Source organism: Streptomyces sp. NPDC057438, assembly GCF_042802995.1.
Classification (GTDB): Bacteria; Actinomycetota; Actinomycetes; order Streptomycetales; family Streptomycetaceae; genus Streptomyces.
In genome coordinates this window covers 115,344-156,808 of the sequence record NZ_JBHVDD010000006.1, presented here as the reverse complement: position 1 = coordinate 156,808, position 41,465 = coordinate 115,344, and the positions used below count along the sequence as shown (strand labels likewise).

The 41,465-nt window shown below is 71.3% G+C and carries 37 protein-coding genes and 1 tRNA gene; 19 read left to right on the top strand and 19 right to left on the bottom strand.

The features are described 5' to 3' along the window. Positions 1 to 107: 107 nt before the first annotated feature. Complete coding sequence (locus ACFU5F_RS06455; protein WP_383882784.1) at positions 108 to 866, bottom strand: potassium channel family protein; 759 nt, start codon at positions 864 to 866, stop codon at positions 108 to 110. Between the two features lie 70 nt (positions 867 to 936). Continuing rightward, entirely contained in the window at positions 937 to 3,684 is a 2,748-nt protein-coding gene (gene aceE / locus ACFU5F_RS06450) for a pyruvate dehydrogenase (acetyl-transferring), homodimeric type (RefSeq protein WP_383882781.1), read from the bottom strand. A 413-nt stretch (positions 3,685 to 4,097) separates the two neighbouring features. On the opposite strand from aceE, the gene ACFU5F_RS06445 reads away from it, so the two are divergent. From ACFU5F_RS06445 to ACFU5F_RS06420, 6 genes are all read left to right on the top strand, one after another. Further along, positions 4,098 to 4,535 (top strand): DUF3052 domain-containing protein, encoded by a 438-nt coding sequence (locus ACFU5F_RS06445; RefSeq protein ID WP_020115348.1) that lies wholly within the window; start codon positions 4,098 to 4,100, stop codon positions 4,533 to 4,535. A 117-nt stretch (positions 4,536 to 4,652) separates the two neighbouring features. Further along, positions 4,653 to 5,111 carry a peroxiredoxin gene (locus ACFU5F_RS06440; RefSeq protein WP_383882803.1) on the top strand — a complete coding sequence of 153 codons (459 nt, stop codon included), beginning with the start codon at positions 4,653 to 4,655 and terminating at the stop codon, positions 5,109 to 5,111. A gap of 114 nt (positions 5,112 to 5,225) precedes the next feature. Beyond that, complete coding sequence (locus ACFU5F_RS06435; RefSeq protein ID WP_005478762.1) at positions 5,226 to 5,801, top strand: calcium homeostasis/redox stress adaptation protein; 576 nt, start codon at positions 5,226 to 5,228, stop codon at positions 5,799 to 5,801. A gap of 171 nt (positions 5,802 to 5,972) precedes the next feature. Next, on the top strand, positions 5,973 to 6,548 hold the full coding sequence (locus tag ACFU5F_RS06430; RefSeq protein ID WP_005478759.1) for a TerD family protein: 576 nt from the start codon (positions 5,973 to 5,975) through the stop codon (positions 6,546 to 6,548). Between the two features lie 125 nt (positions 6,549 to 6,673). Further along, positions 6,674 to 7,819, top strand: a complete 1,146-nt coding sequence (locus tag ACFU5F_RS06425) for a DUF475 domain-containing protein (protein ID WP_383882777.1) — start codon at positions 6,674 to 6,676, stop codon at positions 7,817 to 7,819. A gap of 109 nt (positions 7,820 to 7,928) precedes the next feature. Beyond that, positions 7,929 to 8,669: a Tellurium resistance gene (locus tag ACFU5F_RS06420; protein ID WP_383882775.1), complete on the top strand. Its 741-nt coding sequence runs from the start codon at positions 7,929 to 7,931 to the stop codon at positions 8,667 to 8,669. Between the two features lie 12 nt (positions 8,670 to 8,681). Here the strand turns inward: ACFU5F_RS06420 and ACFU5F_RS06415 are convergent, their stop codons facing one another. Next, the gene (locus tag ACFU5F_RS06415) at positions 8,682 to 9,506 is read right to left on the bottom strand and encodes a TerD family protein (protein WP_383882772.1); all 825 of its coding nucleotides are present in this window, start codon (positions 9,504 to 9,506) and stop codon (positions 8,682 to 8,684) included. 190 nt (positions 9,507 to 9,696) lie between these two features. On the opposite strand from ACFU5F_RS06415, the gene ACFU5F_RS06410 reads away from it, so the two are divergent. The 3 genes from ACFU5F_RS06410 to ACFU5F_RS06400 are packed head-to-tail and all read left to right on the top strand — an operon-like array spanning position 9,697 to position 14,488. Beyond that, positions 9,697 to 10,863 (top strand): HpcH/HpaI aldolase/citrate lyase family protein, encoded by a 1,167-nt coding sequence (locus ACFU5F_RS06410; RefSeq protein ID WP_383882769.1) that lies wholly within the window; start codon positions 9,697 to 9,699, stop codon positions 10,861 to 10,863. 20 nt (positions 10,864 to 10,883) lie between these two features. Next, complete coding sequence (locus ACFU5F_RS06405) at positions 10,884 to 13,670, top strand: phosphoribosyltransferase domain-containing protein (protein ID WP_383882766.1); 2,787 nt, start codon at positions 10,884 to 10,886, stop codon at positions 13,668 to 13,670. Further along, positions 13,670 to 14,488, top strand: coding sequence for an HAD family hydrolase (locus tag ACFU5F_RS06400; RefSeq protein ID WP_383882763.1), 819 nt, complete (start codon positions 13,670 to 13,672; stop codon positions 14,486 to 14,488). The genes ACFU5F_RS06405 and ACFU5F_RS06400 overlap by 1 nt, the downstream gene beginning before the upstream one ends. A 24-nt stretch (positions 14,489 to 14,512) precedes the next feature. Here the strand turns inward: ACFU5F_RS06400 and ACFU5F_RS06395 are convergent, their stop codons facing one another. Both ACFU5F_RS06395 and ACFU5F_RS06390 read right to left on the bottom strand, forming a co-directional pair. Further along, positions 14,513 to 15,202 carry a DedA family protein gene (locus ACFU5F_RS06395; RefSeq protein WP_383882801.1) on the bottom strand — a complete coding sequence of 230 codons (690 nt, stop codon included), beginning with the start codon at positions 15,200 to 15,202 and terminating at the stop codon, positions 14,513 to 14,515. 157 nt (positions 15,203 to 15,359) lie between these two features. Next, the gene (locus ACFU5F_RS06390; RefSeq protein WP_383882760.1) at positions 15,360 to 15,581 is read right to left on the bottom strand and encodes a zinc ribbon domain-containing protein; all 222 of its coding nucleotides are present in this window, start codon (positions 15,579 to 15,581) and stop codon (positions 15,360 to 15,362) included. Between the two features lie 470 nt (positions 15,582 to 16,051). Between ACFU5F_RS06390 and ACFU5F_RS06385 the strand changes: the two genes are divergently transcribed. The 3 genes from ACFU5F_RS06385 to ACFU5F_RS06375 all read left to right on the top strand — a co-directional run bounded on the left by ACFU5F_RS06385 (position 16,052) and on the right by ACFU5F_RS06375 (position 20,773). Further along, positions 16,052 to 18,178, top strand: a complete 2,127-nt coding sequence (locus ACFU5F_RS06385; protein ID WP_383882798.1) for a transglycosylase domain-containing protein — start codon at positions 16,052 to 16,054, stop codon at positions 18,176 to 18,178. A gap of 47 nt (positions 18,179 to 18,225) precedes the next feature. Further along, positions 18,226 to 19,515, top strand: a complete 1,290-nt coding sequence (locus tag ACFU5F_RS06380) for a hypothetical protein (RefSeq protein ID WP_383882757.1) — start codon at positions 18,226 to 18,228, stop codon at positions 19,513 to 19,515. Positions 19,516 to 19,630: 115 nt separating this feature from the next. After that, positions 19,631 to 20,773: an amidase domain-containing protein gene (locus tag ACFU5F_RS06375; RefSeq protein ID WP_383882754.1), complete on the top strand. Its 1,143-nt coding sequence runs from the start codon at positions 19,631 to 19,633 to the stop codon at positions 20,771 to 20,773. A gap of 25 nt (positions 20,774 to 20,798) precedes the next feature. On the opposite strand, the gene ACFU5F_RS06370 is transcribed toward ACFU5F_RS06375, so the two are convergent. The 3 genes from ACFU5F_RS06370 to ACFU5F_RS06360 all read right to left on the bottom strand — a co-directional run bounded on the left by ACFU5F_RS06370 (position 20,799) and on the right by ACFU5F_RS06360 (position 23,896). Then, complete coding sequence (locus ACFU5F_RS06370; protein WP_383882751.1) at positions 20,799 to 21,449, bottom strand: DUF4383 domain-containing protein; 651 nt, start codon at positions 21,447 to 21,449, stop codon at positions 20,799 to 20,801. 101 nt (positions 21,450 to 21,550) lie between these two features. Next, positions 21,551 to 23,002 (bottom strand): hypothetical protein, encoded by a 1,452-nt coding sequence (locus ACFU5F_RS06365; protein WP_383882748.1) that lies wholly within the window; start codon positions 23,000 to 23,002, stop codon positions 21,551 to 21,553. Positions 23,003 to 23,101: 99 nt separating this feature from the next. Continuing rightward, positions 23,102 to 23,896, bottom strand: coding sequence for a DUF4097 family beta strand repeat-containing protein (locus tag ACFU5F_RS06360; RefSeq protein WP_383882746.1), 795 nt, complete (start codon positions 23,894 to 23,896; stop codon positions 23,102 to 23,104). A gap of 162 nt (positions 23,897 to 24,058) precedes the next feature. Between ACFU5F_RS06360 and ACFU5F_RS06355 the strand changes: the two genes are divergently transcribed. Next, positions 24,059 to 24,133: transfer RNA gene (locus ACFU5F_RS06355), tRNA-Val, on the top strand. A 46-nt stretch (positions 24,134 to 24,179) separates the two neighbouring features. Here ACFU5F_RS06355 and ACFU5F_RS06350 read toward each other — a convergent pair. Then, on the bottom strand, positions 24,180 to 24,506 hold the full coding sequence (locus ACFU5F_RS06350) for a hypothetical protein (protein WP_013004011.1): 327 nt from the start codon (positions 24,504 to 24,506) through the stop codon (positions 24,180 to 24,182). Positions 24,507 to 24,660: 154 nt separating this feature from the next. Here ACFU5F_RS06350 and ACFU5F_RS06345 point away from each other — a divergent pair, with 154 nt between their 5' ends. Then, entirely contained in the window at positions 24,661 to 25,581 is a 921-nt protein-coding gene (locus ACFU5F_RS06345; protein ID WP_383882742.1) for a LysR family transcriptional regulator, read from the top strand. A 41-nt stretch (positions 25,582 to 25,622) separates the two neighbouring features. Here the strand turns inward: ACFU5F_RS06345 and ACFU5F_RS06340 are convergent, their stop codons facing one another. After that, positions 25,623 to 26,531 carry a ketopantoate reductase family protein gene (locus ACFU5F_RS06340; protein ID WP_383882739.1) on the bottom strand — a complete coding sequence of 303 codons (909 nt, stop codon included), beginning with the start codon at positions 26,529 to 26,531 and terminating at the stop codon, positions 25,623 to 25,625. A 174-nt stretch (positions 26,532 to 26,705) separates the two neighbouring features. On the opposite strand from ACFU5F_RS06340, the gene ACFU5F_RS06335 reads away from it, so the two are divergent. Next, a complete protein-coding gene (locus tag ACFU5F_RS06335; protein ID WP_383882736.1) occupies positions 26,706 to 26,933 on the top strand; it encodes a DUF2277 domain-containing protein in 228 nt (75 codons plus the stop codon). A gap of 47 nt (positions 26,934 to 26,980) precedes the next feature. On the opposite strand, the gene ACFU5F_RS06330 is transcribed toward ACFU5F_RS06335, so the two are convergent. From ACFU5F_RS06330 to ACFU5F_RS06310, 5 genes are all read right to left on the bottom strand, one after another. After that, positions 26,981 to 27,592, bottom strand: coding sequence for a DedA family protein (locus tag ACFU5F_RS06330; protein WP_383882734.1), 612 nt, complete (start codon positions 27,590 to 27,592; stop codon positions 26,981 to 26,983). A 206-nt stretch (positions 27,593 to 27,798) separates the two neighbouring features. Beyond that, positions 27,799 to 28,254 (bottom strand): DoxX family protein, encoded by a 456-nt coding sequence (locus ACFU5F_RS06325; RefSeq protein ID WP_383882732.1) that lies wholly within the window; start codon positions 28,252 to 28,254, stop codon positions 27,799 to 27,801. 54 nt (positions 28,255 to 28,308) lie between these two features. Beyond that, positions 28,309 to 30,339 carry an FAD/NAD(P)-binding protein gene (locus ACFU5F_RS06320; protein WP_383882729.1) on the bottom strand — a complete coding sequence of 677 codons (2,031 nt, stop codon included), beginning with the start codon at positions 30,337 to 30,339 and terminating at the stop codon, positions 28,309 to 28,311. A gap of 215 nt (positions 30,340 to 30,554) precedes the next feature. Further along, a complete protein-coding gene (locus tag ACFU5F_RS06315) occupies positions 30,555 to 32,222 on the bottom strand; it encodes an alkaline phosphatase D family protein (protein WP_383882726.1) in 1,668 nt (555 codons plus the stop codon). Between the two features lie 110 nt (positions 32,223 to 32,332). After that, positions 32,333 to 32,977, bottom strand: a complete 645-nt coding sequence (locus ACFU5F_RS06310; protein WP_059082394.1) for an HNH endonuclease family protein — start codon at positions 32,975 to 32,977, stop codon at positions 32,333 to 32,335. Positions 32,978 to 33,633: 656 nt separating this feature from the next. Between ACFU5F_RS06310 and ACFU5F_RS06305 the strand changes: the two genes are divergently transcribed. Together ACFU5F_RS06305 and ACFU5F_RS06300 are read left to right on the top strand one after the other, a co-directional pair. Next, entirely contained in the window at positions 33,634 to 34,218 is a 585-nt protein-coding gene (locus ACFU5F_RS06305; RefSeq protein WP_383882723.1) for a TMEM165/GDT1 family protein, read from the top strand. Between the two features lie 170 nt (positions 34,219 to 34,388). After that, on the top strand, positions 34,389 to 35,057 hold the full coding sequence (locus tag ACFU5F_RS06300) for an HAD-IA family hydrolase (protein WP_383882720.1): 669 nt from the start codon (positions 34,389 to 34,391) through the stop codon (positions 35,055 to 35,057). Positions 35,058 to 35,122: 65 nt separating this feature from the next. Here the strand turns inward: ACFU5F_RS06300 and ACFU5F_RS06295 are convergent, their stop codons facing one another. Next, complete coding sequence (locus ACFU5F_RS06295) at positions 35,123 to 36,058, bottom strand: NAD(P)-dependent oxidoreductase (RefSeq protein ID WP_383882717.1); 936 nt, start codon at positions 36,056 to 36,058, stop codon at positions 35,123 to 35,125. Positions 36,059 to 36,136: 78 nt separating this feature from the next. Between ACFU5F_RS06295 and ACFU5F_RS06290 the strand changes: the two genes are divergently transcribed. After that, a complete protein-coding gene (locus ACFU5F_RS06290; RefSeq protein WP_383882714.1) occupies positions 36,137 to 36,505 on the top strand; it encodes a winged helix-turn-helix transcriptional regulator in 369 nt (122 codons plus the stop codon). Positions 36,506 to 36,763: 258 nt separating this feature from the next. Here the strand turns inward: ACFU5F_RS06290 and ACFU5F_RS06285 are convergent, their stop codons facing one another. Next, positions 36,764 to 37,084, bottom strand: a complete 321-nt coding sequence (locus ACFU5F_RS06285) for an antibiotic biosynthesis monooxygenase family protein (protein ID WP_383882711.1) — start codon at positions 37,082 to 37,084, stop codon at positions 36,764 to 36,766. 111 nt (positions 37,085 to 37,195) lie between these two features. Continuing rightward, a complete protein-coding gene (locus ACFU5F_RS06280; protein WP_383882708.1) occupies positions 37,196 to 38,293 on the bottom strand; it encodes a peptidoglycan-binding protein in 1,098 nt (365 codons plus the stop codon). Positions 38,294 to 38,704: 411 nt separating this feature from the next. Between ACFU5F_RS06280 and ACFU5F_RS06275 the strand changes: the two genes are divergently transcribed. After that, positions 38,705 to 40,759 carry a DHA2 family efflux MFS transporter permease subunit gene (locus ACFU5F_RS06275; protein WP_383882796.1) on the top strand — a complete coding sequence of 685 codons (2,055 nt, stop codon included), beginning with the start codon at positions 38,705 to 38,707 and terminating at the stop codon, positions 40,757 to 40,759. A gap of 91 nt (positions 40,760 to 40,850) precedes the next feature. Here the strand turns inward: ACFU5F_RS06275 and ACFU5F_RS06270 are convergent, their stop codons facing one another. After that, complete coding sequence (locus tag ACFU5F_RS06270) at positions 40,851 to 41,426, bottom strand: GNAT family N-acetyltransferase (RefSeq protein ID WP_383882705.1); 576 nt, start codon at positions 41,424 to 41,426, stop codon at positions 40,851 to 40,853. Positions 41,427 to 41,465: the final 39 nt, after the last annotated feature.

Below are 41,465 nucleotides of genomic sequence, written 5' to 3'. Positions count from 1 at the left end.
GCACTCCTGAGAAGCAGTGGGCGCAGCCCCTGCTTCTCAGGAGTGCGGGGAACTGCGTGACCAGCCACGACGGACCCGCACCCGCACCCGGCAACGCGCCCCCAAACTCAGTGGCGCTGCTCCGGCACCCCCGTCGCGGAGGACCGCAACGACGCCATCTCCGCCCGCAACAGCCGCACCTCCTCCGTCAGCTCGGTTATCGCCGCGGTCTGCCGCCGCTCCTCCGCGTCGTCCTTCTCGAACCGCGCCATGAACCACGCCGCGATGTTCGCCGTCACCACACCCAGCAGCGCGATCCCGGACAGCATCAGCCCGACGGCCAGGACCCGCCCCAGCCCGGTCGTCGGTGCGTGGTCCCCGTACCCCACCGTCGTCATCGTCGTGAACGACCACCACACCGCGTCGTCCAGCGTGTCGATGTTCCCGCCGGGCGCGTTGCGTTCCACCGACAGCACCGCCAGCGAACCGAATATCAGCAGCCCGATCACCGAGCCGACGACATACGTCGTGAGCCTTATCTGCGAGGCCATCCGCGCCCGCTGCCCGACCAGCAGCAGTGTCGCCACCACCCGCAGCAGCCGCAGCGGCTGGATCATCGGCAGCACCACGGCCGCCAGGTCCAGCCACCGTGTCCGCACGAACTCCCGGCGCCGGTCGGTGAGCGCGAGCCGCACGAGGTAGTCGAGGGCGAAGGCGGCCCACACCCCCCACTCGACGAGATCGCACCACCACCTCACGTCCGTGCTCACGTCGGGCCGGACGATCGGCACGGCGTACGCCACCGCGAACAGGGCCGCCAGAACGAACAGCGGCCGCTGAGTGTGCTGCTCCCACCGGACCTGGGCCGGGACCGTTCGCTGCTTCATGGGCGCATAGTAGAAAACGTGAAGGGGTGGTGAACCACCGGTTCACCACCCCTTGACCGTGCAGCGGATGCTATGCGTCGCCTCCCGCGGCACCCGGGTCCGCCGCCGCCACGTCGAGCAGCTGGTACCGGTCGATGGCCTGCTTCAGCAGCGAGCGGTCGACCTTGCCCTCACGGGCCAGCTCGGTCAGCACCGCGACCACGATCGACTGTGCGTCGATGTGGAAGAAGCGCCGGGCCGCGCCCCGTGTGTCCGCGAAGCCGAAGCCGTCCGCGCCCAGCGACTGGTACGTGCCCGGCACCCAGCGCGAGATCTGGTCCGGCACCGACCGCATCCAGTCGGAGACGGCCACGAACGGCCCCTCGGCGCCGCTCAGCTTCTTCGTCACGTACGGGACGCGCTGCTCCTCCTCGGGGTGCAGCAGGTTGTGCCGCTCCACCTCGACGGCCTCGCGGCGCAGCTCGTTCCAGGAGGTCGCCGACCAGACGTCCGCCTTCACGTTCCAGTCGGCGGCGAGGATCGCCTGCGCCTCGACGGCCCACGGCACCGCCACACCGGAGGCGATGATCTGCGCGGGGATCGAGCCCTCCGTGCCGGCCCGGTAGCGGTGGATGCCCTGGAGGATGCCCTCGACGTCCACGTCCGCCGGCTCGGCCGGGTGCTGGATCGGCTCGTTGTAGACGGTGAGGTAGTAGAAGACGTCCTCGCCCGGCTTGCCGTCGGCGGTCTCGCCGTACATCCGGCGCAGGCCGTCCTTCACGATGTGCGCGATCTCGTACCCGAACGCCGGGTCGTAGGCGACACAGCCCGGGTTGGTGGACGCCAGCAGCTGCGAGTGCCCGTCCGCGTGCTGCAGACCCTCACCGGTCAGGGTCGTCCGGCCGGCGGTCGCGCCCAGGACGAAGCCGCGCGCCAGCTGGTCGGCCATCTGCCAGAACTGGTCGCCGGTGCGCTGGAAACCGAACATCGAGTAGAAGACGTAGACCGGGATCAGCGGCTCGCCGTGCGTGGCGTACGCCGAACCGGCCGCGATCAGGGAGGCCGTGCAGCCCGCTTCCGAGATGCCGTCGTGCAGCATCTGGCCCGTCGGCGACTCCTTGTACGCGAGCAGCAGATCGCGGTCGACCGCCTCGTACTGCTGGCCGAGCGGGTTGTAGATCTTCGCGCTCGGGAAGAACGAGTCCATGCCGAAGGTGCGGTACTCGTCAGGGGCGATCAGCACGAAACGCTTGCCGATCTCCTTGTCCCGCATGAGGTCCTTCAGCAGGCGAACGAACGCCATGGTCGTGGCGATCGACTGCTGACCGGAGCCCTTCTTCACACTCGCGTACGTCTTGTCCGCGGGCAGCGGCAGCGGCTTCGCGCGCACGACACGCGTCGGGACGTACCCGCCGAGCCCCTTGCGGCGGTCGTGCATGTACTGGATCTCCTCCGAGTCCCGCCCGGGGTGGTAGTACGGCGGCGCGCCGGACTCCAGCTCCTTGTCGGAGATGGGCAGGTGGAGGCGGTCGCGGAAGCCCTTGAGGTCGGCGACCGTCAGCTTCTTCATCTGGTGGGTGGCGTTGCGGCCCTCGAAGTTCGGGCCCAGGGTCCAGCCCTTGACCGTCTTCGCCAGGATGACCGTCGGCTGGCCCTTGTGCTCGTAGGCCGCCTTGTACGCCGCGTAGATCTTGCGGTGGTCGTGACCGCCGCGGCCCAGGTGCAGGATCTGGTCGTCGGTCATGTTCTCGACCATCGCGCGCAGCCGGTGGTCGTCACCGAAGAAGTGGTCCCGGATGTACGAGCCCGTCTCGGTGGCGTACGTCTGGTACTGGCCGTCCGGCGTGGTGTTCATCCGGTTGACCAGGACACCGTCGCGGTCCTGGGCGAGCAGCGGGTCCCAGGAGCGGTCCCAGACCAGCTTGATCACGTTCCAGCCGGCGCCCCGGAAGACCGATTCCAGCTCCTGGATGACCTTGCCGTTGCCGCGCACCGGGCCGTCGAGGCGCTGGAGGTTGCAGTTCACCACGAAGGTCAGGTTGTCGAGGTGCTCGCGGGCGGCGATCGTGAGCTGGCCGAGCGACTCCGGCTCGTCCATCTCGCCGTCGCCGAGGAACGCCCACACATGGGACCTGGAGGTGTCCGCGATACCGCGGGCCTCCATGTACCGGTTCATCCGTGCCTGGAAGATCGCGCCCAGCGGGCCGAGGCCCATGGACACCGTCGGGAACTCCCAGAAGTCCGGCATCAGCCGCGGGTGCGGGTAGCTGGACAGGCCGTACGGCGCCTTCGACTTCTCCTGGCGGAAGGCGTCCAGCTGCCGGTCGTCGAGCCGGTCCAGCATGTACGCGCGGGCGTAGATGCCGGGGGAGGCGTGGCCCTGGAAGAAGATCTGGTCGCCGCCGTCGCCCTCGTCCTTGCCGCGGAAGAAGTGGTTGAAGCCCACGTCGTAGAGGGAGGCGGAGGACGCGAAGGTCGCGATGTGGCCGCCGACGCCGATACCGGGCCGCTGGGCGCGCGACACCATCACGGCGGCGTTCCACCGGGTCGCGTTGAGGATCTTCCGCTCGATCTCCTCGTTGCCGGGGAAGAACGGTTCGGCCTTGGTGGGGATGGTGTTGACGTAGTCCGTGCTGCGCATTTCGGGCACGGCCACGCGCTTCTCACGGGCCCGCTCGATGAGCCGGAGCATCAGGTAGCGCGCGCGCTCACGGCCGCGCTCGTCCACGGCGGCGTCGAGCGAGTCGAGCCACTCCTGGGTCTCCTCGGGATCGAAGTCAGGGACCTGACTCGGAAGGCCGCCAATGATGATCGGATTGCGATCGGATCCGGAAGCCACGCTGTTCCTTAGCTGTCAGAGGGCCGCTCTTCAGGGGTTCTGCAAGGGTGTTCTCTAGGTGCCTGCACCGCCCCCATCGTGTACCTCAAGGACGTAAACGTCACCTCTACCGAGAGGTAACCAGGACGGTCGCCCGCTCGACAAAGGTAGTAAAGGTATTCGATGCTCGTACCCCCGGATGGTTGCCGAATGCGCAAAACGGGCAGAACGGTGTGGCGTGCGTCACGTGAGGCGGTGAATGGCCGCAGAGAGTTGCGGTGACACGGCCCGGATCGTCACCGTTTCGGCGGTCTGGAAGGCTGGGTACTTGCGCGATCGGTCCCGCCCGTGTGGACTACGGCCATTGCTTCGCGCACGCGCGTGGCTCATTCCCCAGGGGGCGACCCCACCCGAACATGATCAGGAGGCAACCCGTGAGCGCGACCGCGGACCACGCGGAGGAGCGGACGAACCCTGCCGCGAGGCTGGGGTTCCAGCCCGAGCAGGTGGTCCAGGAGATCGGCTACGACGACGACGTAGACCAGGAGCTCCGCGAGTCCATCGAGGAAGTCGTGGGCAGTGAGCTCGTCGACGAGGACTACGACGACGTGGCCGATGCCGTCGTGCTGTGGTTCCGAGACGACGACGGCGACCTGACCGACGTACTGGTGGACGCCACCACGTACATCGAGGAAGGTGGCTCGATCCTGCTGCTGACGCCCAAGACCGGGCGGGACGGCTATGTGGAGCCCAGCGACATCTCCGAAGCCGCGACGACCGCGGGGCTGTCCGCGTCGAAGAGCGTCAGTGTCGGCAAGGACTGGAGTGGGAGCCGGTTGGTGACGCCCAAGGCGGCGAAGTCGAAGAAGTAGTGACGTGAACCCGCGCCCCCGGAGCGAGGCCCCTCGGGGCCACCCCTCCGGGGGCGCGGCGTTTGCCCTGCGTAGGCTGGGCCACCCGAACGGTCCATGAAGGGACTCAGGAACATCATGGCGATCCAGGTCGGCGACAAGGCTCCCGATTTCGAGCTGAAGGACAACCACGGGGCCACCGTGCGGCTCGCGGACTTCCGCGGCGAGAAGAACGTGGTGGTGCTCTTCTACCCGTTCGCGTTCACCGGCGTCTGCACCGGTGAGCTGTGCGAGCTGCGGGACAACCTGCCGAAGTTCGTGAACGACGACGTGCAGCTGCTGGCGGTCTCGAACGACTCGATCCACACGCTGCGGGTCTTCGCCGAGCAGGAGGGCCTGGAGTACCCGCTGCTGTCGGACTTCTGGCCGCACGGCGAGGTCTCCCGGGCGTACGGCGTGTTCGACGCGGACAAGGGCTGCGCGGTGCGCGGCACCTTCATCGTCGACAAGGAGGGCGTCGTCCGCTGGTCGGTCGTCAACGCCCTGCCGGACGCCCGCGACCTGAACGAGTACCTCGCCGCCCTCGACACCCTGTGATTCTTCGGTTCCAAGCCCTACGGGGATCGGGAACCCGTCATTAGGATCGACACGTTGATCCGACACCAACGCAACGCAGGGGCTCCCCGCCCCTGAGACCAAACGGAGGACCTCGTGGGAGTCAGCCTCAGCAAGGGCGGCAACGTATCGCTGACCAAGGAGGCGCCGGGCCTGACCGCGGTCATCATCGGACTGGGGTGGGACATCCGCACCACGACCGGTACCGACTTCGACCTGGACGCCAGTGCCCTGCTGCTGGACGCGTCGGGCAAGGTCAGCAGCGACGCCAACTTCATCTTCTTCAACAACCTGAAGAGTCCGGATGGCTCGGTCGAGCACACCGGTGACAACCTCACCGGTGAGGGCGAGGGCGACGACGAGCAGATCAAGGTCAACCTCGCGACCGTCCCGGCCGAGATCGAGAAGATCGTCTTCCCGGTCTCGATCTACGACGCCGAGAACCGCCAGCAGTCCTTCGGCCAGGTCCGCAACGCCTTCATCCGCGTGGTGAACCAGGCCGGCGAGGCGGAGATCGCCCGCTACGACCTCTCCGAGGACGCCTCCACCGAGACGGCCATGGTCTTCGGCGAGCTGTACCGGCACGGCGCCGAGTGGAAGTTCCGCGCCATCGGCCAGGGCTACGCCTCCGGTCTGCGCGGCATCGCCCAGGACTTCGGTGTGAACGTCTGAGTCACGGGGGAAGTAGCCCCCTGGGCTCGCCGACTCACCACGTCCGGCGCCGCTGTCGTCACCGACAGCGGCGCCGGACGCGCTCGTACGACGGGGGCGGGCGGTCCGCGCGTACGCACACAACTGAACAGCTGAGCAACTGAAGCTCGAAAATCGGGGAGGACCAGCACCATGGGCGTCACACTCGCCAAGGGAGGCAATGTCTCCCTCTCCAAAGCCGCGCCGAACCTCACGCACGTGCTGGTCGGTCTCGGCTGGGACGTCAGAACCACCACCGGGGCACCCTTCGACCTCGACGCCAGCGCCCTGCTCTGCCAGGGCGGCCGGGTGCTGGGCGACGAGTGGTTCGTCTTCTACAACAACCTCAAGAGTCCGGACGGCTCGGTCGAGCACACCGGTGACAACCTCACCGGTGAGGGCGACGGCGACGACGAGTCGCTGATCATCGACCTCTCCCGGGTGCCGGTCACCGTCGACAAGATCGTCTTTCCGGTCTCCATCCATGACGCCGAGAACCGCGGCCAGGCGTTCGGCCAGGTCAGCAATGCCTTCATCCGCGTCGTCAACCAGGCCGACGGTCAGGAACTCGCTCGTTACGACCTTTCCGAGGACGCCTCCACGGAGACCGCGATGATCTTCGGCGAGGTCTACCGCTACGGCGGGGAATGGAAGTTCCGGGCGGTGGGACAGGGGTACGCGTCCGGTCTTCGGGGCATCGCACTCGACTTCGGTGTGAACGTGTCGTAGCGCTTTATGCGCAAAAACCGGGGCCGCGTGGGGTGCGCGGGGCGCCCGACTACACTTCGGGTTCAAAGTTTCGTAAAGCCGCGCGCGGCGCGGGGGAACGCCGTACACACACGATTGGGTAGCCAGTGGTTCTGAAAACCTTCGGCTGGTCGTTCGCGGTCACCGCGCTCGGCTTGGTAGCAGCTGTTCTCTACGACGGATGGACGGCGCTCGGGCTCGTCGCGATCCTGTGCGTCCTGGAGATCTCGCTGTCGTTCGACAACGCGGTGGTCAACGCCGGGATCGTGAAGAAGATGAATGCCTTCTGGCAGAAGATCTTCCTCACCATCGGCATCCTGATCGCCGTCTTCGGTATGCGGCTGGTCTTCCCCGTCGTCATCGTCGCCATCAGTGCCCAGCTCGGGCCGATCGAGGCCGTCGACCTGGCGCTGACCGACAAGGACCAGTACCAGCAGTACGTGACCGACGCGCACCCGTCGATCGCGGCCTTCGGCGGTATGTTCCTGCTGATGATCTTCCTGGACTTCATCTTCGAGGACCGGGACATCAAGTGGCTGGGCTGGCTGGAGCGTCCGCTGGCCAAGCTGGGCAAGATCGACATGCTGTCGGCCTGCATTGCGATGATCATCCTGCTGATCACCTCGATGACCTTCGCGACCCAGGCCCACCAGCACGGCGGCACCCATGCCGACAAGGCGCAGACGGTCCTGATCTCCGGACTCGCGGGTCTGATCACCTATCTCATCGTCGGTGGTCTCTCCGGCTACTTCGAGAACAAGCTGGAGGAGGACGAGGAGCGCGAGCACGAGGAGGAGGAAGAGGCGGCGCGTACCGGCAAGCCGCGCTCGGCCGTCGCCCTCGCCGGCAAGGCCGCGTTCTTCATGTTCCTCTACCTGGAGGTCCTGGACGCGTCCTTCTCCTTCGACGGTGTCATCGGCGCCTTCGCCATCACCAACGACATTGTTTTGATGGCGCTGGGCCTCGGTGTCGGCGCGATGTACGTCCGGTCGCTGACCGTGTACCTGGTCCGCCAGGGCACCCTCGACGACTACGTCTACCTGGAGCACGGCGCCCACTACGCGATCGGTGCCCTCGCCGGCATCCTGCTCGTCACCATCCAGTACGAGATCAACGAGTTCATCACCGGTTCCATCGGTGTCATCCTGATCGCCTGGTCCTTCTGGTCCTCCGTGCGCCGCAACAAGGCGCTGGCGGCCGAAGAGGGAAAAGCTGACGCCGCCGACAAGGCGGCTGTCTCCTCCGGGGTGTGACCACCCGTGCGGTGAGGGCAGGATCTGAGCGGGGCGGCAGACGAGGACTCCTCCTCGTCGGCCGCCCCGCTGGTGGTTGACGCGACGAGACGGCGGGTGTGGGGCGGGCATGAGTTTCCTGGACAACCTCTGGCGGGGGCGGGCCTCGGAGTTCGACGCGGGCAACGCGGCGACCAACGCGATCGAGCTGACCAAGCGGCACCAGAAGGTCTCCCTCTCCAAGCAGAACGCGGCGGCGGGCCATCTGCGCGTCAACCTGTCCTGGCGGATGCGGACCTCCGACATCGGCGGGCCCAAGCGGCAGAGCGTGCTGCGGCACCCCTTCAAGGCGCTCCGGCCGGAGGAGGTCCAGGCGCACAGCCGGAGCATGGTCAACGTCGACCTCGACCTCGGCTGTCTGTACGAGCTGGCCGACGGGACCAAGGGGGTCGTGCAGCCGCTGGGCGGCTTCCTCGGGGACATCAACGAGCCGCCGTACATGCGGCTCAGCGGGGACGACCGGTTCGGGTCGGGGTCCGGCGAGACGATGTACATCAACCTGGACCACCGGGACGCCTTCCGGCGGATGCTGGTGTTCGTCTACATCTACGACCAGACGCCCGCCTTCGACCGTACGCACGCCATCGTGACCCTGTACCCGAGCAACGGCCCGCGCATCGAGATAGGCCTGGACGAGAGGCACCCGCAGGCCCGGTCCTGCGCCGTGGTGCTGATCGAGAACGTCAAGGGCGAGATCACCGTGCGCCGGGAGGTGAAGTTCGTCTACGGCTTCCAGGCCGAGCTGGACCGGCTGTACGGCTGGGGACTGCAGTGGGGGCGGGGATACAAGAGCAAGGCCGAGCGTTCCTGACGCCCCCGGTGCTCAGCGGCCGATGAACTGCGGGCCCTGCGGCGGCAGGCGGAAGTCGGGGTCCAGGGCCGCCGCCGTGGGCTGGGGATAGCCGTAGGCCGGGCCGTTGGTGGTGGCCGGGGTCGGCTGGGGGTGCGGATAGCCGTAGGCGGACTGCTGCGTGACGGCCGCCGGCGGGTAGCCGTACCCGGGCTGGGCCGGGACGCCGGCCGGGGGCTGCTCGGGAGGCAGCGGGGCGGAGGTCTCGGGGGACGGGGTCTGCGTCGTGGCGGTCTGGTCGGCCCCGGCGGCGGTCGACTCGTCGACCATGATGCCGAAGTTCGTGGCGAGCCCCTCCAGGCCGTTGACGTACCCCTCGCCGAGGGCGCGGAACTTCCAGCCGCCGCCGCGACGGTACAGCTCGCCGCAGATCAGGGCGGTCTCCTCGCCGGTCTCGGGCTTGACGTCGAAGTACGCCAGCGGTTCGGCGTCCGCGACCGTGGCGTCGTACAGCAGGATGCGCAGCGACGGCACGCGGTCGAAGGTGACGTCCCCGGCGGAGGCCACCAGGAGAATCTGGCCGACAGCGGACTCGACACCGGCCAGGTCGGTCTGGATCGTGTCGGTGGGGCCCTCGGCCACCCGCTTCTGGCCGAGCCGCCACACCTTGCCGGAGGGGTGGCGCGGCTGGTTGTAGAAGACGAAGTCCTCGTCGGACCGTACGCGGCCGTCGGGGCCGAGGAGCAGCGCCGAGGCGTCGACCACCGGTACGCCCTGCCCGGGCGACCAGCGCAGCACGGCGCGGACCGCCGTGGCTTCGATCGGGATGTTCGACCCCTTCAGCATCGCGTGCGTCATGCGGTCATCCTGCCCTCTCGGTCCTGATCACGACAACGCGGGGGCGGCGAACCGCCGGTGGAGATGTTGGACGCCCGACACGGCCGGGTTACCAGAACTTCACGCCCGGCGGGAACTGATGTCACACATTTGTACGTACTATTACCGGCCACGATCGTGACCGGACGCCCAGCAGCCACGGGGGAACCACATGCGTCATTTCGGGCACATCGCCCCTGAGCGACGCCAGCGTCTCTTCTACCGGGAGCCGGAAGCCTTCGACGCAGACTCCCCGGCCCGGGTGCTCGCCGCCGCGCTCGGCGCCACGCTCTACAGCCCGGCCACCAGGGAACGGCTGGCCGACGACGTCGTCAAGCAGGCCGGACGCGGTGTGGTCTCCATGGTGCTGTGCCTGGAGGACTCCATCGGCGACGCGGAGGTCGCGGACGCCGAGGAGAATCTCGTCCGCCAGTTCGCCGACCTCGCCGAGCGGCCGGATGCCGACCTTCCGCTGCTGTTCATCAGGGTCCGCCTCCCCGAGCAGATACCCGACCTGGTCCGCCGTTTCGGCCCTGCCGTGCGCCTGCTGTCGGGGTTCGTCTTCCCGAAGTTCACCGAGGAGCGGGGCGTCGCCTTCCTGGAGGCGCTCACCGCCGCCGAGGCCGCGAGCGGCCGGCGGCTGTTCGGTATGCCGGTGCTGGAGTCGCCGGAGCTGATGTACAGGGAGACGCGCGTAGAAGCGCTCCAGGGCATCGCCCACACCGTCGACAAGTACCGCGACCGCGTCCTCGCGCTGCGCCTCGGCGTCACCGACTTCTGCTCCTCCTACGCCTTGCGCCGGGCCCCCGACATGACCGCCTACGACGTCCAGATCGTCGCCTCCGTGATCGCGGACGTGGTGAACGTGCTCGGACGGGCCGACGGCACCGGGTTCACGGTGACCGGGCCGGTGTGGGAGTACTTTCGAGTACAGGAGCGCATGTTCAAGCCGCAGCTGCGCACCAGCCCCTTCCTGGCCAACCGGGCCGGGGAGCTGCGTGAGTCGCTCATCGAGCACGCGCTGGACGGTCTGCTGCGCGAGATCTCCCTGGACCAGGCCAACGGGCTGCTCGGCAAGACCTGCATCCACCCGTCGCACGTCCTGCCCGTGCACGCGCTGTACGTGGTCAGCCACGAGGAGTTCGGCGACGCGCAGGACATCCTTCGGCCCGACCGGCACGGGGGCGGGGTCCTGCGGTCCGCGTCCCGCAACAAGATGAACGAGGTCAAACCGCACCGCGCCTGGGCAGAAAGGGTTCTGCAGCGTGCCGAGGTGTTCGGTGTCGCCAACGAGGACATCGGGTTCGTGGACCTGCTGGCCGCGGGTCTGCCCGACTGACCGCCACGACTGAGGAATCGATGATCAACGCAGCGAACGACACGACAGGTACGCCCGGACCGTCCGGCGGGGTCTGGTCCGGGACCTGGGTCCGTGCGCGGCTCGGGGTCGACCTGGTCGGGGACGAGGAGCTGAGCGGGCTGCTGGGCCTGGCCCTGCGGCGCAACCCCAAGCGGGCGCACCTGCTGGTCTCCAACGTCCTCGGCAAGCACGTGCCGCAGTCGCCGGCCGTCGTCCACGGGCACGGGTTCGCGCTGGGCCGCCGGGTACGGGAGCTGCTGGGAGAGGCCGGGGCGCGGACCGCGGTCGTCCTCGGGTACGCCGAGACGGCCACCGGGCTCGGCCACTCGGTCGCGGACGGACTCGGCGAGGCGCCCTACCTCCACTCCACCCGGCGCCCGGTCGAGGGCGTCCGCCGGGCGGGCGGTTTCGAGGAGTCCCACTCCCACGCGACCTCGCACCTGCTGCTGCCGGAGGACCCCGCCCTGCTCGCGGGGCCCGGGCCGCTGGTGCTCGTCGACGACGAGTTCTCCACCGGGAACACGGTCCTCAACACCGTCCGCGCGCTGCACGACCGCTATCCCCGCGAGCGGTACGTCGTCGTGGCGCTGGTCGACATGCGCTCGGCCGCCGACCAGGGGCGGCTGACCGAGTTCGCCCGGGAGATCGGCGCGCGGGTGGACCTGGTCACCGCGGCGAAGGGGACGGTGCGGCTGCCGGAGGGCGTCCTTCAGAAGGGACAGGCGCTGGTCGCGCGCTACGAGACCGCGTCGCCCGGACCGGCCGGTACGGGCGACGTCTCACGGGTCACCCGGGTCGGGCTGGGGTGGCCCGAAGGCGTGCCCGATGGCGGGCGGCACGGCTTCACCCCCGCGCACCGCGCCCGCCTGGAGGGCGCGCTGCCCGGGATGGCCGCACGCCTCGCGAAGGCCCTGCCGCCGACGGCCCGGCGGGTGCTCGTCCTCGGCTTCGAGGAGCTGATGTACGCGCCGCTGGCGCTGGCCCGCGAACTGGAGCTGCTGGTGGACAGGCGGGCGGAGGGCCCGGGCGGGACGGAGATCAGGTTCTCCACCACCACCCGGTCACCCGTCCTGGCCGTCGACGACCCCGGCTACGCGATACGCAGCCGCATCGTCTTCCCGGCCCACGACGACCCGGCGGACGGGCCGGGCGAGCGGTACGCCTACAACGTGGCCGGCGGAGGCTTCGACGCCGTGGTCGCCGTCGTCGACTCGATGGCCGACACGCCCGCCCTGCACGCCGACGACGGACTGCTGGCCGCCCTGGCCGCCCAGGTGCCCGCCGTGCTGCTCGCCGTGGTGCCGTCGTACGTCCCGCCGTCCCGGCCCCGCCCCGACAGCAGGCCCCGGCCGGGCACCGGCGCGGTGGGCGAAGGCGAGCGGCGGTCCGCGGACGCCGGAGCCCAGGGGTCGGCCGGCACCGGCGAGCCCGCACTCCCGGACGCGCAAGCCCACGCGAGCGGGTCCACCCACGCGAGCCGGCCGGCCGCCGCGGGGACCGCGGAAGCGTCCGACATGCCCGGAACACCCGGGTCCGCGCCGCCCGGCCGGACACCGGCGCCGACCGCCCGTACCACCGGACACCCCGCGTCGGCGCACGCCGACCCGCGCCTCACCGAAAGGCCCTCCATGCTCCCCGACCCCCTGCGCGGTCCCGACTTCTCCTCCTACGCGGCCGACGAGGTGGGCTGGCTGCTGCGGGACCTCTCGGACGTGACGCTGGAGGCGCCCACCGAGGAGCGGGAGGAGGCGATCCAGAGCGGGGGCGCCCACTACGCGGAGTCCCTGCCGGTCGAGTACCAGCCGAGCGAGCAGTACCAGGCCCTCTTCCACAGCGCCCTCGACACCTCCGCCGGGCGGATCGCGTCGGCCGTGGGCGTGGTGACCGAGACCGTGCTGGCCGAGCGGTCCGCTCGGCCCGTCCTGGTGTCGCTGGCGCGGGCCGGGACGCCGGTCGGCGTGCTGATGCGGCGGTGGGCGCGGTACCGGCACGGCATCGACGTACCGCACTACGCCGTGTCCATCGTGCGCGGACGTGGCATCGACGCCAACGCGCTGCGCTGGCTGGCGGCCCGTCACGACCCCGCCGACGTGGTGTTCGTCGACGGCTGGACCGGCAAGGGCGCGATCACCCGTGAACTCGCCGCCGCACTGCTGGAGTTCGAGAAGACCGACGGCATCGGCGGCTTCGACCCGGAGATCGCCGTGCTCGCCGACCCGGGCTCGTGCGTGCGGACGTACGGGACGCGGGAGGACTTCCTGATCCCGTCCGCCTGCCTCAACTCCACCGTCTCCGGGCTGATATCGCGGACCGTGCTGCGCGCGGACCTCGTCGGGCCCGACGACTTCCACGGGGCCAAGTTCTACCGGGAGCTGGCCGGCGACGATGTGTCGGTGGCCTTCCTGGACGCCGTCTCCGACCGCTTCGAGGAGGTCACGGCCACCGTGGACACCCGGGTGGGGGAACTGCTCGCCGCCGACCGCGCGCCCACCTGGGAGGGCTGGGCGGCCGTCGAGCGCATCAGCGAGGAGTACGGCATCCACGACGTGAACCTGGTCAAGCCCGGTGTCGGCGAGACCACTCGGGTGCTGCTGCGCCGGGTACCGTGGAAGATCCTCGCGCGGGCCGGGGCGGGCGCGGACCTCGACCACGTACGTCTGCTCGCCGAACAGAGAGGGGTACCGGTGGAAGAGGTGGCCGAACTGCCGTACACGTGCGTGGGGCTGATCCACCCGCAGTACACGCGGGGCGCGACCGGCGCCGACGGCAGGGCGGTGACGGTCTGATGCCCGGTCCCCGCGTCCTCGTCGCGAGCGATCTCGACCGTACGCTCATCTACTCGGCCGCCGCGCTCGCGCTGACCATGCCGGACGCGCGGGCGCCCCGGCTGCTCACCGTCGAGGTGCACGAGAGCAGGCCGCTGTCGTACATGACGGAGACGGCCGCCGGGCTGCTCGCCGAGCTGGGGGACGCGGCGGTGTTCGTGCCGACGACGACCCGGACGCGCAAGCAGTACCAGCGGATCAATCTGCCGGGGCCGGAACCGGCCTACGCGATCTGCGCCAACGGCGGGCATCTGCTCGTGGACGGTGTCACCGATGTCGCCTGGCACCAGCGGGTCACCGCCCGGCTCGCGGACGAGTGCGCGCCGCTCGACGAGGTGCGGGCCCATCTGGAGGCCACGGCGGACCCGGCGTGGGTGCGCAAGCACCGGGTCGCGGAGGACCTGTTCGTCTATCTCGTCGTCGAGCGGGAGCTGCTGCCCGAGGAGTGGGTGAAAAACCTCGCGGTGTGGGCCGAGAACCGGGGGTGGACCGTGTCCCTCCAGGGACGCAAGATCTACGCCGTGCCGAAGCCGCTCACCAAGTCGGCGGCGATGCGGGAGGTCGCGCGGCGGACCGGGGTCGAGCTGACGCTGGCCGCGGGCGACTCCCTGCTGGACGCGGATCTGCTGCTCGCGGCGGACCGGGCCTGGCGGCCCGGGCACGGGGAGCTGGCGGACGAGGGGTTCATGGGGCCCGGGGTGACTGCGCTGCCCGAGCGGGGGGCGCTGGCCGGGGAGCGGATCCTTCGGGAGTTCCTGCGGGCCGTGCGGCAGTGCTGAACCCGGGGTGGGTTTCTGTGCCGGTCAGGGGGTGTGGTGATCGGCGGACTGCGGGTGTGTCGTGGTTCGTCGCGCAGTTCCCCGCGCCCCTGAGGAGTCGCCCCTTCTCAGGAAGCGGACCAGGACGAAGACCAGCAGGGCCAGGCCCGCTCCGCCCAGGACGATCTTCGAGTACGTCGACGCGATCGCCGTCACCTCGGTCCAGTTGGCCCCGAGGAAGTAGCCGGCCAGGACGAAGGCCGTGTTCCACAGGGCGCTGCCCAGGGTGGTGAGCAGGGTGAAGACGGGCAGGGGCATGCGTTCCACGCCGGCCGGTACGGAGATCAGGCTGCGGAAGACGGGGATCATGCGGCCGAAGAAGATCGCCTTGGTCCCGTGCCTGAGGAACCACGCCTCCGTCCTCTCGATGTCCGAGACCTTGACGAGGGGCAGCCTGGCGGCGAGGGCGACCGTGCGGTCGCGGCCGAGGAGGGCGCCGACACCGTAGAGGGCGAGGGCGCCCACGACGGAACCCGCGGTGGTCCACAGCAGAGCCGCCAGGAGGTTGATCTGTCCGGTGCTCGCGGCGAACCCGGCGAGGGGGAGGATGACCTCGCTGGGGATCGGCGGGAAGAGGTTCTCCAGCGCGACGGCGATGCCCGCGCCCGGTGCGCCCAGCAGATCCATCAGACCGATGATCCACTGGGGCGCGCCGCTCATCGACTCCTCTTGCATGGCTGTCATGGGGGCACGCTAGGTGAACGAAGCTGAAGAGAGCCTGAGGGGGCGGTGAGCACCCGGGGGCCTGGCTGAAAGTATGCTTAAACGGGCCCGTACCGCAGGGGTCCGATGAACGCTCCCGGGGCGGTGGCCGTTGATCGGAGTGTGTTGATCAACCGCAGCATCCGCCGCCGCAGCATCCGCCACCTCCACCGCCCGCCCGGGGCGCCGGTGCGGACGCGGCGGCCGAACCTCCGACGGCGACCGTCGACAGGAGTTTGACCGTGTCGGAGTGGCCGTCGGGGCAGTCCGCGGGGGCGGACGACTCGGCCATCGGGCGGCTCAGTTCGAAGGTGTCGCCGCAGGTCCGGCAGCGGTATTCGTAGCGAGGCATGGGCCCAGGCTAACCGCCGTCCGCGCGGCGGCAAGGGTCCTGCACAATGGCTGGTCGGTCACACTGGCCAGATTTTCACGCTACTGACAGAAGCAGTTGTGAAAGTGACTGATAATTTGTGGTCGCTGTGTGGAGGCCGGAAGGCTGGGGGAACAGGGGGCTCATGGCCGCGCGAGTGGCGGCTGTGACCTACCACACGGGCGATGCCAAGTGGGGAGGGGGGACAGTCATGACCGCTGTCCTTTGCCGATCGGGAGCCACGTCTCCTGGTCGAACAGTTGCCGTGCGTGGGCGAAAGGTTGCCGCGCACCGCCGAATCGTTGCCGCGCATCGCTCGGGCCGCCCGCACGAGGGGGTCCGCCTTGGCTAGGCAGGGAAACCCGGCCGGTTCCGAGGGCGAGGACCGCGCACGCCGTCGGCGTGCCCCGGGGGAGGGGCGGACGGAGGGGGTCCGGGAGTCGGACCTCACCATGCAGTTGAAGCTCCCCCCTGCCCCGCCGGACGAGACCATGCAGCTGAGGCTGCCCGAGCCGGGTTCGTTCGACCTCCCGCAGGAACAGCCGAAACCGGGCGGACGAGGCCGGCGCAAGGCGCCGAGGCCGTCCGTTCTGGCCAGGTTCACCGCCGTCGCCGGCGCGCGGCTGGCCCCTTTCGCGCCTTTCGTCAGCCGGATGCGCCCGCAGTACCCGCGCCCGGGCCGGGCGGACTGGCGCCGCTGGGTGCCGTCCTGGCGGCAGTCGCTGGGGGCCGCCGGCCTGGCCGTGGGCGCCAGCGGCATGTTCCTCACCGTCGCCTACGCCGCCACGGACATACCCGCCGACCTCAACACCTTCGCCACCCAGCAGGACAACGTGTACTTCTGGTCCGACGGCACGCCCATGGCCCGTACCGGCTGGGTGCGCCGGCAGGCGATGCCGCTGAAGGACGTGCCCGAGGACGTGCGCTGGGCGGTGCTCGCGGCGGAGAACGCGAGCTTCTACTCCGACCCCGGCATATCCGTGAGCGGCATCACCCGCGCCCTGGTCCGCACGGTGGGCGAGGGCGACACCCAGGGTGGCTCGACGATCACCCAGCAGTACGTGAAGAACGTCTACCTGTCCCAGGACCGCTCGCTCGGCCGCAAGTTCGACGAGGCGATGATCGCCCTCAAACTCGACAACCAGATGAGCAAGGACGAGATCCTGGAGGGCTACCTCAACACCAGCTGGTTCGGCCGCGGCACCTACGGCATCCAGCGCGCGGCCCAGGCGTACTACGGCAAGGACGTCAGCGAGCTGAACGTCAGCGAGGCGGCCGTCCTCGCCTCCCTGCTCAAGGGCGCCGGCCTCTACGACCCCTCCCTCAGCAAGGCCAACCGCGCGCGGACGGTCGTGCGCTGGGAGTACATCCTGGACCGGATGGTGAACCTCGGGAAGCTGTCCAAGGCCGAGCGCGCCAAGTACACGAAGTTCCCCGAGCCGGTCGACCCGTCCAACCAGTACGACACCGGCAAGCAGAGCGACTACCTGGTGGAGCTCGCCTCCCAGTACGCGAAGAAGGCCGCGAACATCACCGCCCAGGAGTTCGACCGGGGCGGCTACCAGATCTACACGACCTTCGACAAGGACCGGCAGACCGGGCTGACCGACGCCGTCACCAAGGCACGCAAGGAAGTGACCAAGAAGAACCCGAAGAAGGCGAAGGCAGCCCACTTCGGCGCCTCCTCGGTCGACTCCAAGGGGCGGATCCTGGCCGTCTACGGCGGCCCCGACCACCGCAGACAGGGCTACAACGAGTCGAACGCGACCACCGTCCCGTCCGGCTCCGCCTTCCTGCCGTTCGTCTACGCCGCCGGGCTGGAACACGGCGTCGTCAAGGAGCGCGGCGGCGCGGCTACACCTGTCACCCCGCAGACGGTCTACGACGGCAACGACGCCGTCCCGGTGACGACCCCCGAGGGGCCGTACTGGGACCGGGACGGCGACCGGGTCTCCGCCCACAACGACGGCAAGAAGTCCTGGGGCCCGATCAGCCTGCACGACGCCCTCGCCCGATCGGTGAACACCCCCTTCATGCAGCTCGGCATGGACACCGGGCTGGCCAAGGTGCGCAGGACCGCCGAGGCGGCCGGATTCCTCCCCTCCAGCTTCGGGGCCCAGGTGCCCGCGCTGTCCGTGGGCAGCGCCACGCCCAGCGCGATCCGCATGGCCAGCGGCTACAGCACCTTCGCCGCCCAGGGCAGGCACACCGAGCCGTACTCCGTGCGCAAGATGACCCACAACGGGTCCCGGGTCCCCCTGAACACCCCGAAGCCCGAACGAGCGGTGGGCGCCGACGTGGCCGCCGAGGTCACCTCGGCGCTCACGGACGCCTTCCGCACGGCCCACCCCACCTCGCCCGGCGCCGCGTCCTACGAGGTGGCCGCCAAGGGCGGGACCACCCAGGACGACAAGGCCGCCTGGTACGTCGGAACGGCCGAGAAGGTGTCGACCGCCGTGGTCGTCTACCGCATCGACCTCACCAAGAGCCTGGAGCCGCTGCGGCTCGGCGGGATCGCCGGAACACCCAATTCCGGTGTCCCCTACGACATCTGGTCCCGTGCGATGAGTATCGGCTGACCACCGATGAGCACCCGCACCCGCCACCCTCGCAGAATGAGCCGCACATGAACTCTGGCAGCAAGCAGCACAAGGGCCGCCGTCGCAAGGCACGCCCGCAGCGCCGCCGAACCACGCGCCCGCAGTTCCTGACCCTGGCCGCGCTCCTGGTGGTCGCCTCGCTGGTCGGCGGCTACATGGTGCTCAACCGCACGGCCGACACCGCGCCGACCGCCTCCTCGGCCGGCAGCGGGAACACCAGGGGGTCCGCGAAGAAGGAGCCCGTGTGGGACGGCAAGACCAAGGTCATCGGGGACGGCTCCACCTCCTACACCGGCCCGCAGAAGGGGCGGCTGAAGGCCGTACCGCTCAAGAAGGGTGAGAAGCCGCCGCAGTTCGTCGTCTTCTCGTGGGACGGCGCGCTCGCCGGCGACGACAACCTCTTCGACCACTACCGGCAGATGGCGAAGAAGTACGACGCCCACATGACGTTCTTCCTGACCGGCATCTACCTGCTGCCCAAGGCGAAGCGGGACCTCTACGACCCGCCGCAGCACGACAAGGGCGCCGCCGCGATCAGCTACCCCACCGACGAGCACATCCGCACCACGCTGGAGGAGCTTGGCAAGGCGTGGAAGGAGGGCAACGAGATAGGCACCCACTTCAACGGACACTTCTGCGGGGAGAAGGGCGGCGGCGACTGGAGTGTCGCGGAGTGGAAGCAGGAGATCAAGGAGTTCAACGACTTCCTCGCCAACTGGAAGACCAACACCGGAGCCACCGACCTCGCCCCGCTGCCCTTCACCGTCGACGCCGTCAAGGGCGGCCGGGCCCCCTGCCTGGAGGGCCAGGACAACCTGCTGAAGGCCGTCAAGGACTTCGGCTACCGCTACGACGCCAGCTCCCCGGGCGCCTACCAGGTCTGGCCCGGCAAGAAGAACGGCATCTGGGACTTCCCGCTGCAGCTGCTCCCGTACGACGACGAGTACCAGGCGCTGTCGATGGACTTCAACTTCCTCCACAACCAGTCCAAGGGTTCCACCGAGGGCGACCCCGCCATGTACCCGACGTGGCAGCAGAAGACCATCGACACCTACATGGCCGGCTTCAACCGCGTCTACTACGGCAGCCGGGCACCCCTGCTCATCGGCAACCACTTCGAGCAGTGGAACGGCGGCATCTACATGAACGCCGTCGACGAGGTCATCAAGAACGTGTGCGTGAAGAAGGACGTCAAGTGCGTGTCCTTCGACGAACTGGCCGACTGGATGGACGTCCAGTCGCCGCAGACCCTGGCGAACCTGCGCGGCCTCGACCCCGCACAGGCGCCGGCCGACTGGGCCTCAGTCGTGAAATAGCCCCACACATACCCATGTTGCTCACTTGTTACACCCCCCGGCCTCACTTCGCTTGAGGAGGTCATGTAAAGATTCGTTCCCGGGTAAGTCCACCTCGGGGTCAAGGAGATTCCCAGTGAGAAGAAGGACGTTGAGCCTCGCAGGCTCGACCCTCGCGGCAGCCGTGGTGGCCTCCGCGCTGCTGCCCGTCGCCGCCGCGAACGCCGCCGCGTCGACGCCCAAGGTCACCAAGGCGACCAAGGACGCCTTCGGTCGCGTCGCGGACAACGTGCTGACCGACCGCACGGCCGTGCTGCTCGGCAGCAAGGCCGCCCGCAAGTCGCTGAAGCCCACCGGCGGTGTGTCGCTGTCGTCCGGCCAGAAGAAGGCCGAGGACGGCAAGCTGTCCGCCCTGAAGGGCACCAAGGCCCGCCTCGACGCCCTCGGTGAGGCCTACAGCTCTGCCGACACCAAGGTCAGCGTCGACAGCGCCAAGCTCAAGGGCAAGAAGGCCACGGTCAAGATCACCGAGACCACGAGCCTCAAGTACAAGAAGATACGCGGCGACGAGCCCAGCTCCACGGGCTTCGACGCGCACCACGAGCTGACCTTCACCGCCCAGGCCGGTGGCACGTGGCAGCTGACCGCCATGCGCTCCACCGACGGCGGCGCCTCGCGCATCAACGACCCGGCGGTCCCGGCGGTCGACGCCAAGCTGAGCCGGACCCCGATGGCCGTCCACCAGGCGCCGAGGGCGGCCACCAGCTGGCCCGCCGCCGCCGCGCCGAAGACGATCAACGGTGGCAAGTACAACTACAAGGCGATGGCCGCGTACACCGAGAAGTACTGGAAGAACTACAACCCGGCGTACCGCAAGTACAACTCGCTCGGCGGCGACTGCACCAACTACCTCAGCCAGGGCCTCCTGGCGGGCGGCTGGACGCAGATCTCCAAGGTCACGCCGGAGGAGTACGACACCTGGTACTACGCCTCCAACGGTACGGCCGACGCGTGGATCGGCGTCAACGAGTGGTCCTGGTTCACCCAGACCGCCAAGCGCACCACCCCGCTGGCGAACGTCTACCAGATGGACGTCGGTGACGTGCTGCAGATCGACTTCAACCGGGATGGCGACAAGGACCACTCCATGATGACGACCTACCGCAGCTCCAGCGGCGTCCCGTACTTGACGTACCACGACGCGGACACCTACCGCCGTTCGGTGCAGAGCATCATCGCCTCGTACCCGAACTCGTACTACTACGCGTACCGCACCTGATCCACGGCCCCGGGCCTCAGCGGTGTCAGCCGGCGCCCTTCCCGTCCGACGCGGATCCCGATGCGGATCCCGGCCCGGACCCGGGGAGGGCGTCGGCGCGTTCCAGCTTCGCCATCCCCACACCGGCCTTGCGCCGCGTCTCGCGCTCGGCCTCCTCCGGGTGACGGGCCCGCCAGTACGGGCTGTCGTGCGGCAGCGCCGAGCCGACCCTGCCGTACATCCCGAACGTCATCAGCAGGACGCCGACGACAAAACTGAACAGGACGTTCTGGATGCGGAACGCCAGGAAGTTGGCGTCGGTGTCCAGCAGGGCCAGGTTCACGAAGCCGCTCAGGATGAACAGCACGCCCAGGGTCATGTTCAGCGTGGAGGCGAAGTTGCCGCCGATCACCATGCCGACGAGCAGCAGCAGTCCCACGGCGATCGACAGGACACTCAGCGTGCCGTTGGTGCTCAGACCCGCGACCTCGTCGCCCCGGGTGTCGAACCAGCCCACCTTGTCGATGAGGCCCAGGATGCCGAAGACGAGCAGGAACAGACCCATCAGGCCCGCCCCGAACCGGTAGACCCTGCTGAGCCTGTGGTCGACGGGCAGATGCTCGTCGATGCTGATCCGCCGCCGGGGCCCCGCGTGCCGGCCCTTCGGACGCAGCGTGTGCGTGGCGTGCGTGGCCATGTCCGCCTCCCATCCGGTGTGAGCGGTGGCCTGCGTACCCCTTCAGCATCCGTCGCGCGGGGGCGCCGGGCAACCTCGGCCCCGGGGCGGGGCCGGCCGCCTCAGCCGGCGCCCGCGCCGCGCTCCTTGCGGATCTGGTCGACGACCCGGGCCACGTTCTGCCGCACGGCCTCGGTCTCGGTCAGGAAGTGCCAGTAGTCGGGATGGCGGCCCTCCAGGGAGCCGATCGCGCGGTCCAGCCGGCCCACGGAGTCGTCCAGCGGGCGGGCGTGGCGCGGGTCCGGGGTGGAGCGGCCGGTCATCGCGAGCCGCTGGGCGTCCCGGATCGCGAACCGGGTCCGGTCGATCTCCTGCTGCGGGTCCTTCTGCACGGCGTTCAGCCGTCGCAGCCGGTCACCGGCCGCCGAGACGGCCTCGTCGGTGTGGTTCAGCAGCGCCCGTACCGTCGACAGCAGCGAGGTCGCGTCCGGCCAGCGCTGGGCGTCCCGCGCGGCCCGCGCCTCGCGCAGCTTCAGCTGTGCCTGTTCGACGTCCTGTGCGGCCTGGTCCGGCACCTGCTGGAGGTCCTGCCAGCAGGCCGCCACGAACCGCCGCCGCAGCTCGCTCAGCACCAACGGCACCTGTTCCGCCCGGGTGCCCAGGGCCTCCGCGCGGGTACGCAGCGACACCAGACGGTGATCGATCTCAGCGGCCCGCTCCGGCAGCCGCTCGGCCTCCGCCCGCACGGCCTCCGCCTCGCGCACCACCCGGTCCGCCCGCTCCAGCGTCTCCCGCACGCCGTGCTGCCCCGCGCCCTGGTTGAGCTTGGTCAGCTCCGGGGCGAGCGCCGCCAGCCGGGCGGCGAGGTCGTCCGCCGTCAGCTCCGAGGCCCGTACGGTGTCCAGTGCGTCGGAGGCGGCGCGCAGGCCCTGCCGGGCGCGCTCCACCGCCGGGACCAGCCGGGCCAGCTGGGTCTCGGCCGTGCCGAGCAGCGGCCCGAGTCCCTGGGCGAAACGGTCCAGCTCCTGCTTGACCCGCCCCAGCTCGTCCTTGGCGGCGGTCAGCTCGGTCCGGGCGCGGGCGGCGACGGAGGCCTCCAGGTCGTCCCGGTCCAGGTCGTGGGCGTCCACGGCGTTGATGTACTGCTGGCTGACCTCGTTGATGCGCCGCCCCAGCGCCTCGAAGCCCTCGACCGCCCGGCGGGCGCCCGGCGAGTCGTCCACCGCCGTGATCGTCTCTATCGAGATCCGCAGGTCGCGCTGTGCGGTGTCCAGCTCGTAGAAGGCGGCCGCCGCCGCGTCCTTCGCCGCCTGCGCCTCGGCCCGCTGCCCCTCGGCCCGGCCCCCGAACCACCGCCGGGTGCCCCCGCCGGCGAAGGCGCCGGGCAGCACGAGCACGGCGAGGAGGGGGAGCGCGAGCAGGGCGGCCGCGTCCCGGGACGCCGACCGCCGGGGCCCGCGGGCCCGTGACGCGTGGTCCGGCGCGGGCGCGTCGGCCGGTCGTGGTGCACGGCTGTGGGGTTGTTGTGCGCTCGGCACCGTCGGCGTGTACGGCTCTGCAGGTGTCGCCGTCACTTCCCTCTCCCGTGCTGTCATCCACCCTGACCGGTGCCATTCTCCCACCGGTGGAGGACGAAAACACGGGGCGGTCGGTTCGCGCTTCCCGGGCCGGGTTCAGCCTGTGTTCCGCACCTTCACCGAGCCGTCCCGGGTGTGGGCGCTCACCACGTGGGAGCTGTCCCGGTCACGGGGCACCGACACCTCCACGGAGCCGTCCTCGCTGCCGGTCTCCACCCGGTACGACGCCTCGCGCGGCAGCCCGATACTGATCGAGCCGTCGTCGCTGCGGGACTCCACCAGGTCCGGTACGACGCCGAGTTCGAGCGCGACGGAACCGTCCTTCGTGCTCACCCTGACGTTCCGTGACCCGATCCCGGACGCGCGCACCGAGCCGTCGTCGGTGTGCAGCTCCAGCGGCCCGGTGGAGTCGCTCACCCGCACACCGCCGTCGGCCGACCGGACCTCCAGCGGCTCCGCGAAGCCCTCGGCGCTCACGCTGCCGTCATCGCTCGTCACGGTGACGGCGACCCCGCGCGGCACCTCGATGCGGTGCCTGGCCGAGCAGTCGGCGACCATGCCCGAGCACTCCAGCCGCAGCGTCAGCCGGTCGTCCTTCATCGCCCAGGTCACCCGCGGTTTCCCGCCGACCATGACCCGGCCCTCGAACCACCGGGTCACCCGGACCTCGTCCACGTCCGCCGGGACCAGGTCGAGGGCGGAGTCGTCCGAGTCGACCGTGAGTGTCCTCCCCTCCAGGGCGAAGCTCCGGTGTTCGGGGTCCCGGTCCTCCCCGGCGTCGGCACCGCACGCGGCGACGGACGCCATGAGCGCGACGGCGAGCCCGGCGACGGCCACCGCGCCCCTGCGTGAGCTGCGATCCGTACGAGCCGTGCGTGTCGTGCGTGTCATGACGATCTCCCCCTGGGGCCTGGACCTCCGCTGTCCTTCGACCGTACGCAGCGGGCGCCTTCGGGGGGATCCGGGCCGCTCCCGGAACAACGGTGGGGATAACCCCCGGCAATCGGTTTGCGGGGCACTGCCTCGCGCGATGTAGGCTGTCGACTCGTACTCGGGCGTGTAGCTCAGGGGTAGAGCGCCTGCCTTACAAGCAGGATGTCGGCGGTTCGAAACCGTCCATGCCCACCAGAGGATGACGAAGACCCCGGCCGACCGGCCGGGGTCTTCGTGCTGTTCAGGACTCGCGCGTGTGCTTCAGCCGGGTCCGGGCGTCGACCTTCTCCTCCGTGGCGACCTCCGCCCAGAAGCGGTGGCAGCTCACGAAGACCGCCAGCTCGCGCTCGCGCTCGCGGAGCTTCTCCACCTCGGCCTGCTCGTCGGGAGTCCAGCCCGGGGAGGCGGGGCGCTCGATCTTCCGCCAGCCGTTGTCGTCACTGAAACCGTCCAGGGGTTCGACCGACCAGGGCAGCCGCTTCAGCAGTGCCAGGAGCTCGGCCCGGACCTGATGCAGCTCCTCCTGACCGGCGAGGAGGTCGCTGGGGAAGTCATAGGTCTTAGCCACGCGGCAATGGTACGCCTGTTCGATTTTGGGATGCGAGTTCCTTCTGGCACTTCGGGCGGGGTTCACACGGACGGGTGGCGAGGCCAAGTCCAGGCCAAGTCGAGCCTAGGAGATGGAGTTCATACCCAAGCCTGACCTTGGGTACGGTGCCCCCATGACCCTCGACGATCTGCGCGTCTTCGTGGCCGTCTGCCGGGCCGGGAGCCTCAGCGCGGTGGCTCGTGACCTGGGCTGCACCCAGTCGGCGGTGAGCCAGCACGTACGGCGGCTGGAGCGCGAGACCGGCGTCGGGCTCGTGGAACGGCAGGCCCGTGGGGTCGTGCCCACCCGCGCCGGACGGGTGCTCCAGGAGGCGGCGGCCGAGGGCATCACCGGGCTGGACCTCGCGCTGCGCCGGCTGGCCGAAATGGTGCGGGGCGACGGCGGAGTCGTACGGATCGCCACCGGTGGCACGACCGTGCGGCACTTCATGGCCCAGGGCATCGTCGACTTCCGGCGCGCGTACCCGGACGTGGGCCTGGAGTTCCAGACCGTACGGTCGAGCGCCGGCTGCCGCGACGCGCTGGCCGACCCGGCACGGGACCTCGACCTGTCCTGGCTGACCCTCGGACCCGCCGTGCGCGGCATCGAGCAGCGGGCCGTGGCGGAGCTGCCCTGGGTGCTCGCCGTGCGCGCCGACGACGAACTCGCCGGACGGGAGCGGATCGAGGGAGCGGACCTGGACGGGATGCGGCTCATCGGACTGCCGCAGAACTCCACCTCCTACGCCCATCTCGGCGCCGCCTACCGGGAGCTGGGCATCTCCGTCAGCACCTCCGGGGCCGGTGTCGCCGACTGGGACACCGCGATCCTGCTCGCCGAACTCGGGGTCGGCCCCGCCGTCGTCCCCGCGCTCCCGGGCTGGACGGGTCCCGGCCGGCCCGGGCTGCGCTTCGTCCCGGTCCCCGATCTGCCCCCGCTCACCGTCGGATGGGCCGTCCGGCGCTGGGCGGCGCTGTCCCCTCCGGCCCGCGCCTTCGCCGAGACGGTGGCCCGGCACGCGGTGCGCGTGGGGGGTGGGGTGCGGGGCGTCTAGCGGCCCCGGGGCGGCGGCCGCGGTGTCGGGGTGGCCCCGGTTCAGTGCCCCGCCGCCCGCAGGTCCGCCACCACCCCGGCCGCCACGGGGACGGGGACGCCGTGGCGCTCGGCGGCGCGGAGCAGCGCGCCTCCGATCGCGTCCAGTTCGAGGGGGCGGCCGGCCTCGGCGTCGCGCTGCATGGAGGACTTGGTGGCGGGCGGGAAGGCGTCGTAGCGGCGGAGCACCTCGGCCGGGTCCACGGGGGCGCCGACCGCCGCGCCCACCGCCGCCGTCTCCTCGGCCAGTGCGGTCAGCTGCGCGCGGTGGTGCGCGCGGATCTCGCCCAGGGGCACACCGTGACGGGTCGTCAGCAGGGCGAACGGGGCAAGGAACGACATCTTCGCCCACAGCACCGCCGTCTCGTCCGCCAGGACACGGGCGCTCACGCCGGACCACTCCAGGGCTCCGGCGAGGGAGGTGAGGCGGCCGGGGGGGACCGTGTCACCGGTCAGGTCGACCTCCGCGAAGGGGCTGCCGTGTTCGATGACGCCGGGGGCGACCCGGGTGGACTCGACGCGGATGGTGGCGGGGGCGACGGGGACGGCGTCGCCGTAGTGGGCGCGCAGGAGCGCCGGGTGCTCGACGCCGTTCAGGAACGGGACGACGAGGGCGCCGGGGCCCAGGGCCGGTGCCGGGAGCCGGCGCAGGGCGGTCTCCAGGGTGGTGTGCTTCACCGCGATCAGGGCCGCGTCGACGGGTTCGGCCAGTTCCGCCGCGGTCTCCACGCGGGCGGTGAACTCGCCGAAGCGGGCGCTGGTGACCTGGATGCCGTCCCGCTCCAGGACCTGTGCGGTGGCCTCCCCGGCCAGGCAGATCACCCGGTTCCCGGCGCGGGCCAGCAGCGCGGCGAGCAGGCCGCCGACGCCGCCGGGGCCCAGTACCGCCACCGTGAGCCGTTCGTTCGTCATGGTCCCCTCGTTCCTGCCGGGTGTGGTCGCAGCGAGCCCGGTGATGATCACAAGAGGCGGAAGGCCGAGTCAATCCTCGGGGGAACTTGCTCATACCCAAGGGAATGCTGGGGAGAGGCGGTGAGCTGGGCGGTCGGCCTGGGGTCGTGCGGTCGCACGCGCGAGACTGGGGGCATGTGCCGCAGCATCAAGACCCTTCGACCGCCCGTCCTGCCCGAAGAGGCCACCGAGGACGACATCCGTGCCGCCGCCCTGCAGTACGTCCGCAAGGTCTCCGGCTTCCGCGCGCCGGCCGCCCACAACCGTGAGGTCTTCGACCGCGCGGTGGAGGCGATCGCGGCGGCCACGGCGGAACTGCTGGACGGTCTGGAGGTGCGGGGCGCTCCACGACGGGCCGGGTGACTCCCTCGCCCCCGCGCCCGCTGCCCGTCGGTGACCGGCCCCGGGCGTCAGCCCGTGGTGCGAGGGAGCCGCATGAAGTACGCCGCCGCCGCGCCCGCGCCGAACAGGGCCGCCAGGGACACCGCGGTCGCGAGCCAGGTCGCGCCGAGCCACTGCGCGCCGAGCCAGCCGAGGGCGACGCTGTAGGCGGCCCAGGCGAGACCGGCGACGGCGGACCAGGGGAGGAAGTCGCGGACGCGACGGCGGGCGGCGCCGGCGCCGAGAGAGACGACGGAACGGCCGGCCGGGGCGAACCGGGCGACGACGACCAGGAGGCCCCCGCCCCGGGCGAGTGCGGCGCCGAGACGTTCCTGCGCCGTGGTCAGGCGGCGGGAGCGGGCGATGGCGCGGTCGAGCCAGGCACTGCCCCGCCAGGCGAGCCGGTAGGCCACCAGGTCGCCGAGTACGGAAGCGGTCGCCGCCGAGAGCATCAGCACCAGGATGTCGGGGACCTCGCGGGCCATCGCGCCCGCCGCCGTCTCGGCCGCGGCGGCCGTGGCCACCGCGACGACCAGGACTCCGCTCGGCAGGACGGGGAGGAACACGTCCAGCACGATGGACACGCCCACGACGGCATAGATCCATGGGCCGACGGCCAGCCAGCCCAGACTCTCCAGCACCGCACACTCTCCTGTTTTCCCCCGGCGTCACGTAACCCGTGACAGCCGAACAGCGTACGCCCCGCGTACGACAGAAGGACCGCTGGGGCTCATGTGTCTGCCACACCGTGTTCGTTCGGGTGGACGGCCGGGAGAGGTCGGGTGGGGCCGCCGGGGGTGAGTGGCATCCTTCGGCGGCCCGTCCGTGCCGGTGGTGGCCGGGTGGGTCAGGCGGCCACGGGGGCCTTGCCCGTGCTGGTCTTGCCCGAGGACGCGGCCTGGCGCCGGGCGAGGAGCTGGTCGAGGCCGAGCCCGCCGGAGCCGGTGAAGATCAGGAGGAACATGGCCCAGCAGTAGAGGGCCGCGCCCTCGCCGCCGTTCTGGACCGGCCACAGGGCCTGCGGCTGGTGGACCTTGAAGTACGCGTAGGCCATGGCGCCCGAGGCGATGAACGCCGCCGCGCGGGTGCCGAGGCCGAGCAGGACCAGCGTGCCGCCGACCAGTTCGATGACGGCCGCGTACCAGCCGGGCCAGGTGCCGGCGGCGGCGGTGGCGCCCTGTCCGTCCACGCCGCCCAGGACGCCGAAGAGGCTCTTGGCGCCGTGGCAGGCGAACAGCAGGCCGATGACGATGCGGAACAGTCCGAGCACGTATGGCTGGGCGCTGTTGAGGCGTCCGGTCATGTGGGGGACTCCTTCGGTATGACCCGGTCCTCGTGGGACCGGTGGGGACGGTTCTTACCGGTGAGTCACCCACGGTAGGCAGGGCCGAAGGATGCTTACAAGTTCAACATCTGGCCAGCTCTGAACCCGCCCGCCGGCCGCTCCGTGAGGTGTCGCCGCACGTAGAAGTGCTCGCGCCACGGCATCGGTGTCCGAAAGTGTGACCGAATCAACGCCCGGCCGGCCGCCCGCCGCCGTCACCCAGTGCACGCCCTCCGTCGGCACGCCGAGCGCGAACCTCCTTGCGTGCGCGCAACCTTGACGGTCTATCAGGTGATAGGGCCGAGGCGTCACGTCCAGTCCGCCCGTCTCGTACCCGTCCGTCCGGTACGGGCGGCATCCTCCCGTAGCGAGCAGTCCGGCGAGCAGTTCGTCGGCGGTCCGGCGCAGGTCCGCCTCCGGGAGCCGGGCCTCGACGAGCGTCGTCACCCGGACCGCCGACCCCGGCACGTCGGGGGAGCGGGCCACCCAGGCCCCGTCCCGAGGCCGCACGTCGAGCCGGGGGCCGAGCACGGTCAGGACGCCCGCCTCGATCAGCGCGGACATCTCCTCGACACGGCTGCGGGGCGGGCCGATCGACAGGAAGGCGTTCAACGGCGTGTACCAGCGGTCCAGATGCTCGCGGCGCGACGCTCCCGCCAGCCCGCCGTGGTCCACGATCAGCCGCAGCTCGTTGCGCAGGTCCCGCAGGACGTCCAGGGCGGCCTTCACCGGTCCGTCGACGTTCCCGAGGGCGGCCCGCGCCGCGTCCTCGCGCAGGTACTCCAGCAACCACCCCCGCCACTGCGCCGGGTCCGCGAACTCCCGTCCCGTATACGGCCGAGCGAGCCGGTCCCAGGACCACCGGTCCGCCTCCGCGACCCCGAACTCGTCCAGGACGGCCGCCTCCCGTGCGGAGCGGTGGGGTACGGCGAGAAAACGGTCACGGAAGGGGAGCCCGGACACCGGCCGTCGGTCCTGCGCTCTCAACAGGCCCTCGTAGTAGACCGTTTCGACCTCCTTGACCACCAACGGCCATATCTCCGCCAGGAAGTCGGGCGCCTCGCCGGAGTCCGCGCGTTTGCGGAAGGACGCGACGACCTCCGGGGTCAGGACGAGCGGGGCGTGACGGCCGAAGGGGCCCTTGGCGTTGTCCCCGCGCGCCTGGTACGGGACACCGCGCCGGGAGCCGGCGTACAGCCGGGGCTCCCGGCCGGAGGGGACGTACCGCAGGCCCCCTTTCCCGGCGTCGTGGACGAAACGGCCGCCCCGTCCGGTCGTCAGCAGGGCCATGTGGTCGAAGAAGTTGAGGCCGAGGCCGCGCAGGAGGACCGGTTCGCCGGGGGCGACGGGGGAGAGGTCGAGGTCGGCCGGATTGGCGGGCGGGAAGTGGCGCAGGCCGTGGCGGGCGGCGTACCCGGTCGTCTCCCGTTCCGTCCGGTCCGGGGCGGTGGGCAGGTGGCCCTGGGCGAGGACCACCGCGGCGAGACCGGTGAGCACGCGGCCGGAGGCGAGCGTGAGCCGCTGACCGCCGCCCGCGTCCTCGGGGTCGTCGTCGAGACCGACCGCGCGGGTGCGGTGCACCTCGACCCTGATGCCGGGCGGCGCGCCGCGCACCACCTCGGCGAAGACCCACTCCAGATAACGCCCGTACCGGGCCCGCGTCGGATAGTCGTCGGGACCCAGGGCCTGCGACCCGCCCGCCTCGCCTCCCGCCTCGTCCCGTCCGCCCGGTCCGTCCGCGCTCACCTCCCGGGAGGTCGCCCACTCGTACAGGCTCGGGCCCGGCCGTATCGGGCCCGAGCAGTCCACGCTGTCGTCGGTGAAGAGGGTGACCTGGGAGGCCACCGTGTTCATCAGCAGGTGTGGGGACTGGGCGGTGCGCCAGACCCGGCCGGGACCCGGCGGCGCGGGATCGACGACATGGACGGTCAGCCGGGTGCCGGGGCCGAGCAGTTCGGGGGCGGAGGCGCACAGGCGTTCCAGGACGCTGGTGCCGCGCGGGCCGGCGCCGACGAGAGCGATGCCGATGTCACTGGTCCCTGGGAATCCTGGAATGTCCGGCAAGGGGGCAACTCCCGTGCGTGTGGGGCGCATTGGCGAGGCGCGGCGCGGCGGACCGCCGCCGGGAAGCGGACGGTCCGCCTCATCATGCCGCCGGACGTCATGGGAACACGGCTCCTGGCCCCTCGGGCACGCCAGGTGTGGGATGCCTCACGAGCATCTCGGACAACAGGGGGGACAACCGTCCCCAATCGGTGGATCGGGGTATCGGAAGGGCCCTAGGGGGTGAGAGTGGAATCCGCTCCCGTTTCCAGCCGTGCCTCGCCGTCCCGCCGGGTCCGCGCGCGGTCGAGCCGCAGCCGTGCCGAACGGCCGTGCAGCGTCAGCGTCATGAGGTGGTTGCCGAACCAGGGGCCGTCCGTCCGGCGCCAGTCGATCGACGGCCGCGCGCCCCGCCCGTGCCGCCCGAACCACCGGCCGAGCGCCCGCCCCGTCCCGCTCCAGCCGAAGCGGAAACCCAGCTTCATCGAGAGCGGGATGGAGTTGTGGACGGGGGAGCAGGTGAGCTGCAGGACGCGCGCGTCGGGGCCCGCCGTCCGCCCCGGGCCGCCGTCGTGGGTGCCCTTCGGCCACGACGGTTCGGCGACGTACGCGTGGTGCACGTCCCCGGAGAGCACGAGCACCGTCGCCGGGGCGTCGGCCCCCGAACCCACCTCGGCGAGCAGCCGCGTCAGGTCCTCGAAGGAGGAGGGGAAGGCCGCCCAGTGCTCCAGATCGGCGCCCCGGCGCAGCTTCTCCCCGAACCGTGCCCAGCGCTCACCGCGCTCGCCCCGGCACAGCGCGGCGCTCCACGCCTCGGCGTCGTGCACGAGGTGGGGCAGCAGCCAGGGCAGTGAGGTGCCGATGAGCAGATGGTCGTACGACCCGCGGGCGTCCAGTGCCTGCGTGCGGAGCCACTCCGCCTCGCCGGGATCCAGCATCGAGCGGTTGCGCTCGTCGAGGACGCGGGCGGCCCGGCTGTCGAGCATCAGGACGCGGACGCGCCCGAAGTCCCGCCGGTAGCTCCAGCGGACCGAGGCGGGGTCCCGGTCGGCCGCGGCGGCGTGGGCGCGCAGCGCGTCCGTACCGTCCGGGGTGGCGCGTACGGCGGCGTGGAGGGGATCGGCGGCCAGTTCGGCGGGGGAGAGGTTGCCGAGGTGCTGGTGGACCCAGTACGACATCAGGCCGCTCAGGATCCGCTCGCGCCACCAGGGGGTGGTCCGCATGTCGGCGAGCCAGGACTCGCTGGTGTTCCAGTCGTCGATGACGTCGTGGTCGTCGAAGATCATGCAGCTGGGGACGGTGGAGAGCAGCCAGCGGATCTGGGGGTCGAGCCAGGACTCGTAGTAGAGGTGGGTGTACTCCTCGTAGTCCGCCACCTGGTCGCCCGGCGCCTCCGTCAGATCGCGGCGGGCGGCGAGCCAGCGGCGGGTGGCCTTGGAGGTCTCGTCCGCGTAGACCTGGTCGCCCAGCAGGAGGAGGACGTCGGGACGTTCGGCCTCCGGCGCGGCGGCCAGCCGGACCGCCAGGGTGTCCAGCGCGTCAGGGCCCACCGGGTCGGGCTCGCCCGCGGGCGGCGCGGCCCAGCGGCACGAACCGAACGCGACCCGCACGGTGTCGCCCTCGGCCGGGGTGCGGATCTCCGAGGGCGGGAACGGCGAGTCGGGTTCCGGCCACACGGGCGTGCCGTCCAGGAGCACCTCGTACGCCGAGGCCGTGCCCGGGGTGAGGCCCGTCACCGGGACCAGGGCGTAGTGGTGCCCGGCGATCTGGAACGTGCGGGCCTCGCCGCGTCCGCCGCCGACGCACCGCACCTCGGCGAGACACGGACGGCTCGCCTCGATCCACACGGTCGCGGACATGCCGTCCACATAGCGAAGCAGGGGTCCCAGGCGCAGCCCGGTCATCGCGATCACCTTCCTCCGTCGCCCCGTACGGTACGGAACGACGGAGGCGATCGGCGAGGTTCCGGACCACATTGTCCGGGCGGGTCGTGGAGAGTCGCCGGACGGATGGTTCAGCAGCTCGCCAGGTAGCTGGTGAGGGCGCTCTTCTCGGCGGAGTCGACGGAGAGGTCGTAGTAGTACTTCACCTGGACCCAGGCGCGGACGTAGGTGCAGCGGTACGCCGTGCGCGACGGCATCCACTCGGCCGGGTCCTGGTCGCTCTTGGCCTGGTTCACGTTGTCCGTGACGGCGATGAGTTGCGGACGGGTGAGGTCGTTGGCGAAGTTCTGGCGCTGGGCGCTGGTCCAGCCGTCCGCGCCGGAGTCCCAGGCCTCGGCCAGCGGCACCAGGTGGTCGATGTCCAGGTCGGAGGCGGCGGTCCAGGTGGCGCCGTCGTAGGGGGAGTACCAGCTGCCGCTGGTGGCGGCACAGGCGGAGCTGGTGACGACGTTCGTGCCGTCGCGCTTGAGGACCGTCTCGCGGGTGTTGCAGGTGCCGCTGATGGTGATCCAGTGGTTGAAGAGGTCCCGGTCGTACCCGGTGCGGTCCTCGGTGGCCACGGTGAGGGTGGCGAGGTAGGAGCGGGCGGTGGCGGCGCTGACGGGGGTGGGGAGCGCGGCGGAGGCGGTGGGGGCGTTGAAGAGCGCGACGGAGGCTGTCAATCCGCTGAGCGCCGCGAGTATGCTGACTCGTCGACGCGCGTAGAACCTGCGCATGTGAACTCCTTGTGGGGCCGGGGGTGTCGAGCGGGGCGTTGGGGGCGCGCGATTGAAGGGTCGCGTCGTCGTGTTACCGGCGGATGTGCGTCTGGTGAGAAGCTAATGACGTGGGCATGACAGGACAAGGGGTGCGGCGGTGATTGTGATGCCGGGGCCCTCGGGGTCTGCGGGTGTGTCGGTCGGCCGCGGGTCCGGTGAGGGCTGGTCACGCAGTTCCCCGCGCCACTGGAAGGCCCGGGCCCTGCGGGCCTGAGAGGCCGGGTCGTGGGGTCCTGGGAGGCGTGGTCCGGCGGGGCTGAGAAGTCATGGATGTGCGGGCTGGGAGCCATGGCCGCGCGGGTCTGGGGGGCGTGGCCGTGCGGGTCTACCTGCCCGGCCCGCGCGACCCCGGGGCGCCCGCTGCGCGGGTGGCCCGCGTACCATGGACCCCGCAGAAGGGGAGTAGCTCTTCGCCGGACCGTCGACATACTGCTCAGCTCGTCTGAGCCGGCGCCCGGAGGCAGGTTCCGCCGGAACGGAACCCGCCAGCGAGACCTTCGGCAAAGCAGTGCACCGTCCGTGCCGCCCGGCACGGACGAGCCGTGTGCTGCCGTGCCGAGGTGTCGCGAGAGCGGATGATGTCTCGGCGGGGTGGCCCGACCTTCTGAGGAACCTTGATCAGCTTCAGCGTCACGGCGCTCGTCTTCGGCGTCGTCTTCCTGGCAGAACTTCCCGACAAGACCGCACTCGCCGGCCTCGTCCTCGGCACCCGCTACCGCGCCTCGTACGTCTTCGCCGGCGTCGCCGCCGCGTTCGCCGTGCACGTCGCGCTCGCCGTGGCGGCGGGCAGCGTCCTCACCCTGCTGCCCCAGCAGATCGTGCACGCGCTGACCGGCGTGCTGTTCCTGGGCGGCGCCGTGGTGCTGCTCAGGACGAAGGACGGGGCCGACGACGCGGAGGTCCGGCGGCCCGAGAACCAGAGCTTCTGGAAGGTCTCGGGGGCCGGTTTCATGCTCATCCTGGTCGCCGAGTTCGGGGACCTCACACAGATCATGACGGCGAACCTCGCGGCCCGGTACGACGACCCGCTCTCCGTCGGCCTCGGGGCGGTCCTCGCCCTGTGGGCCGTCGCGGGACTCGGCATCGTGGGCGGCAAGGCGCTGATGAAGCGGGTGCCGCTGAAGCTGATCACGCAGGTCGCGGCCGTGCTGATGGTCGGCCTCGGGGTGTGGAGTCTGTGGGAGGCCGTGGCGGGATGAGCGGGGGAGTGGCGGGAACCCTCTTTGTTTTGTACCGTGGGTGAACAAAGTGGCTCCCGCCCGCACTTCCCTGACCGGTGGGCGGGGCCGCCTTGTCCCTGCGGGCCGCCTCGCCGGGCCCGACCGTCCGCGGCCCCGTTCTTTCGCTCTTCCGCGCCTTGGAGCTGCTGATGACGGCCACCACCGTTCTGACCGCCCGCGCCTTCCTGCTGGACATGGACGGCACCCTCGTCAACTCGGACGCCGCCGTCGAACGCGTCTGGCGGCGCTGGGCCGAGCGGCACGGGCTGGACGGCTCCGAGATCATGAAGGTGGTCCACGGCCGCCAGGGGTACGCCACCATGGCCGTCCTGCTGCCCGACCGGCCCATGGCGGAGAACCTCGCGGACAACGCGCGGCTGCTGGCCGAGGAGACCGCCGACGTGGACGGTGTCGTCCCGATACCCGGCGCGCCGGAGTTCCTCGCCTCCCTCGCCGCCGGCCGCGTGCCGCACGCCCTCGTGACCTCGGCGGACGTCCCGCTGTCCACCGCGCGGATGGCCGCGGCCGGCCTGACACTGCCCGAGCTGCGCGTCACCGCCGAGTCGGTGGGCGCGAGCAAGCCCGACCCCGAGGGCTTCCTGAAGGGGGCCGCCGAACTGGGCATCGCCCCCGAGGACTGCGTCGTCTTCGAGGACTCCGAGGCCGGCATCGCGGCGGGGCGCGCCGCGGGGATGCGGGTCGTCGGCATCGGGGAGCGCGCCCGGTCCCACGGCCCGGACGTGGTGGTCCCCGACCTCACGGCCGTACGGGTCGAGGTCGCGGCGGACGGGGCGGTCCGGCTGCACGTACGCGGCTGACGAGGAGGGGGCCTCGGTCCCCCGGCCCGGGGGCGCTCCCCGCGGGCCGGAGGAGGCGAAGGGCGCTACCGGTCGCCCGCCGGGCGGTCGAGGACGTCCGTCAGCCGGGTGAAGCCGTCCGTGCCGTGGCCTCGGGCTATCGCCCGGCGGGCGAAACCCTCGGCCGACCGCATGACGCTCGCGTCGATGCCGTGGGACTCGGAGACCTGGACGACGTGGGCCATGGTCGACACCGCCGAGGTGAGCGGATTGCCCTCGCCGGAGTGCCGGCCGCTGTCGACCTCCTCCGCGCCCGCCTCGAAGAGCGCGGGCAGGATCGCGGCGATCCCCTGCGCGTACGGGGTCAGCTCCCGCGCGCTCACCCCCTCCGCACGGGCCAGCGCCAAGGCGTGGGTGTAGCCCGCGATCGAGGTCCAGAAGAGGTCGAGCAGCGCGATGTCGTACGTCGCCGCCCGGCCGATCTCCTCCCCCAGGTGGGTGTGGGCGCCGCCCAGCGTGTCCAGCACGGGCCGGTGCGCGCGATAGAGGTCCTCCGGTCCGCTGTAGAGGAACACGCCGTCCGGGGTGCCGATGGTCGGCGTCGGCGTCATGATCGCGCCGTCCAGGTAGCCGACGCCGTGCTCGGCCGCCCAGCCGGCGGTGGAGCGGGCCCGGTCCGGGGTGTCGGCGGTCAGGTTGACCACGGTGCGGCCCTTGAGCGCCCGGGTGACCGCCGGGTCGCACAGGATCGCGTCCGAGGCGTCGTAGTTCACGACGCAGACGACGGTCAGCGCGCTCGCGGCCACCGCCTCCTCGGCCGACCCGGCGCCGACCGCGCCGCGCGCGGCCAACTCCCCGTCCCGGCCCGGCGTACGGTTCCAGACCGTGGTCCGCACCCCGGCGTCCAGGAACGCGCCGGCGAGGGCACGGCCCATCGGACCGAGGCCGAGTACGGTGACGGTGGGGGCGGGGGTGTCCGTACCGGTGGCGCTGCGAGCGGGCTCTGTGATGTGTGCGGGCATGACTCGGTGACTCCTGTGGAAAATAGGCTGGTTGAGGCTGGCTGTCGATTCGCCGGGAACGGGCGAGGGGGAACGAGAATGTCGCGCAAGCGTGCCCAGGACCCGAACGTCTGCGGGGTGACCGCTGCGATCGCCGTGATCGAGGGCAAGTGGAAGACGTCGCTGCTCTGGAGGATGGAGTCCGGCCCGCACCGCCCGGGTGAGCTGCGCCGGATGCTGCCCGGCCTCAGCGAGAAGGTGCTGACTCAGGCACTCCGGGAGATGGAGGCCGACGGGCTCGTGCACCGGGAGGTGCACGACGTGCTGCCGCTGAAGACCGTGTACTCCCTGACCCCGTTCGGCCGTGAACTCTCCGTGGCGCTGGGGCCGTTGTCGGACTGGGGACACCGGCGCCTGGCGACCCTCACTGGCGTCGAGGACGAGACGGTGTGCCGCCCGGCTTCGTGAATCGTCACGTCGTCGTCATGGCCGTCATGGCTGTGATCGCGGTCATCGGGTGCGCCTTCCGTCCTCGGGTTCTTGCCGAGCGACCCCTCGGCCGCTCCTTCTCCACAAGGGTCGCCCGGCGGACTCCGCTCGCCAAGTACCCACAAAAAGGTGGGTGGTCGGGGAACGGCCGCGCCCCCGCCCGGCAGCGGTGGCGCGGCCGTCGGACGGGGGCGAGGGAGGGCGAAGGGGAGGGCCGGCGGTACCGGGCGGCGTACGTCAGGTCCCGGTCTTCGGGCCCGTCTGCTGGACGACCTCGAACGACCAGACGGTCGAGTCGGAGGCGGCCGGCCGGGGGCGGTCGCCGCCGCCCTGGTGGGCCTGCTTCATGGGGCCGTCCATCCACGCCTGGAAGGCGTCCTCGTCGCGCCAGCGGGTGTAGACGAGGTAGTTGTCGGTCCCGTCGACGGGACGCAGAAGCTCGAACCACTCGAAGCCGTCGGAGCTCTCGACCACCCCGGCGCGGGAGGCGAACCGCTTCTCCAGCACCTCGCGCTGCTCGGCCGGGACTGTGAGGACGTTGATCTTGACGATACTCATGGCTTCATCCTGCATCACCCGGGGCGGCGGGGCGCCCGCCGACCCCGGCTGCCCGGCGGCTGCCCCGTCGGCCGCGCCCGGTCCCGCAGGCTGCCCCGGCGGTCACGGCGGTCACGGCTCTTTCGTCTCGGACTCCAGTCGTTCCCGGGTGGCCAGGCCGTAGACGCCCGGCTCGTCCTGGTCCTTCGTGATGCCTCGGCTGCTCTGGTAGACGAGGACGGCCCGCTCGACCTGGCTGTCGTAGCTCTCGTCGATGTCGCCGGTGTAGAGGCCCAACTGGCATAGCCGCAGCTGGAGTTCGGTGACCTCGGGGTCGTCGTCGCCGGGGCGGAGCGTCTTGGGGGCGACCATGCGGCTGTCCTTCGCCCCGTCCGAGCCGGTGGCCGACGAGCCCGTGGACGCGCCCGCGCTGGGCGCGTCGCTCACCGTCGGCTCGGCCGAGACCGACGGCGACGGTGAGCCGGACGCCCCCGACGGCGACGGTGAGGGGGACGGGCTTCGTGAAGGGCTCGGGGACGCCGCGCCCGCGCCACCGCCCGGCGGTGCCGGAGCGGGTGCCCCGCCCCCGCCCTCCCCGGACGGTCCCGCCGGCGAGGCATCCCCGTCCGGCGACGCGTCCGGTGCGCTGGCCCGCAGGTCGTCCGGCAGCGCGCGGTCCCGCTCCGGTGCGTTGTACGAGAACAGCCCGCTCGCGAACCCGGCGGCGGCCATCACCCCCGCGGCGGCGGTGCCGGCCAGCACGACGACGAGCCCCGCACGGCGGCGGCGCCGGCGCCCCGGGCGCGCCGCCGAAGCCTCCGCGGATGTGCGGTCCGGGGAGCGCGGTGCCGCGTCCGGCGAGGCCGACGTACTCCACGAGTCGAGTCCGGCGCCGGGCGTTCCCCCGCCCCGCCGGCCGAACGCCCGTACGCCTCTCGGGTCCGGTGCGGTCGCCGCCGTCGTCACCGGCATGGCGACCGTGGCGGCCCGGTCGGAGGCCGGCCCCCGGCCCGACGCGGCGCGCGATCCGTCGTGTCCGGCGTGCTCGTCGCCCAGTTCCACGTACGGGCGAATCCGGAGGGGGTCGAAGTCCTCCGCGGCCGCGGCCTCGGCCGTACGGGTCTCGAGCAGGGCCTCGGACGCGCGGCGGCCGCACGCGCAGGACGGTGTGCCGTCCGAGGCCCGGGGGGTGGAGCATTCCGGGCATATGTGACTGGTCGGTTCACTCACGTGTCGTTCCTCCCCGTGAAGTCTCCAGAGTTTAAGCAAATGGCCGACACGGAATCTCCCGGAAGCTCAGGGAATCGAGGGTTCCGGAAGGGCTCGACAGGCCATAACCGGTCACACCGACCACGATGGAATGGACAGGGAGGAAGAGGAAACCCGAGGGCCCCGAGGACGTCGTACGGGGACGCCGCGGGAGCCCCCTCGGCGCCACGGGAGGTCCGTATGACCGACGACACCAGCCGCGCCCCGGCCGACGGTGGCGACGAGCCCGCGCGCGCCGTCGCCGGCGCGCGCGCCGGTGCCGGGAGCACCGCCGACGACGCCGGCGGCGCGGACGGCGGCAAGGGGCTCGCACCGCCGTCCGGACCCCGTGGCCAGGGCGTTCCCGTCGCCGAGGGGGTGCCCGGCGGGGTGATGGTCTCGATCGGCGCCCTGCTGCTGGGCATGCTGCTGGCGGCGCTGGACCAGACGATCGTGTCGACGGCGCTGCCGACGATCGTGAGCGAGCTGGGCGGGCTGGAGCACCTCTCGTGGGTGGTCACGGCGTACATGCTGGCCGCGACGGCGGCGACACCGCTGTGGGGCAAACTCGGTGACCAGTACGGCCGCAAGCGGCTGTTCCAGACGGCGATCGTGATTTTTCTCATCGGGTCGGCGCTGTGCGGGGCGGCGCAGGACATGCCGCAGCTGATCGGGTTCCGGGCCCTGCAGGGCCTCGGCGGCGGCGGGTTGATGGTGCTGTCGATGGCGATCGTCGGCGATCTGGTTCCGCCGCGCGAACGCGGCCGCTATCAGGGCCTGTTCGGTGCGGTCTTCGGTGCCACCAGCGTGCTCGGGCCGCTGCTCGGCGGCCTGTTCACCGAGCACCTGAGCTGGCGTTGGGTCTTCTACGTCAATCTGCCGGTCGGAGCGGTGGCGTTGCTGGTGATCGCCGCCGTGCTGCGCATCCCGCGCCGCGCCGAGCGGCACGTCATCGACTACCTCGGCACCTTCCTCATCGCCTCCGTGGCCACCTGTCTGGTCCTGGTCGCCTCCCTCGGCGGTACCACCTGGGACTGGGACTCGGCGCAGATCATCGGCCTCTCCGTCCTGGCCGTCCTGCTCGTCGTGGTCTTCGTGGCCGTCGAGCGGCGGGCCGCCGAACCCGTCCTGCCCCTCAAGCTGTTCCGCGTCCGCACCTTCACCCTCTCCGCCGTGATCAGCTTCGTCGTCGGCTTCGCGATGTTCGGCGCGCTGACCTACCTTCCGACGTTCCTCCAGGTCGTGAAGGGCGTGTCACCGACCATGTCGGGTGTGCACATGCTGCCGATGGTGTTCGGGCTGCTGCTGTCCTCGACGGTCTCCGGACAGATCGTCAGTCGCACCGGCCGCTGGAAGGTCTTCCCCGTCGTCGGGACGGCCGTCACCACGCTCGGTCTGCTGCTCCTGCACCAGCTCGACGCGGACAGCGGCGCCGGTGAGACGAGCGCGTACCTCCTCGTCTTCGGGCTCGGACTCGGGCTCGTGATGCAGGTGCTGGTCCTGGTCGTGCAGAACGCCGTCCCGTACGAGGATCTGGGCGTCGCCACCTCCGGCGCGACCTTCTTCCGGTCCATCGGCGCCTCGTTCGGCGTCGCCGTCTTCGGCACGGTGTTCGCGGGGCACCTCGGCGACAAGCTCACCGGCGCGCTCGACGGGGCCGCGCTCCCGTCCGGGGTGAGCGTGGACGGGCTGCAGGCCGACCCGCGCGAGATCGCCCGGCTCCCGGCCTCCCTGCGCCCCTCCGTCCTGGACGCGTACGCCTCCGCCATCACCGACGTCTTCGTCTACGCCGCCCCGGTCGCGCTGCTCGGGTTCGTCCTCGCCTGGTTCCTGCGGGAGGACCGGCTGCGGGCCTCCGTGACGGCGCCCGACGCCACGGAGACGCTCGCCAGCAACCCGGTCGAGCGGTCGTCGTACGACGAGGTGTGCCGGGCGCTGTCGGTGCTCGGGTCGCGGGAGGGCCGGCGTGAGGTCTACCGGAAGATCACCGCACGGGCGGGCTACGACCTGCTGCCCGCCACGAGCTGGCTGCTGCTGCGGATCCGGCGGTACGGCTGGGCCGAGCCGGCCGTGCTCGTGGAGCGCAGCACCGTCCCGCTCGACGTGATCATGGCCGCCACCCGGCAGGCCGAGTCGAGCGGTCTCGCCCGGCGCGAGGGCATCGACCTCGTCCTCACCGACGCCGGGCACGAAGCCGCCGACCGGCTCGCCAAGGCCCGTGAGGACTCCCTCGCGGAACTCCTCGGCGACTGGTGGGGGCCCGACCGCCCCACCGACCTCATCCGTCTCGTCGGGCAGCTCAACGACGAGCTGTGCGGCTCGGACGCGGAGCGCCCGCACGACGACGGGGCGATCACGCGACGGCTGCCGGGCGGGACCACCGCCGGTACGCCGCCGACACCACCCACGCCCCCCGAGGCTCCCTCGTCCACATCGGTCTCCTCGTGAGCAGGCCGGTCCGTCCGTGAGCCGGTCGGCCCGTCCCTGAGCCGGTCCGTCCGTGGCCCCGCTCGTTCTGTCCGTCAGCCGGTCAGACTCCTCATGGGCCCGTCCGTCCCTTCAGTCTCTTCGTGAACCAGTGATCCGCGTACGCGTGGTCGTTGTGCGGGGCGCTCTCCTCGTACCCCAGCCGGGCGTACAGCGCGCGGGCCTCCACCAGGTCGCCGCGGGTGTCGAGGACGATCCGGTCGGCGCCGAGCGCGCGGGCCGCGTCCTCGGCCGCCGTGACGAGGAGCGCGGCACCGCCCCTGCCCCGTGCCTCCGGCAGCAGGAACACCCGCTTCAGCTCGGCCGTGGCCGCGTCGAGCAGCCGTACCCCCGCCGTCCCCGCGGGCTCGCCCCCGTACCGCGCCACCAGCAGGACGCCGTCCGGCGGCGCCAGATACGCGCCGGTGTCCGCCGCGACCTCCCGCTCCAGCTCGTCCGGGTCGGTGGCGTGCCCCTCGTGCAGCAGGTACCAGCGGTCGCTGACCTCGGTGTAGTAGGCCCGCCAGAGCGCGGCGGCGACGGGGGAGTCGTGGGGCTCCTCGTCCACGGTCCAGCCGGGGGCCGTGCGGTGCGTGCCCCTGCCGGGGCGCGTGGGGGGTGTGGGGGTCGCGCGGGTCATGGCGGTCATTGTCGGGAGCCGAGGCGGGTGGTCCGCAAACGAATTACG

Excerpts from the sequence above, each read along its gene's own strand:
- ACFU5F_RS06455 (WP_383882784.1), bottom strand. The coding sequence starts at position 866 with ATGAAGCAGCGAACGGTCCCGGCCCAGGTCCGGTGGGAGCAGCACACT.
- ACFU5F_RS06440 (WP_383882803.1), top strand. The coding sequence starts at position 4,653 with ATGGCGATCCAGGTCGGCGACAAGGCTCCCGATTTCGAGCTGAAGGAC.
- ACFU5F_RS06430 (WP_005478759.1), top strand. The coding sequence starts at position 5,973 with ATGGGCGTCACACTCGCCAAGGGAGGCAATGTCTCCCTCTCCAAAGCC.
- ACFU5F_RS06420 (WP_383882775.1), top strand. The coding sequence starts at position 7,929 with ATGAGTTTCCTGGACAACCTCTGGCGGGGGCGGGCCTCGGAGTTCGAC.
- ACFU5F_RS06415 (WP_383882772.1), bottom strand. The coding sequence starts at position 9,506 with ATGACGCACGCGATGCTGAAGGGGTCGAACATCCCGATCGAAGCCACG.
- ACFU5F_RS06410 (WP_383882769.1), top strand. The coding sequence starts at position 9,697 with ATGCGTCATTTCGGGCACATCGCCCCTGAGCGACGCCAGCGTCTCTTC.
- ACFU5F_RS06405 (WP_383882766.1), top strand. The coding sequence starts at position 10,884 with ATGATCAACGCAGCGAACGACACGACAGGTACGCCCGGACCGTCCGGC.
- ACFU5F_RS06400 (WP_383882763.1), top strand. The coding sequence starts at position 13,670 with ATGCCCGGTCCCCGCGTCCTCGTCGCGAGCGATCTCGACCGTACGCTC.
- ACFU5F_RS06395 (WP_383882801.1), bottom strand. The coding sequence starts at position 15,202 with ATGCAAGAGGAGTCGATGAGCGGCGCGCCCCAGTGGATCATCGGTCTG.
- ACFU5F_RS06390 (WP_383882760.1), bottom strand. The coding sequence starts at position 15,581 with ATGCCTCGCTACGAATACCGCTGCCGGACCTGCGGCGACACCTTCGAA.
- ACFU5F_RS06385 (WP_383882798.1), top strand. The coding sequence starts at position 16,052 with ATGCAGTTGAAGCTCCCCCCTGCCCCGCCGGACGAGACCATGCAGCTG.
- ACFU5F_RS06380 (WP_383882757.1), top strand. The coding sequence starts at position 18,226 with ATGAACTCTGGCAGCAAGCAGCACAAGGGCCGCCGTCGCAAGGCACGC.
- ACFU5F_RS06370 (WP_383882751.1), bottom strand. The coding sequence starts at position 21,449 with ATGGCCACGCACGCCACGCACACGCTGCGTCCGAAGGGCCGGCACGCG.
- ACFU5F_RS06360 (WP_383882746.1), bottom strand. The coding sequence starts at position 23,896 with ATGACACGCACGACACGCACGGCTCGTACGGATCGCAGCTCACGCAGG.
- ACFU5F_RS06345 (WP_383882742.1), top strand. The coding sequence starts at position 24,661 with ATGACCCTCGACGATCTGCGCGTCTTCGTGGCCGTCTGCCGGGCCGGG.
- ACFU5F_RS06340 (WP_383882739.1), bottom strand. The coding sequence starts at position 26,531 with ATGACGAACGAACGGCTCACGGTGGCGGTACTGGGCCCCGGCGGCGTC.
- ACFU5F_RS06335 (WP_383882736.1), top strand. The coding sequence starts at position 26,706 with ATGTGCCGCAGCATCAAGACCCTTCGACCGCCCGTCCTGCCCGAAGAG.
- ACFU5F_RS06325 (WP_383882732.1), bottom strand. The coding sequence starts at position 28,254 with ATGACCGGACGCCTCAACAGCGCCCAGCCATACGTGCTCGGACTGTTC.
- ACFU5F_RS06315 (WP_383882726.1), bottom strand. The coding sequence starts at position 32,222 with ATGACCGGGCTGCGCCTGGGACCCCTGCTTCGCTATGTGGACGGCATG.
- ACFU5F_RS06310 (WP_059082394.1), bottom strand. The coding sequence starts at position 32,977 with ATGCGCAGGTTCTACGCGCGTCGACGAGTCAGCATACTCGCGGCGCTC.
- ACFU5F_RS06300 (WP_383882720.1), top strand. The coding sequence starts at position 34,389 with ATGACGGCCACCACCGTTCTGACCGCCCGCGCCTTCCTGCTGGACATG.
- ACFU5F_RS06295 (WP_383882717.1), bottom strand. The coding sequence starts at position 36,058 with ATGCCCGCACACATCACAGAGCCCGCTCGCAGCGCCACCGGTACGGAC.
- ACFU5F_RS06290 (WP_383882714.1), top strand. The coding sequence starts at position 36,137 with ATGTCGCGCAAGCGTGCCCAGGACCCGAACGTCTGCGGGGTGACCGCT.
- ACFU5F_RS06285 (WP_383882711.1), bottom strand. The coding sequence starts at position 37,084 with ATGAGTATCGTCAAGATCAACGTCCTCACAGTCCCGGCCGAGCAGCGC.
- ACFU5F_RS06275 (WP_383882796.1), top strand. The coding sequence starts at position 38,705 with ATGGTCTCGATCGGCGCCCTGCTGCTGGGCATGCTGCTGGCGGCGCTG.
- ACFU5F_RS06270 (WP_383882705.1), bottom strand. The coding sequence starts at position 41,426 with ATGACCGCCATGACCCGCGCGACCCCCACACCCCCCACGCGCCCCGGC.